At 71.1% G+C, this 46027-nt stretch carries 43 protein-coding genes; 26 read left to right on the forward strand and 17 right to left on the reverse strand.

The features are described from left to right. Window positions 1–16 precede the first annotated feature (16 nt). The 4 genes from CXH06_RS11975 to melA form a co-directional block, all read right to left on the reverse strand. Window positions 17–904, reverse strand: a complete 888-nt coding sequence (locus tag CXH06_RS11975; protein WP_114855430.1) for a carbohydrate ABC transporter permease — start codon at window positions 902–904, stop codon at window positions 17–19. Then, window positions 901–1806, reverse strand: a complete 906-nt coding sequence (locus tag CXH06_RS11980; RefSeq protein WP_114855431.1) for a carbohydrate ABC transporter permease — start codon at window positions 1804–1806, stop codon at window positions 901–903. The genes CXH06_RS11975 and CXH06_RS11980 overlap by 4 nt, the downstream gene beginning before the upstream one ends. Next, window positions 1790–3073, reverse strand: a complete 1284-nt coding sequence (locus CXH06_RS11985) for an ABC transporter substrate-binding protein (RefSeq protein WP_232820332.1) — start codon at window positions 3071–3073, stop codon at window positions 1790–1792. Before CXH06_RS11985 ends, CXH06_RS11980 begins: the two co-directional genes overlap by 17 nt. Window positions 3074–3148: 75 nt before the next feature. Then, a complete protein-coding gene (gene melA, locus CXH06_RS11990; RefSeq protein WP_114855432.1) occupies window positions 3149–4537 on the reverse strand; it encodes an alpha-galactosidase in 1389 nt (462 codons plus the stop codon). Window positions 4538–4640: 103 nt separating this feature from the next. Here melA and CXH06_RS11995 point away from each other — a divergent pair, with 103 nt between their 5' ends. Next, on the forward strand, window positions 4641–5537 hold the full coding sequence (locus tag CXH06_RS11995) for a helix-turn-helix domain-containing protein (RefSeq protein WP_114855433.1): 897 nt from the start codon (window positions 4641–4643) through the stop codon (window positions 5535–5537). Between the two features lie 21 nt (window positions 5538–5558). Here CXH06_RS11995 and CXH06_RS12000 read toward each other — a convergent pair whose 3' ends face one another. Then, window positions 5559–6416 (reverse strand): Ltp family lipoprotein, encoded by an 858-nt coding sequence (locus tag CXH06_RS12000; RefSeq protein ID WP_232820333.1) that lies wholly within the window; start codon window positions 6414–6416, stop codon window positions 5559–5561. A gap of 356 nt (window positions 6417–6772) precedes the next feature. On the opposite strand from CXH06_RS12000, the gene CXH06_RS12005 reads away from it, so the two are divergent. The 8 genes from CXH06_RS12005 to CXH06_RS12040 all read left to right on the forward strand — a co-directional run bounded on the left by CXH06_RS12005 (window position 6773) and on the right by CXH06_RS12040 (window position 16665). Further along, window positions 6773–7159 carry a hypothetical protein gene (locus CXH06_RS12005; protein WP_114855435.1) on the forward strand — a complete coding sequence of 129 codons (387 nt, stop codon included), beginning with the start codon at window positions 6773–6775 and terminating at the stop codon, window positions 7157–7159. A 133-nt stretch (window positions 7160–7292) separates the two neighbouring features. Then, window positions 7293–8312 carry a LacI family DNA-binding transcriptional regulator gene (locus CXH06_RS12010; protein WP_114855436.1) on the forward strand — a complete coding sequence of 340 codons (1020 nt, stop codon included), beginning with the start codon at window positions 7293–7295 and terminating at the stop codon, window positions 8310–8312. 3 nt (window positions 8313–8315) lie between these two features. Then, a complete protein-coding gene (locus CXH06_RS12015; RefSeq protein ID WP_114855437.1) occupies window positions 8316–9299 on the forward strand; it encodes a sugar ABC transporter permease in 984 nt (327 codons plus the stop codon). 5 nt (window positions 9300–9304) lie between these two features. Continuing rightward, window positions 9305–10255, forward strand: a complete 951-nt coding sequence (locus CXH06_RS12020; protein ID WP_114855470.1) for a carbohydrate ABC transporter permease — start codon at window positions 9305–9307, stop codon at window positions 10253–10255. A gap of 100 nt (window positions 10256–10355) precedes the next feature. After that, window positions 10356–12005, forward strand: a complete 1650-nt coding sequence (locus CXH06_RS12025; protein ID WP_114855438.1) for an extracellular solute-binding protein — start codon at window positions 10356–10358, stop codon at window positions 12003–12005. 64 nt (window positions 12006–12069) lie between these two features. Continuing rightward, window positions 12070–13563 (forward strand): GH32 C-terminal domain-containing protein, encoded by a 1494-nt coding sequence (locus tag CXH06_RS12030; protein WP_114855439.1) that lies wholly within the window; start codon window positions 12070–12072, stop codon window positions 13561–13563. A 331-nt stretch (window positions 13564–13894) separates the two neighbouring features. After that, the gene (locus tag CXH06_RS12035; protein WP_114855440.1) at window positions 13895–15238 is read left to right on the forward strand and encodes a M20/M25/M40 family metallo-hydrolase; all 1344 of its coding nucleotides are present in this window, start codon (window positions 13895–13897) and stop codon (window positions 15236–15238) included. Continuing rightward, entirely contained in the window at window positions 15235–16665 is a 1431-nt protein-coding gene (locus CXH06_RS12040) for a DUF3100 domain-containing protein (protein WP_198684066.1), read from the forward strand. The genes CXH06_RS12035 and CXH06_RS12040 overlap by 4 nt, the downstream gene beginning before the upstream one ends. 13 nt (window positions 16666–16678) lie before the next feature. Here CXH06_RS12040 and CXH06_RS12045 read toward each other — a convergent pair whose 3' ends face one another. Further along, window positions 16679–17599, reverse strand: a complete 921-nt coding sequence (locus tag CXH06_RS12045) for a hypothetical protein (protein WP_157975718.1) — start codon at window positions 17597–17599, stop codon at window positions 16679–16681. 205 nt (window positions 17600–17804) lie between these two features. Here CXH06_RS12045 and CXH06_RS12050 point away from each other — a divergent pair, with 205 nt between their 5' ends. The 5 genes from CXH06_RS12050 to CXH06_RS12070 all read left to right on the forward strand — a co-directional run bounded on the left by CXH06_RS12050 (window position 17805) and on the right by CXH06_RS12070 (window position 22288). Then, a complete protein-coding gene (locus tag CXH06_RS12050) occupies window positions 17805–18389 on the forward strand; it encodes a TetR/AcrR family transcriptional regulator (protein ID WP_114855442.1) in 585 nt (194 codons plus the stop codon). Beyond that, a complete protein-coding gene (locus tag CXH06_RS12055) occupies window positions 18383–18745 on the forward strand; it encodes a DoxX family protein (protein ID WP_114855443.1) in 363 nt (120 codons plus the stop codon). The genes CXH06_RS12050 and CXH06_RS12055 overlap by 7 nt, the downstream gene beginning before the upstream one ends. Window positions 18746–18913: 168 nt before the next feature. Continuing rightward, window positions 18914–19042 carry a hypothetical protein gene (locus CXH06_RS18715; protein WP_255411451.1) on the forward strand — a complete coding sequence of 43 codons (129 nt, stop codon included), beginning with the start codon at window positions 18914–18916 and terminating at the stop codon, window positions 19040–19042. A 74-nt stretch (window positions 19043–19116) separates the two neighbouring features. Further along, a complete protein-coding gene (recQ, locus tag CXH06_RS12065) occupies window positions 19117–20994 on the forward strand; it encodes a DNA helicase RecQ (protein WP_114855444.1) in 1878 nt (625 codons plus the stop codon). Between the two features lie 124 nt (window positions 20995–21118). After that, on the forward strand, window positions 21119–22288 hold the full coding sequence (locus tag CXH06_RS12070; protein WP_157975719.1) for a hypothetical protein: 1170 nt from the start codon (window positions 21119–21121) through the stop codon (window positions 22286–22288). A gap of 141 nt (window positions 22289–22429) precedes the next feature. Here the strand turns inward: CXH06_RS12070 and CXH06_RS12075 are convergent, their stop codons facing one another. Then, on the reverse strand, window positions 22430–23545 hold the full coding sequence (locus CXH06_RS12075; RefSeq protein ID WP_114855446.1) for a metallophosphoesterase family protein: 1116 nt from the start codon (window positions 23543–23545) through the stop codon (window positions 22430–22432). Between the two features lie 83 nt (window positions 23546–23628). On the opposite strand from CXH06_RS12075, the gene CXH06_RS12080 reads away from it, so the two are divergent. Beyond that, window positions 23629–24573, forward strand: coding sequence for an SMP-30/gluconolactonase/LRE family protein (locus tag CXH06_RS12080; protein WP_114855447.1), 945 nt, complete (start codon window positions 23629–23631; stop codon window positions 24571–24573). Window positions 24574–24598: 25 nt separating this feature from the next. On the opposite strand, the gene CXH06_RS12085 is transcribed toward CXH06_RS12080, so the two are convergent. Then, window positions 24599–25567 carry a squalene cyclase gene (locus CXH06_RS12085; RefSeq protein WP_114855448.1) on the reverse strand — a complete coding sequence of 323 codons (969 nt, stop codon included), beginning with the start codon at window positions 25565–25567 and terminating at the stop codon, window positions 24599–24601. 61 nt (window positions 25568–25628) lie between these two features. On the opposite strand from CXH06_RS12085, the gene CXH06_RS12090 reads away from it, so the two are divergent. Continuing rightward, window positions 25629–26804, forward strand: a complete 1176-nt coding sequence (locus tag CXH06_RS12090) for a benzoate/H(+) symporter BenE family transporter (protein ID WP_114855449.1) — start codon at window positions 25629–25631, stop codon at window positions 26802–26804. Here CXH06_RS12090 and CXH06_RS12095 read toward each other — a convergent pair. The 7 genes from CXH06_RS12095 to CXH06_RS12125 all read right to left on the reverse strand — a co-directional run bounded on the left by CXH06_RS12095 (window position 26792) and on the right by CXH06_RS12125 (window position 33887). After that, window positions 26792–27166: a DoxX family protein gene (locus CXH06_RS12095; RefSeq protein ID WP_114855450.1), complete on the reverse strand. Its 375-nt coding sequence runs from the start codon at window positions 27164–27166 to the stop codon at window positions 26792–26794. The genes CXH06_RS12090 and CXH06_RS12095 overlap by 13 nt on opposite strands. Window positions 27167–27212: 46 nt before the next feature. Next, window positions 27213–27908 carry a sirohydrochlorin chelatase gene (locus CXH06_RS12100; protein ID WP_114855451.1) on the reverse strand — a complete coding sequence of 232 codons (696 nt, stop codon included), beginning with the start codon at window positions 27906–27908 and terminating at the stop codon, window positions 27213–27215. Further along, window positions 27905–28741 carry a uroporphyrinogen-III synthase gene (locus CXH06_RS12105; protein ID WP_114855452.1) on the reverse strand — a complete coding sequence of 279 codons (837 nt, stop codon included), beginning with the start codon at window positions 28739–28741 and terminating at the stop codon, window positions 27905–27907. The genes CXH06_RS12100 and CXH06_RS12105 overlap by 4 nt, the downstream gene beginning before the upstream one ends. 70 nt (window positions 28742–28811) lie before the next feature. Next, entirely contained in the window at window positions 28812–29192 is a 381-nt protein-coding gene (gene nirD / locus CXH06_RS12110; RefSeq protein ID WP_114855453.1) for a nitrite reductase small subunit NirD, read from the reverse strand. Then, on the reverse strand, window positions 29189–31762 hold the full coding sequence (nirB, locus tag CXH06_RS12115; RefSeq protein WP_114855454.1) for a nitrite reductase large subunit NirB: 2574 nt from the start codon (window positions 31760–31762) through the stop codon (window positions 29189–29191). Before nirB ends, nirD begins: the two co-directional genes overlap by 4 nt. Next, entirely contained in the window at window positions 31759–32655 is an 897-nt protein-coding gene (locus CXH06_RS12120) for a formate/nitrite transporter family protein (RefSeq protein ID WP_114855455.1), read from the reverse strand. The genes nirB and CXH06_RS12120 overlap by 4 nt, the downstream gene beginning before the upstream one ends. A 188-nt stretch (window positions 32656–32843) precedes the next feature. After that, window positions 32844–33887: an NYN domain-containing protein gene (locus CXH06_RS12125; RefSeq protein WP_114855456.1), complete on the reverse strand. Its 1044-nt coding sequence runs from the start codon at window positions 33885–33887 to the stop codon at window positions 32844–32846. A gap of 221 nt (window positions 33888–34108) precedes the next feature. On the opposite strand from CXH06_RS12125, the gene CXH06_RS12130 reads away from it, so the two are divergent. The 6 genes from CXH06_RS12130 to CXH06_RS12155 are packed head-to-tail and all read left to right on the forward strand — an operon-like array spanning window position 34109 to window position 42019. Next, on the forward strand, window positions 34109–35197 hold the full coding sequence (locus CXH06_RS12130; protein ID WP_157975720.1) for a PotD/PotF family extracellular solute-binding protein: 1089 nt from the start codon (window positions 34109–34111) through the stop codon (window positions 35195–35197). Continuing rightward, on the forward strand, window positions 35197–36270 hold the full coding sequence (locus CXH06_RS12135) for an ABC transporter ATP-binding protein (RefSeq protein ID WP_114855458.1): 1074 nt from the start codon (window positions 35197–35199) through the stop codon (window positions 36268–36270). The genes CXH06_RS12130 and CXH06_RS12135 overlap by 1 nt, the downstream gene beginning before the upstream one ends. Next, complete coding sequence (locus CXH06_RS12140) at window positions 36267–37139, forward strand: ABC transporter permease (RefSeq protein WP_157975721.1); 873 nt, start codon at window positions 36267–36269, stop codon at window positions 37137–37139. The genes CXH06_RS12135 and CXH06_RS12140 overlap by 4 nt, the downstream gene beginning before the upstream one ends. Further along, the gene (locus CXH06_RS12145) at window positions 37132–37929 is read left to right on the forward strand and encodes an ABC transporter permease (RefSeq protein WP_114855460.1); all 798 of its coding nucleotides are present in this window, start codon (window positions 37132–37134) and stop codon (window positions 37927–37929) included. The genes CXH06_RS12140 and CXH06_RS12145 overlap by 8 nt, the downstream gene beginning before the upstream one ends. Then, entirely contained in the window at window positions 37926–40037 is a 2112-nt protein-coding gene (locus tag CXH06_RS12150) for a hydantoinase/oxoprolinase family protein (protein WP_114855461.1), read from the forward strand. Before CXH06_RS12145 ends, CXH06_RS12150 begins: the two co-directional genes overlap by 4 nt. Further along, entirely contained in the window at window positions 40034–42019 is a 1986-nt protein-coding gene (locus CXH06_RS12155) for a hydantoinase B/oxoprolinase family protein (protein WP_114855462.1), read from the forward strand. Before CXH06_RS12150 ends, CXH06_RS12155 begins: the two co-directional genes overlap by 4 nt. On the opposite strand, the gene CXH06_RS12160 is transcribed toward CXH06_RS12155, so the two are convergent. After that, the gene (locus CXH06_RS12160; RefSeq protein ID WP_114855463.1) at window positions 41988–42350 is read right to left on the reverse strand and encodes a cupin domain-containing protein; all 363 of its coding nucleotides are present in this window, start codon (window positions 42348–42350) and stop codon (window positions 41988–41990) included. The genes CXH06_RS12155 and CXH06_RS12160 overlap by 32 nt on opposite strands. 98 nt (window positions 42351–42448) lie before the next feature. Between CXH06_RS12160 and CXH06_RS12165 the strand changes: the two genes are divergently transcribed. After that, on the forward strand, window positions 42449–42976 hold the full coding sequence (locus CXH06_RS12165) for a hypothetical protein (protein ID WP_232820334.1): 528 nt from the start codon (window positions 42449–42451) through the stop codon (window positions 42974–42976). Here CXH06_RS12165 and CXH06_RS12170 read toward each other — a convergent pair. After that, window positions 42903–43823 carry a LysR substrate-binding domain-containing protein gene (locus CXH06_RS12170; protein ID WP_114855464.1) on the reverse strand — a complete coding sequence of 307 codons (921 nt, stop codon included), beginning with the start codon at window positions 43821–43823 and terminating at the stop codon, window positions 42903–42905. The genes CXH06_RS12165 and CXH06_RS12170 overlap by 74 nt on opposite strands. 70 nt (window positions 43824–43893) lie before the next feature. Between CXH06_RS12170 and CXH06_RS12175 the strand changes: the two genes are divergently transcribed. The 3 genes from CXH06_RS12175 to modA all read left to right on the forward strand — a co-directional run. Continuing rightward, entirely contained in the window at window positions 43894–44907 is a 1014-nt protein-coding gene (locus CXH06_RS12175) for a YeiH family protein (RefSeq protein ID WP_114855465.1), read from the forward strand. 38 nt (window positions 44908–44945) lie between these two features. Then, window positions 44946–45395, forward strand: a complete 450-nt coding sequence (locus CXH06_RS12180; RefSeq protein WP_114855466.1) for a molybdopterin-binding protein — start codon at window positions 44946–44948, stop codon at window positions 45393–45395. Continuing rightward, the coding region (gene modA / locus CXH06_RS12185; RefSeq protein ID WP_114855467.1) for a molybdate ABC transporter substrate-binding protein at window positions 45392–46027 on the forward strand (636 nt) is incomplete at its 3' end. The genes CXH06_RS12180 and modA, both read left to right, overlap by 4 nt.

The following is a 46027-nucleotide window of genomic DNA, read 5'->3' on the forward strand; positions in this document are numbered from 1 at the left end:
GCTCCCGTTCCCCCGCCTACTTGATGCCGGTGCTCGAGATCCCCTGGACGAACTGCTTCTGGAAGACCAGGAACACCGCCAGGATGGGCAGCACCGTGACCGTGGCCACGGCCATCACCGCGCCCCAGGGGGAGGCGAAGGCCGGGTTGTTCGTGAGCGTCGAGAGCCCGACGGGCACCGTGAGGTTCTCCGCGCCCTGCAGCACCACCATCGGCCACAGGAAATCGTTCCAGCGCGCCATGAACGCGAGGATCACCAGGACGCCGACGAGCGGGCCGCAGGTGGGCAGCACCACGGCGAAGAAGGCGCGGAACTCGCCGGCGCCGTCCACCCGGGCCGCCTCGATGACGGCGGTGGGGACGCCCAGCATGAACTGCCGGGCGATGAAGATCCCCACCACGTCGAAGGCGGTGGGCAGGATGACCGCCCAGGGCGAGTCCACCAGCCCGATCCTCGCCACGACGAGGAACGAGGGGACCAGGGTGACCTGGATCGGGACCATGATCGTGAGCATGAACGCCGCGTAGAGCAGTCCCCGGCCCCGGAAGCGGTACTTCGCCAGCGCATAGCCCGCCCCGAGCGAGACCACCACCGAGATCGCGGTGGTCACCACGGAGATCAGCACGGAGTTCCAGATCCAGCGAGCCACCGGCTGGGTGCTGAACACCTCGGCGAAGTTGGCGAGGGTGGGACTCTCCGGCCACAGGTAGAACTCGCTGCTCTGCGACTGGCCGCCGGAGGTCAGGGCCGAGACGACCATCCAGTACAGCGGGAAGACCATGATCACGGCCAGCAGGGCCAGTCCCGCGATCAGCAGCCAGCGCCGAGGGGACGTGCGGGGGCGATCGGCCCGGGACCGGGTCGCGGCGCGGCGGGGCGTGATCTGGATGCTCTCGGTGCTCATAGGTAGCTCTCCGCTCTCCGGGTGGCGCGCTGCCGCAGCAGGGTGAACAGCAGCAGGATCGCGACCAGCACGAGGCCCAGGGCGGCGGCGTATCCCATCTGGGCGTCCTGGAAGGCTGATCGGAAGACGTACTGGATGAGGACGGTGGTCGAGAATCCGGGCCCGCCGCCGGTGAGCACATAGATGATGTCGAAGGCCTGCAGGGAGAAGACCACGTTGAGGATCAGCAGGATCGAGGTGGTCGGGGCGAGCATCGGGACGGTGATCCTCCGGAACCGCGCCCAGGGGCCGGCGCCGTCGATCGATGCGGCCTCGGTGATCTCCGCGGGCACCGACTGCAGCGCGCCGAGGTAGATCACCATGCAGAAGCCGATGCGGGTCCAGACCACCACCAGGATGAGCGTGGCCATCGCCATGCTCGGCGAGGTCAGCCAGGGCACGCGTCCCAGGCCCAGCGCCTCGAGAGCGTTGTTGGCGACGCCGTAGTCGGTGTTGAAGATCCAGGACATGATCACGCCGACCACCACGCCGGCGGCGACCATCGGGACGAAGAACAGGGCGCGGAAGACGGCCCGGCCGGGCAGCGGACGGTTCAGGGCGACGGCCAGTCCCAGCCCCGCCGCCATCGCCGTGGGCACCGTGCCGACGGCGAAGATCAGCGTGTTGACCAGGGCGGTCCGGAAGAGCGTGTCGGTGGCCATGGTCTCGAAGTTCGCCAGCCCCACCCAGTCCCCCTCGCCCAGGGTCTGGGTGTCCTGGAAGCTCAGCGTGATCGCGATGATGATCGGGACCAGCGAGAACGCGAGGAAGAGCAGGGCCGCGGGGCCGATGAACACGTAGGGCACCAGGCGACGCCCGGAGGTGGCCCGGGTGCGGGTGCTGCGGTCAGCGCGAGGTGACACTGAGCATCGCCTCCATCATCTGCTCGCTGGTCTCCTGCGGGGTGAGCTCCCCCAGCAGGCACAGGTCGAGGTAGTCGGCGAACACGGCGTTCAGGGAGCTGAAGTACTCCCCGGACTGCGCGCGCACCATGGACAGCGGGATGGTCCCGCCCTGGTCGATGAACAGCTGCATCACGTCCTCGTGCGCCGCGTAGCCGATGTCCTGGGCGCTCAGGGAGGTCCTCGAGGGGATCCAGTTGCCGTCGTGGCAGAAGCTCTGGATGTTCTCCCGGCTGGTCATGTAGGCGACCAGCTCGGCGGCGAGCTCGGGGTTCTTCGAGGACCGGGTGACGGCGAGGGTGTTGCCGCCGAGGTCGGAGGCCTCGCCGCTGTTGCGGATCATGGGGGCCACGCCCCACTCCCCCGGCCTCGCCTCGTCGAAGGAGGCGATGGCCTCGGGGTTGGTCAGCGCCATGCCCACCTGGCCGGTGTTGAAGAGGTCGAAGTCGACGTGGCCGCCCCCGGACTTGGACATGTTGGAGGGGCTGACCAGTCCGTCGGTGTACCAGCGGCGGCCGAACTCGAGCGCGCCGATGGCCTCCTCGGTGTCCATCGAGGGCGTCAGCCCGTCCTCGCCGAGGAAGGCGCCGCCGTTCTGGTAGATCAGCGGCATCCACCGGTAGGCGGTCTCCGGTCCGCTCCATCCGTAGGAGAAGGCATAGCGGCCGGTGACCTGCTTGACCTCCTGGGCGATCTCGAGGAACTCGTCCCAGTGCCAGGCGTCCTCGATCGCCTGCGGCGGCGTCACGCCGATCTCCTCCATCACCTGCCGGTCATAGAAGGTGATGAAGTTGTCGGTGTGCTGGAAGATGCCGAACAGGCCGTTCTCGCGCTGGCCGATCGCCCAGAACGGCTCGCTCCAGTCCTCGCGATACTCCGGCGGCACCGCCTGGGTGAGATCGACCAGGCTCCCGTTGGCGGCGTACCGGCCCAGCTGCTGCGGGGTGATCCGGATGATGTCCGGGGCAAGGTCCGCCGCCAGACGGGTGATGAACCACTGGTGGAACTGCCCGGTGGTCACCTCGACCGAGACCGAGGTGCCCGGGTGGTCGGCCACGAAGGCGTCGGCGATCCTCTGGTAGGAGGCCAGGTCCGTGGGGATGTTCCAGGAGGACAGTCGCAGGTGCTGGGTGTCGGTGCTCTCGCCGTTGCAGGCGGCGAGGGCGCCGACCATCGAGATGCCGGCGACGGCCAGGATCTGGCGGCGTCCGACGGTGGGGCGGGTCATGCGCTCACTCTCCTTCGAGCTCGGGCACGGTCGGGGCGGGGGCGGCTCCATCGGCCGCCCCCGCGGGGTGGCCGCTCAGCGGCGGAGGTTCTCCGGCAGGCGGTCCGCGTGGGCGGCCAGCAGCTCGTCGGTCATGGCGCGGGCGTCCTCCAGGGTCACCTGCGCCGCGGTCAGCGGATCCATCGCCACCGCGTGGTGGACGTGCTCGAGATTCCCCTCGAGCGCGGCCTTGACCGCGAGGGTCTGGACGTTGACGTTGGTGCGGTTCAGCGCGGCCAGCTGGAGCGGCAGCTCACCGATCGCCGTGGGCTGAACGCCGCTGGCGTCCACCAGGCAGGGCACCTCGACGCAGGCGTCGGCCGGGAGGTTGGAGATGACGTCACCGTGATTGGGGATGTTGCCGTGGATGACGCTCGGCGTGCCGGTGACCAGGGAGTTGACGATGGTCGCGCCGTACTCGACCGACGGCTTGAGCTCCGCCTTGAGCTGCGTGAGCTGGGCGTCGATGTCGCCCTGGTCGTCGTGCGCGGAGCAGATCTCGAAGTAGTCCCAGCGCTCGGGGATGTACTCCTCGGTGAGCTCAGGAGTCTTGCGGAAGTAGGGCAGGTACTCCGAGGCGTGGTGGCTGGACTCGGTCTCGAAGTAGCCGAAGGCGTTCATCAGGGCGGTGCGCACCTGCTCGTTCCCGCCCTCGTAGACGCTCGCGGCCTGTGCGGCCTCGCTGTGGTCGCCGTCGTCCCCGGCGAGGTCCGCGGCGGCGCGGCCGCGCTGGTGGCGCTCGGCCATGACCTCGCGCAGGCGCGGGTAGAGGTCCTCGCGGCCGCGGGAGAACTCCAGCACCCAGGCCTGGTGGTTGATGCCGGCGCAGCGGTAGCGCACCTCCTCGTAGGGGACGTCCAGGCTGCGGGCCAGCATCCGGGTGGTGCCCTGGACGCTGTGGCACAGGCCCACCGCGTTCAGGCCCCGGGCGTTGAGATATGCCGTGGCCATCGCCATGGGGTTGGCGTAGTTGATGAACTGGGCCTGCGGGCACACCTCGAGCGCGTCGTCGATGATCGCGTCGTAGGCGCTCACCGAGCGCAGGAAGCGGAACACGCCGCCGGGGCCCACGGTGTCGCCGACGGCCTGATCGATCCCGTACTTCCGCGGGATCATGACGTCGTGCTCGTAGGACTCCACGCCGCCCACCTGGAAGGTGATGATGACGGCGTCGGCCCCCTCGAGCGCGGCGCGACGGTCGGTGGTCTCCTCGACGGTCGTGTCGAAGCCGTGGTGGGCCACCAGCTCACGCGTCGCCTCGGCCACCGGGCCCAGCTTGTCGGGGTTCACGTCCATGAGGCAGAGGGTCGCGTCGCGCAGCGCCGGGAAGCTGAGGAGGTCGCCGATGAGGCGGAAGGGGAAGACGAATCCGCCGGCGCCGACGATCGTGATCTTGGGGTTCTTGAGGAAGGTCTGCTCTGACATGGCTTCACGCTAGGGCCGGGGCTGTGCGGAGGTCTCGCCCGATCCTGCGCCGTTCTTCCAGGATCCTTCGATCCGGGACGGGTCACGCCGGTACGCTGGCGCGATGACTGCGTCGTCCCCACCGGCCCGTCCCAGCGCCGAGGTGGAGTACCAGGCGCCGGCGCTGTGGTGCCGGCGCGGGGAGCCGCCGCAGATGCAGTCGATGCATCGCCACAACGACCTCGAGATCAACCTGGTGCTGCGCGGTGAGCTGCGGTACGTCTTCGCGGGCCGGCCGTTCGTGGTCCGCGAGGGACAGATCGCCATGTTCTGGGCGGCGCAGCCGCACGGCCTGGTCGATTCGCGCACCGGCGATGTGTGCTGGGTGCACGTCCCCGTCGACACGCTCCTGGGGTGGGGCCTGCCCGAGCGGGAGCTCAGCGCCGTCATGCGCCCCGCTCCCCTGGTCACCGACGCAGAGCTGGTGCGCGCGCGGATGGAGGCGATGGTCCCGGCCTGGCTCGAGGAGTACCGGCAGCAGGGGGGCGCGGGGCCGGCGCTGCTCGAGATCCAGGCGACGGTGCGCCGGATCCTGCGCGCCGCGCTCGAGGATGCCGAGCGCCTCTCCCCTGCGGCCGCTCCCGGCCGGGTCCTCGAGGCGTTCGGCGCGGAGTCGGGCACACGACGGGTCTCCGCCGAGCGGATCGGCCACACCATGACGATGGCGCAGTTCGTGGTGGAGAACTACCGTTCCCCGCTGACGGTCGGCGCCATCGCGCAGGCCGCGCATCTGACCTCGTCCCATGCGATGACCGTTTTCCGGGACACGGTGGGGGCGACGATCGGCGAGTACCTCACGATGTGCCGGGTCGCGGAGGCGCAGCGACTGTTGATCACCACCTCGCTGCCGATGACGGAGGTCGCCGAGCGCAGCGGCTTCGGCTCGCTCTCGAGCTTCTACGCGCACGTCTCCGCGGCCTGCGGGATGGCGCCGCGGCAGTACCGTGAGCAGGTGCGGTAGGCGGCCGGCACCCCGGTCCCGTCAGTCGTCGAGGTGCTCGATCGCGTAGTCGGCCTGCTCCTGGGTGAACTGGTCCCCGTACTCCGAGGTGAGTTGGTCCCGGATCGCCTCCGGCGACATGTCGAGGTTGTCGCGATAGGACCGGGCGCTGATCAGGGCGTTCTCGTTCCAGTCCGCCTCGATGTGCTCGATGGCGTACTGCGCCTGTTCCTCGGTGAACTTTTCTCCGTACTCGGAGGTGAGCTGGTCGTAGATGCCCTGCTGCGACATGTGCATGGTGTCCGCATAGCTCTGGCCGCTCGCCAGCGCGTTCTCGTTCCAGTCCACGTCGAGGTTGTCGACGGCGTACTGCGCGGCCTCGTCGGAGAACTGGTCGAACTCGGAGGTGAGCTGGTCGTAGATGCCCTGATAGGACATGTGCATGATGTCGGAGTAGGTCTCGGCGCTGTTCAGCGCCGAGATGTACTCCTGCGGAACGTCATCCTCGGCGGCCTCCGCCGGGGCGGAGTCCTCGGCCGGCTCCTCCGCGGACGTGTCGTCAGCCGGGACCTCGTCCGCCGGGGCCTCGTCCGTCGCCGGCTCGACCTCGTCCGCGGCGGGGTCGTCCGCCGGATCCACGGCCGTCGTCGGCGCGGCGCTCGACGGGTCGTCACTCGCGCTGATCGCGAGGACCGAGCAGCCACCGATCGCGAGAACCAGCAGGGCGGCGCACCCGCAGCCGGCCGCGATCAGGCCTGTCCGGCGACGCTTCGGCGCAGGGGCGACAGGTGGCGCACCGGGGGTGCTGTGGAGCGGCGCGCCGTAGGCGGCGCCGTCCGGTGCGGGAGAGGGGAGATCCGAGCTGTACGGATCCTGAGGCGAGGGGGACGAGCTGGTCACAGCTGCACTCCATTCTGGGTATGTCACGACGGCCCCTGGGCACGGCTGTGCCGGGGCTACTGCGGAAGAGCGGGGCCCGCTGCGGATGCGTGAGCTCGGAGTCGCGGGAGTTGCGACGAGCATCGGCGGCCGATACGAGATCGACGGGGAAGGTCGTCCACCGGGGACCTACAGAAGGAATCTACGACGGGGGTCAGACACTCCACGCGGCGAAGGTCCCGACCTCGATGCGCCGTACGACACATCCGGGGGGCCGACTCGCGTCCGCGCTCTCGCAGCAGGAGTGTGGTGCACGACCTGAGGTGACATCGTCCGCGCCGTCGGCCACCCCTGGACATCCGTGCTCTACTGGCAAGATGAACACTGTCGCCTCCACCCGCCGCCCGATGACCCGCACCGAGGCCCTGGCCTGGAACCCCAACTGGTCGGTCGGCGATCAGCGGGTGATCGAGGAGAACGTGGAGCGCCTGCAGGTGAGCTCCTTCTACCGGACGAAGTCCAACAGCACCGTCACGGGACAGACCGCCGAGGGCCGCTCGGTGATGTACCTCCATCCGGGCTACGTGGTGTTCCCCAAGGGGCTGGCCCCGGAGGATCGCAAGGACCTGGACTGGGACGGGATCGACCTGTCCACGATGCAGTCGCGCCGCGCGGCCTCCGTCGCGGCCGAGGAGCGGATGACCTTCTGCCCGGGCTGCTTCTACGCGCTGCCGGCGACCGGCGTCTGCGACACCTGCGGCTGAGAGCCACGGGCCACGGCCCGTGAGGTGGACTCCCCGGCGCTTGACAAGTGCCCGCGCGGAGGTCCACCCTCTACGTCATACGAATAACGGCCGACGATGACCCGTCGGACGTCCCGACTCCGAGGAGGCTCCGATGGCGCAGCGCCCCACGATGCACGACGTCGCGGCCCGGGCCGGGGTCTCCCAGGCCGTCGTCTCCATCGTCCTGTCCGGCCGCTACGCCGGGCGCGCCTCCGAGGCGACGGCCGAGCGCATCCGTCACGCCGCGAACTCGCTCGGCTACCGCACCAATCTCCAGGCCAAGACGCTGAAGACCGGCATCGCGGAGATCATCGGCCTGGTGGGCGACGAGGTCGCCACCTCCCCCTTCTCGGGCCAGATGATCAAGGGCGCCCAGGATCGCGCCTGGGAGGAGGGCAACACGCTGATGACTGTGGACACCGGCGGCGACGTCGCCCTGGAGACCGCGGCCATCGAGACGATGCTCTCCCACCAGGTGCGGGGCATCCTCTACACCGCGATGTACCACCGCGAGCTCGAGGTCCCCACCGGCGCCCTCGAGACCCGCACGGTCACCCTCAACGCCCGCGACCTCTCCGGCCGCACCCCGAGCGTCGTCCCCGACGAGGAGCAGGGCGGCTACGAGGCCACCCGCCTCCTGCTCGAGGCCGGACACACACGCATCGGCATGATCAACATCCAGCCCGGCGAGCACATCCCCGCCGCCCGGGATCGACGCCGCGGCTACGAGCGCGCCCTGACCGAGGCCGGCATCGCGCTCGATCCCGCGCTGGTCCGCCCCGGTGAGGGCATCCACCGCACCGGCCGCGAGGGCGCCCTCGCCCTGCGGGACCTCGACGACCCCGTCACCGCGATCTTCTGCGGCAACGACCGCACCGCCCTCGGCGCCTATCAGGGCCTCGAGGAGCTCGGACTGCGCATCCCCGAGGACGTCTCGATCGTCGGCTTCGACGATCAGGACGTACTGCGGGACTACTTCCATCCGGCGCTGACCACCATGCAGCTGCCCTTCCTGGCGATGGGCGAGCGCGCCGCCGAGCTCGTCCTGGACTCCTCGGCCCCCGCTGAGGTCCACGCCCTCCCCTGCCCCGTGATCCATCGCGGATCCGTCGCCCCACCGAAAGGTCGCTGACGCATGAGCACCGACACCGCCGTCGGGCCCCCGGTCTCCCGGACACCCGCCCCGCCTGATTCCGCCCCGCGCCCTGCGCGGCACCGCACGCTGCTACGACGATGCCTGCAGAGCTGGCAGTTATACGTACTACTACTGCCGGCCCTGGCAAGCCTCATCGTCTTCAAGTACTGGCCGATGTACGGCGCACAGATCGCCTTCCGCGACTACAACCCCGCGGACGGGTTCTTCTGGAGCCCCTGGGTGGGCCTCGAGCACTTCCGGACGTTCCTGGCCAGCTACCAGTTCGAGCGCATCGTCACCAACACGCTGACGATCAACACCGTGGGCCTGCTCATTGCCTTCCCGGTGCCGATCATCCTGGCGCTCATCGTCAACCAGCTGCCCAGCGAGCGCTTCAAGCGGCTCACCCAGACGGTCCTCTACTCCCCGTCCTTCATCTCGGTCGTGGTGGTGGTGGGCATGATCCACCTGCTGTTCTCGCCCAGCTCGGGCCTGGTCAACCACGCCATCACCCTCGTCGGCGGCGAGCCGATCTTCTTCATGGGCACCCCGGAGTGGTTCCGACCCCTCTACATCGGCTCGGACGTCTGGCAGAACGCCGGCTTCTCGATGATCATCTACCTCGCCGCGCTCACCGCGATCGACCCCTCACTCCACGAGGCCGCACGCATGGACGGCGCCAACCGCTTCCAGCGGATCCGCCACATCGACGTCCCCGGGATCCTCCCGGTCATCACAATCCTGTTCATCCTCGCCGTCGGGAACATCTTCAACCTCGGCTTCGAGAAGGTCTACCTCATGCAGACCGACTTGAACCTGCCCACCTCCGAGGTCATCAACACCTACGTCTACAAGGTGGGCCTGCAGGGCGCGCAGTTCAGCTACTCCGCCGCGATCGGCCTGTTCAACTCCGTCCTGAACCTCCTCCTGCTGCTGACCTTCAACGGGGTCGCCAAGCGGGCCAACCAGTCGAGCCTGTGGTGATCACGATGACAACCTCCACGAAGACACACCCCCTGCAGCACACCCCGTTCCGGACGCGCAGGCAGACCCTCGGCCAGCGCCTGGCCGATCCCCTGTTCCTCGTCTCCACCTACGGGATCATCGCCCTTGCGATCCTGGTGATCATCTACCCGCTCTACTTCATCGTCATCGCGTCGATCTCTGACCCGAACCTGGTCCAGCAGGGCAAGGTGTTCCTCGTCCCGCGAGGCATCACCTTCGACGGCTACGCGACGATCTTCGGCACCTCGACTATCGTGCGCGGGTTCCTCAACTCCGTCCTCTACACGGCCGTGGGCACGGCGGTCAGCGTCACGATGATCCTGTGCGGCGCCTACGCCCTGTCCCGCAAGGACATGCCGGGCCGGAACCTCTTCATGATCCTGTTCGTCATCACGATGTTCTTCGACGGCGGCATGATCGCCCGCTACCTGGTGGTCAAGCAGCTGGGCATGCTGGACACGATCTGGGCCGTGGTCCTGCCCGGCGCGGTGGGCGTGTGGAACCTCGTCATCGCCCGCACCTTCTTCGAGCAGAACCTCTCCCCTGAGCTGCGGGAGGCCGCGCAGATCGACGGCGCGAGCGACTTCCGGTTCTTCTTCGGCATCGCGCTGCCCCTGTCGAAGTCGCTCATCGTGCTCATGGTCATGTTCCACATGGTCGCGAACTGGAACGCCTTCTTCGACGCGATGATCTACCTCTCCGACGAGTCGAAGTACCCCCTCCAGCTCATCCTGCGCAACGTCCTCATCCAGTCGCAGGCCTCGGCCGGCGGCATGGACATGGCCTCGATGGACTCGACGGCGGCGGCCCAGAAGATGGGCGAGCTGCTGAAGTACTCGATGATCGTCGTCTCCACCATCCCGCTGCTCATCGCCTTCCCCTTCCTCCAGCGCCACTTCGTCAAGGGCGCCACTCTCGGCGCGCTGAAGAGCTGAGCTCGCAGCACCGCCTCGACGTCCCACGCTCACCGTTATACGTACCACCCGCTCCATCCCTCTCGTTCCGACCGACCGATCACGACGAAGGAGTCCTGCCATGACCACCACACCCGCCACCACACCCGCCACCACCCCCTCTCCCGCCGGGCCGTCGCCCGCACCTCTCACCCGTCGACGCTTCGCCCTGGGCGCCACCGCGCTCTCCGCAACCGCGCTGGGCCTCGCCGCCTGCGGCCGTCCCTCGGCGCGGGAGACCGAGGACCTGTCCGCGGACGTCGGCCTGACGGACTCCGGCCTCCCCGTGGTCGCCGACGAGCTGACCCTCTCCTTCGGCGGCTCGAAGTCCGCCCTGGCCCCGGAGTACGAGACCATGGAGCTGGTCCGGACCTGGCAGGAGGACTCGGGCATCGAGATCACCTGGGCCAACGAGCCGGACGAGGTGTGGGCCGAGAAGAAGAACCTCCTCCTGGCCAGCGGCGAGCTGCCCGACGCCCTGTTCAACACGGGACTGACCGACGCCGAGGTCGCCAAGTACGGCGACAACGGCACCCTCCTCGCCCTCGAGGACCTCATCCTCGAGCACGCCCCCACCCTCCACGGCATCCTCGAGCAGCGCCCGGACATCCGCTCCGCGATGACCACCTCGGACGGACACATCTACACCCTGCCCAGCGTCGAGGAGATGGGCCTGGTGGAGTTCCCCACCATGCTCTTCATCAACACCGTCTGGCTCGACGAGCTGGGGATGGGGGTGCCCACCACGGTGGAGGAGTACCACGAGGCGCTGCTGGCCTTCCGGGAGTCGAAGGGCTCCGGCGCGCTGCCTCTGTCCTTCATCGGCGCCGGCGCCATCGCGGACCTCATCGCGGCCCTGGGCGGGCAGGCGGACAACCCCGACCACCGCATCGTCCAGGACGGCGAGGTCCTCTTCACCGCGGACAAGGACGGCTTCCGCGACGCGATCGCGACTCTGCACACCTGGTACGGCGAGGGGCTCATCGATCAGGAGGCCTTCGCCCAGGACTACGTCACGTTCATCGCCAAGGGGAAGGCCGATCCGCAGACTCTGGGCTCCTTCTCCTTCTGGGAGTGCCCGGAGGTCGTCGGCCCCGATCGCGCCGAGCAGTACCAGATCGTGCCGATCCTGCCCGGCCCCGACGGCGTGCAGCGCGCCTGCGCGGCGAACAATCAGGAGATCAACCGCGGCGCATTCGCGATCACCCGGACCAGCCAGTACGCCGCCGCCACGCTGCGCTGGGCGGACATGCTCTTCGACCCGGTCATGAGCGCCCAGGCGAACTGGGGCCCGATCGGCATCTCCCAGGAGATGAACGCCGACGGCATGCTCGAGCAGATCCCGGTCAGCGGCGGCGAGACGGAGCAGGAGCGGCGCGTGAAGGTCGCCCCCGGCGGACCGAAGATCATCACCGCCGAGGACTTCGAGACCGTCGTGCTGCCCGAGCCGCGGGCGGCGGAGCGCCAGGGCCAGATCGCCGAGTTCTATGCCCCGCACCGTGCGAACGAGAAGTACCCGCCGGTGATGCTCTCGGTGGAGGAGCTGAACCGGATCAGCACCCTCGAGTCCGATGTCCGTACGCTCGTGGACGAGAAGGTCGCCACCTGGATCGTCAAGGGCGGCATCGAGGACGAGTGGGACGGCTACGTCGCCCAGCTCGAGCAGATCGGGCTCAGCGAGGTCGCGGAGGTCTACCAGGGCGCCTACGACCGCTTCACCGAGAACTCCTGACCGACGCCCGACCGGCCGGCGCCCGTCCCGCGGGCGCCGGCCCGCCCTCCCCATGGAAGAGCTCATGACCACCACTGACCTGCCCCGCTCCCGCGCCGACCTCCACCGCCCCCGGTTCCACCTCACCCCGGAGTCGACCTGGATGAACGATCCGAACGGGCTCGTCCTCCACGAGGGCACCTGGCACGCCTTCTTCCAGAACAACCCCCACGGGAGCCTGTGGGACAACATGTCCTGGGGCCACGCCGTCTCCACGGACCTGGCCACGTGGACCGCTCTGCCGGTGGCGCTGCCCTGTTCGGAGCAGGAGATGATCTTCTCCGGCAGCGTCGTCCACGACGCGCAGAACGTCTCGGGCCTCGGCACGCCGGGTGGGAGCGGGCCGCTGCTGGCCTTCTACACCAGCGCCTACTCCCCTGATCATCCGGAGCATCCCGGTATCCAGGCGCAGTCGATCGCGTCCTCGACCGATGACGGTATGACCTGGGAGTTCTATGCCGGAAATCCCGTGCTGGACCGCTCCTCGGCGAACTTCCGCGACCCCAAGGTCCTCTGGCATGAGGAGTCCGGGCGCTGGGTGATGGTCGCGGTCGAGGCCACGGACTACGCCCTGCACCTGTTCACCTCACAGGACCTGCTGCGCTGGGAGCCGGCCTCCGTCTTCCGCCATCCGTCCCTGGACGGCGGCATCTGGGAGTGCCCGGACCTGGTGCGCGTGCACGAGCGGCGCGCCGACGGGACCGCGGGGCGGGAGTCCTGGGCGCTGATCCTCAGCACCAATCCGGGCGGGCCCGCGGGCGGCTCGGGGACGTGGACGATCCTCGGTGACTTCGACGGGATCCGCTTCACGGCCTCGGCGGAACCGCAGCCGCTGGACCTGGGACCAGACTGCTACGCCGCGGTGACCTTCTCCGGCGTGGACGGAGATCCGGTGGTGCTGGGCTGGATGAACAACTGGGCCTATGCCGACCGGACGCCCACCGCGCCGTGGCGCTCGGCGATGACTCTGCCCCGCACGCTGCTCCTCGAGGAGCGACCGACGGGTCTCGCCCTGGTCCAGCGGCTGGTGGTGCCCGAAGGGCTGCGCACGATCGAGCTGCCGCCGCTGCCGGGCCCGCTCACGGCGGCTGTCCCGACGGCCGGCACCGATGCGGCATCCGCCCCGTCCGCCCTCGGCGCCGCTGCGCAGTCGCTCCAGCTGCCGGCACTCGATGCCGACGAGCCCTTCCGTCTGCGCGGCACGCTCGCGGCCGACGTCCCGCACCGCCTCGTGCTGCGCATCGGCGCCGACGCCCCCGCGCGCGAGCTGGTCATCGAGGTCGGTGCCGACGGAGCCCTCATCGTGGACCGCAGCGCCGCCCACGCGGAGCCCTTCGCGGCCGAGCACTCGCTCACCGCGCCGTACGTGCCGGCGGACGAACAGGCGGAGATCGCCGTCGATCTGATCGTCGACCGCTCCTGTGTGGAGCTGGAGCTCGACGGCGGCCGCGCCGTCGTCTCCGCGCAGATCTTTCCCGGTCCCGGCGCCGTCACCCTCCGCAGCGAGGCCCTCGACTGAGATCTGCCGCTGACTGGGGTGGTTCCCCGCTCAGCACACGGATCCCACTCTCTGCGATGAGCTGCTCCCTCCCCTGCTGCCGCAGGCAACTTCACCGCGCAATGCCCACCTGATTCCACGGTGAACCTGCCTGCGGCAGCTGGCGCTCGCTCCTTCCCGCACCGCGCCGGAGGGCGCCGAGCCCCGGGCCCTGTGCGGAGTGAGAGGCGGGGCTGGATGACCATGCGTGGCGTATCATGACCTCTTGGTCTCGACGCCCTGAGCCGCCTGGGCACACGTCGGCCACGGCGAGCGCAGTGCCAGCACACATCCCGCCGAGGAGCTCACCCCCATGACCTTCGACCGTCTGTTCCCCGAGGTCCATGACCTCGTGACCGGGCTCTGGGAGCATCCCGAGCTCGGCTACGCCGAGCATCGCACCGCCCGTGTGGTCGAGGAGTTCCTGCTCCGCCACGGCGACGGCCTGCCTGTCGAGCACTTCTCCACCACCGGGCTGAAGGTGTCGCTGCCCTCCGCCGCCCCGGCGGACCCGCAGCGCCGCCGTCTCGCCGTCGTCGCCGAGCTCGACGCCGTCATCTCCCCCGCCCACCCGGACGCGGATCCGGCCACCGGCGCGGTCCACGCCTGCGGCCACCACACGCAGGTGGGCATCGCCCTGGCGGTCTTCGCGCACCTGGTCGCCACCGAGGCCTGGAGGCAGGCGGACATCGACCTGTCCTTCGTCTTCGTCCCCGCCGAGGAGTTCGTGGACCTCGCCCACCGGGCCGAGCTGCGCGAGCGCGGCGAGATCACCTGGTTCGGCGGCAAGCCTGAGGCGATGATGCTGGGCGTCTTCGACGACATCGACGCGGCCGTGTGCCTCCATGCCATCGGCGGCCGGCAGGACGGGCCCACCATCGAGATCGACTGCGACCTCGCCGGCTTCCTCTACAAGACCGTCGAGTTCGAGGGCACCGCCTCCCACGCGGGGCTGGACCCCTTCAGCGGGACCAACGCCTACTCCATGGCGACCCTGTTCACGACCGCCCTGGGCCTGGGCCGGCAGCAGCTGCGCGAGGACGTGCTGGTGCGCATGAATCCCGTCATCCCCGCCAGCGAGATGACCACGAACGTGGTGCCGCACCGGGTTACGGTCGGCACCGACGTGCGCTCCACGGACCTCGACTACCTCGGCGAGGTCGCCGCGCGGGTGGACCGCGCCGCCCACGGCTGCGCCGCCGCGCTCGGCGGCACCGCGCACATCACCACCGAGATGGGATACCTGCCCTTCGTGCAGGACCGCACCATGTCCGGCGCATTCCGGGACGCCTTCGCGGAGGACGACGCGATCACGACCCTCATCGAGGACCGCGGGGCGATCGCCGCCGCCGGCGACGCCGGGGACCTGTCCTTCCTGGTGCCGACGGTCCAGCTCTCCTACGGCGGCTTCGACGGCACCATCCACGGTCGCGATTTCTCGATGATCGACCCCGAGCACGTGCTGATCGCCGTGCCGAGGCTGTTGGAGCGCGCCCTGCTGGTCATGGGCCGTCACCTGCCCGACCCGCTCCCCCGCCGCTCGTACGCCCAGTACGTCGACGCCCTCGACGCGATCACGCCGGTCCCCGCCGGAGCGCGAGCCGCTCTGGGGCCGGTGGAGAGCGGCGCCGCCGCCCGGACCCAGGAGACCCGATGAGCCAGAACTCCACCCCCGCGCCGCGCCCCGACGCCGCGAGCCGCGCGGCGGGCCCCCTCGGCCGCGGCGGCGCCGCGATGGACATGGCGCTCCTGATCGTCCTGGTGGTGCTGACGATCGCGGCCGCCGAGGGCATCGGCCTGCGCATGCTGCCGATCACCCCGTCGATCACCATCACCGTGCTGCCCCTGGTGTTCGCCGTGCTCATCACGATGATCCTGGGCATCCCCGTGTGGCGGAAGGGCATCCTGCGCCGCGTCTACTCGCCGCGGAACGTCGGTTTCTCCGGCGCCTTCCTCATCATCATCATGCTGCCGCTCATGGCGCGCTACGGGGCCGACGTCGCCCCGCGACTGGGCGAGATCCTCTCGATCGGCTGGGTGTTCCTGCTCCAGGAGCTCGGCAACCTCGGCACGGTCCTGCTCGGTCTGCCGATCGCGCTGATGCTGGGCCTGCGCCGCCACGCGATCGGCTCGACGCTGGGCCTGGGACGCGAGGGCGAGCTGGCCTACATCTCCGAGAAGTACTCCCTGAACTCCGACCCCGGTCGCGGCGTGCTGTCGATGTACCTCATGGGAACCCTGTTCGGCGCGCTGTTCTTCTCGCTGGTCGCGCCGATCCTGCTGGGCACCGGCCTGGACGTGCGGGCACTCGCGATCGCCTCCGGGCTGGGCTCGGCCTCGATGATGACCGCGTCCTCCTCGACGCTGGCCGCGCAGGTGCCGGACATGCAGGACACGATCGTCTCCTATGCCGCCGCGAGCCAGCTGCTGACCAGCTTCATCGGCACCTACACGATGGTCTTCCTCGCCGTCCCGCTGCAGCGCTTCCTCTACAACCTGTTCATGCGCGGCAAGGACCACCTGCCGAAGACCGGCGCGATCCCCGCCGCGGACGTCACCGACGCCGCCGCACAGAAGGGCGCGACCCCCACGGCAGCGACCCTCTTCACCGGCCAGCGCTACATCACCTTCGTGGCCGTGCTGCTGCTCTCGCTCGCCCTGGTGCTGTTCACGCAGCAGATGAAGCTCTGGGTGAATCCGGAGTCGACCCCGATCACCGCGCTGACGCTCGGCGGGCTCGCGACGCTGTGGCTGTTCGCTCTGATCGGCATCGTCATCGGCGACCTCATGACCATCAGCCGCGTGCCCGTCCTCCGCGACTTCCCGGTGCTGGGCTGGGTCTCCCTGGTATCCCTCGCCGGATGCCTGGCCTGGAGCGGCTTCGTCGACGCGATCGGGGCGGTCGACTTCCTGTCGCTGACCACCCCGATCCTCGCCTTCGCCGGGGTCAGCGTCGCCGACCGCCTCGTGGACCTGTCCAAGACCTCCTGGAAGATCGCGATCACGGCGGTGTTCGTGTTCCTGGGCACCTACGTCGGCTCCGCGCTGCTCGCTCAGTTCGGGCTGAGCGTCTCGGGAGCCTGAGCCGGGGCGCGGCTCAGGCGGCGGCGCGGTCCTTGTCCGCTCGGGAGGGCGAGGGGATCTCGAGGTCTCCGTCACCGGTCCCGGTGGCCGCCACGCGTCGCCGCGCCGCGGCCATCGCCGCGTAGGAGGGGAATTCGGCGCGTCGGGCGGCGCTCGTCCACGTGTGTCCGCGGCGAACACGGTCGAAGGTCCCGGTGAGCCTGGTGCGTGTCGTCTCCCGCACCGAGGCGTGCGGGAGCCGGCGCTCGAGATCGTCGATGCTCGTCAGGGCCTCCTCCCACCGGTCGTGGGGCATCACCGGGATCGGGGCGCGCGATCCCTGCTCGCGCACGATCCGTTTGACGGCGGTCCGCCCCGTCTCGTAGGAGATCCATCCCGCCGCATCGACCGCGATGCGCCAGGAGAGTCCGGAGCGGACCAGGGCTGCGGCATCGTGGAAGCGACGACGGTCGGTCACGCTCATCGGCATCGTGGCCAGCGCTCTCTCGAGACCGAGCAGTCGGGCCGGGACCTCGCTCCCCGCCGGGGTGCGTGGCGCCGACGCCAGGGTCTTCTCGCGCCGGGCGTCGAAGTGGTCACGGACCGCGAGCCAGGCGGGTCCCTGGCGCGTGATCGCCCCGGATCCGTACCCGATCCCGGCATGCTCCCTCAGCCATGCGGTCACCAGGCCTCCACGCCCCAGGACCGCCCACAGCCAGACCCCGCGGGAGAACTCACGCCGGATGCTCATCGCGCCGATCTCCCGGAGGTCGGCGGTGACGTCCACCGTGATGATCTCCCAGCTCTGCGGATCGCTCTCGACGATCGCCGCCGCCGGGATCTCCCGTTCGGCCAGTCGCCTGCTCACATGTCGGCCGGTGAGGTCGATCCCCGCCATGGTCCACGCCGCCAGCGCAGCACGGGCCTCGACGAAGAGCGATCCCGGCCCTGCCACTCGATGAAATCTGTGTCCACGTGCTGCCGCCATCTCGTATCCCTCGTGCCCCTTTCGGCTCATGTCGGCAGGACTCTAACGACGGGCTCCGACAGACGGACCCTCGGCTCCGCGCTCCCCAGATGACCGGGGACTACCTTGCCGCGGCGGTGGTGATGCAGTAGCCTGAACACGTTCACTGAACGTGTTCACCGAAGGGGCCCCCATGCCGCGCCGTGATTCCCGGAACGCCACCCGCGCCCGCGTGCTCGCCGCCGCGGACCGCCTCTTCGTCGAGCGCGGATTCGCGGCCACCACCGTCCGCGAGATCGCGACCGCCTGCGAGGTGAGCGTCGGCACGGTGATGTCCGTCGGGGACAAGGAGAGCCTGCTGGTCCAGGTGTTCGACCAGCACGTGGCGCAGCTGCAGAGCCGGCGCCCGGCGTCGGAGCCCGCGGCGAGCTCTGACACCGAGCGGATCCTCGCCCTGGTCGCACCGATCGTCGAGCTGTACATCGAGCGTGCGGAGCTGGCCCGCACCTACGCCTCGATCCTCGTCGGCGCCCGGCACTCCTCGATCCTCATCGACGAGCTCGCCGCGCAGCTCATCGAGGAGTTCACCGGCATCCTCGCCGGCGACCAGCCGCGCCCCTCCCCGGAGGACAGAGCGCTGGCGACCGCGCTCTACCACGCCTTCGTCGGGGTGCTCTACACCGGGGCGGCCCGCCCGGGCGCCTCACTGCAGCAGCTGCCCGAGACGCTGCGATCCACCGTCACAGCCCTTCTCACGACCAGGGAGCACCCATGCTGATCCTCCTGCCCGAGCTCTGGTGGCCCACGATCCTGCTGGCCGCAGTCCTGGTCGGCGATGCGGCGCTCTCGCTGCGCCCACCGGGATTCATCCGCGACTGCCTGGACGGAGTGCGATTCCCCCGCGAGTGGTGGTGGACCCTCATCGTCATCAAGCTGGTCGCCGCCGCAGGTCTCGTGGTCGGCCTTTGGGTGCCCGGCATCGCGGCCGCGGCGACCACCGGGGTGGTCGCCTACTTCGTGTGCGCCGCTGCCGCGCATCTGCGCGCCCGCTTCCTCGGCGTGTCCTTCTGGGTGAACTGCCTGGGGATGCTCGCCCTGTCCGTGGCGGTGCTGCTGTCCACGCTTCTGGTCTGAGGCCGCCTGCCGTTCAGGCCCTGACTACGATCGGATCCCATACAGCCACGCAGTGCGAACCGTGACTTCTCGGCGTACAACGCCGCCCAGGCGAGCAGGGACGTGCGACCCCTGGCTTAGCGCGCGGCCGCGCTGTGGTGGAACGCCGTAGGGACGGCCGCGGCGCCCGTGCCCCGGGCGATCGAGCTGGGCTGCGGGGCCGGTATCGAGGAGCTCTCCGAGGTCGAGCGCGACGGCCACTCCTTCTCCGGTCCCAAGCACTGGCACACCTTCACGGTCATCGCGCGCCGGGCCTGAGTCCACGGTGCACTCGTCCACACTCCCCCGCCTCCGCTCGCACCCCGTCACCACCCCCGCCTAGAGTGACGACCATGGATTCCTCGACCGCCGCCGACCCGATCTCCGCACTCCGGGACGGCGATGCCGCGCAGACCGATGCGGCGCTCGAGATCCTCTCGAGGGTCTTCGGCTATGACTCCTTCCGCGGGGACCAGGCCGCGATCATCGACCAGCTCGCAGGCGGCGGGGACGCGGTGGTGCTCATGCCCACCGGCGGCGGCAAGTCGCTGTGCTACCAGATCCCCTCCCTGCTCCGCGAGGGCACGGGGATCGTGGTCTCGCCGCTGATCGCCCTGATGGCCGATCAGGTCGCCGCGCTCGAGGGCGTCGGCATCCGCGCCGCCTTCCTCAACTCCACTCTGGATTTCCACGAGGCCCAGGCCGTGGAGCAGCAGCTGCTGGCGGGCGAGCTGGACCTGCTGTACATGGCGCCGGAGCGCCTGGTCCTGCCCCGCACCCAGCAGCTCCTGCACCGGGCGCAGCTCGCCCTGTTCGCGATCGACGAGGCGCATTGCGTCTCCCAGTGGGGTCATGATTTCCGTCCCGACTACCTGGGGCTGTCCGTCCTCGCCGAGTCCTTCCCGACCGTGCCGCGGATCGCGCTGACGGCGACGGCCACCGAGGCCACCCATCGCGAACTCACCGAGCGTCTGCAGATGCAGCAGGCGAGGCACTTCGTGGCGAGCTTCGACCGCCCCAACATCCAGTACCGGATCGAGCCCAAGGCCAGCCCCCGCGAGCAGCTCCTGCGCCTGATCACCACCGAGCACGAGGGCGACTCCGGCATCGTCTACTGCCTCTCGCGCAAGAGCGTCGAGCAGACCGCCGAGGCGCTGGTCGCCCGCGGCATCCCCGCCCTGCCGTACCACGCAGGGCTCGACGCGGCCGTCCGCCAGGACCACCAGGAGCGCTTCCTGCGGGCCGAGGGGCTGATCATCGTGGCGACCATCGCCTTCGGGATGGGCATCGACAAGCCCGACGTCCGCTTCGTCGCGCACCTGGACCTGCCCAAGTCCATCGAGGGCTACTACCAGGAGACCGGCCGTGCGGGCCGCGACGGTCAGCCCTCCACCGCCTGGATGGCCTACGGGCTGGGCGACGTCGTCAACCAGCGGAAGTTCATCGACACCGGCGAGGGCAGCGAGCTGTTCAAACGCAACGCCCGCTCGCATCTGGACGCCATGCTCGCGCTGTGCGAGACCGTCACCTGCCGCCGCGTGCAGCTGCTGCGCTACTTCGGCCAGGACTCGGAGCCCTGCGGCAACTGCGACACCTGCCTGACCCCGCCCAGCACCTGGGATGCGACGGTGCCGGCGCAGAAGCTGCTCTCGGCCCTGATCCGCCTGGACCGCGAGCGCGGCCAGAAGTTCGGTTCCGGTCAGGTCATCGAGGTCCTGCTGGGCCGGGACAATCCGCGCTCGGCGCAGTCCCGGCACGAGGAGCTGAGCGTCTGGGGCATCGGCACGGAGCTGAGCGAGAAGCAGTGGCGCACCACCCTGCGCCAGCTGCTGGCCCGAGGGGTCGTCGAGGCCGAGGGCGAGTACGGCGTCCTGATCCCCGGGCCGAACTCCCCGGCGGTGCTGCGCGGCGAGGAGACAGTCGAGCTCGCGGTGGACCGCGCCCCGCAGCGCGCGGCCCGCGGGGGCGGACGGCGCGCGGCCGGCGGCTCCCGGGCGGCCGACTCCCTCGAGCCCGCGCAGCTCGAGCGGTTCGAGGCGCTGCGCACCTGGCGGACCTCGGTCGCCTCCGAGAAGCAGATCCCGCCGTACATGGTGTTCTCCGACGCGACTCTGGTGGGGATCGTCCAGGCCCGGCCCACGACGGTGTCCCAGCTGGGCGGCGTCAGCGGGGTCGGCGCCAAGAAGCTCGCCGAGTACGGCGAGGCCGTCCTGGAAGCGCTGCCGGAGTGAACAGCACCTCGACTATCCTGCCGCCTATCGACAGGACGTGACGAGGGGGACCACCATGACCGCACCGGGGACGCCGAACGGCCCGCAGGACGCGAACGGGCCGACGAACGAGCCGGGATCGCCGATGCCGTCCTCCCCTTACGGCGCGGCGCCTCCGCCGCCCGGCCAGCAGTCGCCCTTCGCCCCCTCCTCGCCCCCGCAGCCCCCGTTCGGTCAGCCGCAGGCCGGCGAGCGGCCGGACGGGCCCGCCGGGAAGAAGCGGACGGGACTGATCGTCGGCCTCATCGCCGGCGGCGGCTGCCTCCTGGTGCTGCTGCTGGTCGTCGTGCTCGTCATCGTCCTGGCCGTCCGCGGGGGCGCGGGCGGCGGCGGCGAGGAGACCGGCAGCGAGGTCGCGCAGCTGACCCCCGAGGAGCAGGCCACGCAGCTGGTCACCGACTACATGGCCGCCCTCGAGGCCGGGGACTCCGCGGTCGCGATGGAGCTCATGCCGGCAGGCGAGGACTCCGACGCGGAGTACCTGCCGGCCGAGGTGTACGACGCGGGTCTCACGGCGGCGCCGGTCACCGACGTCGTCATCGGCGACCCCCTCATCGACGAGTCCGGCATCTCCGGCACCGTGGACGTCGACTACGCCGTCGGCGGCGAGAGCACCTCCGCCGAATTCCGGGTCGCGGACTACGACAGTGACGACGTCCTGGCTCTGACCTCGTTCAGCTGGTACACCGAGCTGCCGGAGATGTACGCCGGCCTCGGCACCACCCTCAACGGGACCGAGGTCGCCGACGGCACCGTGTTCCATCTCCTCCCCGGCGCGTACGAGCTCGGCTACAGCAACGAGAACTTCCTGCCGGCCTCCACCGATCCGGTGCTGGCCGTGAATCCGCAGGAGTACCCCGAGTGGCCCGACGCGGCCCTGTCCGAGGACGGCCTGACCACGTTCCGCGGCGCCGTCCAGACGGCCGTGGACGAGTGCGTCGCCCAGAAGACCCTCGAGGCCGGCTGCGGCATGGACGCCGTCCCCGAGTCCAGCTCCGACGGCTGGACCATGGTCGAGGACACCGTGTCCCGCACCCTGCCCGAGGAGTCGCAGCGCAACATCGACACCATGGAGGGCACCCCCGAGTACGACGAGCCCACCTACGTGCGCGGCGAGTCCGTGGGCACCGTGGACACCACCATCGAGTGCACCAAGGACGGGCAGACGGGCACCTGCGAGCTCTTCTTCGGCGGCGCGATCTCGGTGCCCAGCGTCGACATGGCCGATCCGGAGCTGCCGGTCACCTGGTCCTGAGCCGGGGCGGGCGAGCCCCGGTGTGCCACGGCCCGCGCCGGGATCTGCTGCAGGCATCTTCACCGTGGAATTCGCACCGGATACCACGGTGAACTCGCCTGCAGCGTGAGCACCGGCCCGCGCGGGCCGCGGGATCCGCGCTCAGCGCACCCCGCCCGGCAACGGCGCGGGCTCGCCCGGCTGTGTCCCGGGCCGCAGATCGATGCCGTAGTCCGCGGCGAAGCGCAGCTCGGTGCCGATCCACACCGATTCCGCCTGCTCGTCGAGACGGAACACTCGCGCCCCGCGCAGTCGATGCTCCTCCGCGCCCTCCAGCCCGTAGGCGCCGAACCCGGTGCCCGGGCCGTAGCCGAGGGTGATGCCGTAGTAGTCCGCCGCATAGGTGTTGGTGTGGTCGTGGCCGACGAACAGCCCCTGCACGTCCCCGCGGTGCAGCAGGGCGGTGAAGAGGCCGGAGTTGAACGGGCCGGGGCTCTCGACCTCGTTCCGCTCGCCGACGATCCGGTGCCGCACTCGGGCGCGGGCGTGGTCCTCGTCCGTGCGGGAGTCCGCGCTGCCGAACCAGGCGCAGCGGTGCTCCCACAGCGGGATGTGCTGGAAGAGGAGGCCCGACACGCGGTGCCCGGCACGGTGCTGGAGCTCCTCGGAGGCCGTGAGGTACCACCGGATCTGGTCCGGGCGCACCCAGTCCCAGCGCGGGTGGCCGGCGAGGTCCTGCCCGGCGATCTGCTCGGGGGCGTAGCGGCCGGAGTCCAGCAGCCACACCGCGTACACGGCACGGTCCCCGCGCGAGGACGAGACGGTGAGCACCTGGTTCCCGCTGCCGGAGATCCCCTCAGCGCCCGCGGTGTTGAGGTTGTGGGGGTACTGGGCGACGAACTCCAGGTAGGCCGCCTCGTCCATCCCGGTGACGGCGGTGGAGTCCTCGTCATGGTTCCCGAAGGTCAGCGCCCAGGGGATGCCGCGCTCCTCCATCGGCACCACCACGTTGTTGATCGCCTGCTTCGCCTCGAGCGCCGTGGTGGGGCTGCCGTCGATGACGTCGCCGTTGAGGACCACGAGGTCGGGCCGGACGTCGTCGAGCACCGCCTCCTGGAGGGCGATCGTGCGCGCGTCGGTGCGGTGCGAGTCCTGGGTGTCGTTGAACTGGACGATGGTGAAGGTCCCGTCCTCGCGGCACCGCAGGCGCTCCTCCACGATCCCGGTGACCGGTGCGGTCGAGGAGGGGGAAGGGGGCTGCGGAGTCGTCGTCGCCATCCCGGGAGCATAGGACGCCCGGCACCGCCGCTGGGGGATGATGGCCGCACGCCCCGCCCCCTTCCCCGATGAACGGAGCTGCCATGACGGAGATCGACTCGCCCCTGCTCGCCCCCGGTGCCCGGCTCGAGAAGGTCGCCACCGGCGCCACCTGGGCCGAGGGCCCGGTCTGGATCCCGCGCCGCCGCGCCCTGCGCTTCAGCGACATCCCCGCCGACCGGATCCTCGAGTACTCCGAGGAGACCGGGCAGCTGAGCGTCTTCAGCACCGGGGTCGAGTTCACCAACGGCCGGACGCTGGACCTCGAGGGGAACGTCGTGGAGTGCTCGCACGGCCGCCGCGCGGTCCAGCGCGACACCGCCGTCGGCCCGGGCGACGTCCACTCCCCGACCACCCTCGTGGACCGCTTCGGCGAGCATCGCCTGAACTCCCCCAACGACGTCGTCGTCGCCGCGGACGGCGCGATCTGGTTCACGGACCCCTCCTACGGGATCAAGCGCCCCGTGGAGGGGCATCCCGGGCGGGAGGAGTACGGGGACCGCTACGTCTTCCGGTACGACGAGGTCGCCGGGACGCTGACCCCGGTGGTGATCGACGTCGAGGCGCCCAACGGGCTCGCCTTCTCCCCCGACCAGTCGCTGCTGTACGTCGCGGACTCCTCCCTCGCCCCGGCCGATCCCGCCGATCCGTTCCCCCACCGGCCCCACGGCCACGGGATCCACGTCTACGACGTGGTCGAGGGGCGGCACGCGAAGAACGGCCGGCTCCTGGTCGAGGTCTCCCCCGGCCTGCCCGACGGGATCCGTGTGGACGCGCGCGGCAACATCTGGAGCTCGAGCCTGTCCGGGGTGCAGGTCTTCTCCCCCACCGGCGAGCGCCTGCTGGACCTGCCGGTGCCGGAGAGGACCGCGAACCTGTGCTTCGGCGGCGAGGACGGCCGCACCCTGTACATCGTGGCGAGCTCGAGCCTCTACCGGATCCGCACCACGGCGCAGGACGCGAGCACGGTGGCCCGCTCCCGCTCCTGAACCGACGCAGGCGCCGGGGCGCCCGTCAGGCCGACCCGTCGTTCCACCAGCGCAGCACCCGCAGCGCCTGGTGGGTCAGCCACGGCGAGGGCTCCCCGACGGGGACGTCGACCTCGAACCACACCGCGCCCTCGAGGTGGTGCTGCTGGAGCCAGGTGCCATCGCTCTGCTGGGCGTCGAGCACGGTCTGCACGGCCTCCTGCATCCGCGGATCCCGCCTCCCCCGCGCGCGGAAATGATCGAGGGCGCGCAGGGCGGAGTAGATGTGCCGGGGCGGGTAGAGGAAGTGGTCCACCCACGGGCCCACGATCTCCCCGGTGCTCGCCCGGCGCATCAGGCGTCGCTGCAGCAGGTACTCCTCGCCGGCCTCCATCGCGGCCCGCGACGCGTCGGTGCCGCCGGTGGCGCGCTCGTGGTCGTGCAGAGCACGCAGGGCGTTGAGCGTCGAGTGGAAGCTGGCGCGGCGCGTGCCGTCCTCCCACTCGCAGTTCCAGCCGCCCTCGTCCATCGTGTGCTCGACGAACCAGTCCACCAGCTGCTCCACGTCCACACCGAGCCACAGGCCGTTGGACAGGGTCATCGCGTTGATGCAGCAGTCCACCTCCCCGCCCCAGTACGGCAGCGAGGGGTCGTACTCCCAGTGCGCGGTGCGGGCGAGGGTCGCGGCGGTGTCCCGGGCGTGCAGCGGCTCGGGATCCATGCCCCATTCGCGCAGGGCGGTCAGCGACCAGGTGGTCGCCGTCCAGGGCTGTCCGGGGAGCTTCTGGTTCTCCGGGTCGTCGAGGAAGCCGGCCGGGAAGAAGGCTCCGCCCGCCCACAGGCAGGTCTCGGGATCCTGCCGTGCCAGCAGCTGCGCACCGAAGCCCTCGTGCGGGATGCGGTCGCGGGTGGCCCGCCACCGCTCCTCGGGCGCGTCGAGGAGATCGCGCTCGATCTGCCACCGCAGCGCCGGATCGGTGTGCAGGAGCCAGGAGATGACATCGTCGACGGCCATGGGAGGATCCTCCCCGCGAACACCTGTGCTGGCAAGGCGGGAGGGATCGTACGGTGCCCTCATGCTCCGCCCCCTCACCGCCGGGATCGTCTCCGGCCTCGTCGCCTTCACGAGCTCCTTCGTCGTGGTCCTGACCGGACTGGTCGCGGTGGGGGCGAGCCCCGCGCAGGCCTCGAGCGGGCTGCTCGCGGTGAGCATGGGGATGGGGCTGGCCTCGATCCTGCTGGCGGTGTGGACGCGCCTGCCGCTGACGATCGCCTGGTCCACGCCGGGCGCCGCGCTGCTGGCCGCCACCGGGACGGTCGAGGGCGGCTGGCCCGCAGCGGTGGGGGCGTTCGCTCTGGTGGGCGTGCTCGTCCTGCTCACCGGGCTGGTGCCGCCGCTGGGGCGGGTGATGGCCCGCATCCCCACCTCGATCGCGCAGGCGATGCTCGCCGGCGTGCTGCTGCAGCTGTGCCTGGGACCGGTGCTGGGCCTCGCGGCGAATCCGTTCGCGGTCGCCCCGGTGATCGTGGTGTGGGCGCTCGCGCAGCGCCTCGCCCCGCGCTGGGCCTCGCCGCTGGCCTTCGTCGCCGCGGCGGTGGTGATCGGCGTCGACCTCGCCCGGTCCGGGACGGACCTGGCGGGGATCGGGCTGCGCCCCGTGGTCGAGCTCACCGCGCCGGTGCTCACCGTGGGATCCGTGGTGGGGATCGCCCTGCCCCTGTACCTCGTGACCATGGCCTCCCAGAACGTCCCCGGGGTGGCCGTGATGCGAGGCCTGGGCTACGAGGTGCCGTGGCGGAGGGCGATGGTGGTGACGGGCCTGGGGACCGTGGCGGGTGCTCCCGCGGGAGGGCACGGCATCAACCTCGCGGCGATCACCGCGGCGCTGGCCGCCGGTCCGGAGGCCGGGGAGGACCGTGGTCGGCGGTGGATCGCCTCGGTCGCCTCGGGCGTGGTGATGGTCCTCTTCGGGCTCGGCGCGGGAGCGGCGGCCCAGCTCATCGCCCTCGCGCCGGAGGGGGTGATCCCGGCGGTCGCGGGCCTCGCCCTGATCGGGACCTTCGTGGTCTCGCTGCGCGGCGCGCTCGCCGAGCAGCGCGAGATGCTGCCGGCCGGGGTGACGCTGCTGATCGCGGCCTCGGGCGTCTCGGTGGCCGGCGTCAGCGCCGCCTTCTGGGCGCTGCTGGCGGGGCTCGCGCTGCGCGCACTGCTGCGTCCGCGCGGCCGACGGCGCGAGCCTCAGAGCGGATAGGGCCCGAAGCGCGACCAGGCGACGGCGACCGAGAGGATCGCCAGCACGACGGCGGGCAGGGTCCGCAGCACGCCGTCGCCGCGGCGGACGTGCACGAGCGTCGCGAAGACCATGGTGATCGCCAGGCCGGCGGCCGCGAAGGCGACGAGGGAGGTGCCGATCCCGGTAACGGCGGGCAGGATCAGGCCGATCGCGCCGAGGATCTCGAGCACGCCGATCCCGCGGATGACGGTGTGCGGGAAGTCCTCGACGTAGGGGTTCCACAGGATCTGCTTCTCGCGGGGGAAGACCAGCTTGGCCAGCCCGGAGCCGGCGAACACGGCGGCCAGCAGGATGGCCAGGATCCACAGCAGGGTGTTCATGGCGGTCGCTCCTTCGTGCGGGGCCCTCCAGTATCCGCCCGCACGCTTAGGCTGTCACGAGGGTGGCCTCCTCGATCCGCTGCGCGACGACCTCGAGCACCGCCGGGTCCGTGCCCAGCGGGGCGGAGACGAGGTCCGCGCCGGAGCGCTCCACGAGCCCCGCGAAGTGGCCGGGGGCGAGCACATAGCTCGCGGCGACCACGCGCCGGGCACCGGCGGCGCGGGCGGCGGCGACCGCCTCGGAAAGTCGGGGGTGCGACCCCGCGCCGTAGCCGACGGTGACGGGCACGGGCAGGGCGGGGCGCAGCAGCGCGGCCATCTCCTCGACCTGCTCGGCGGCCTCGGGGTCGCTCGAGCCGGCGGCGGCGAGGACCACGTGGTCCCCGTCCCGGAAGCCGGCGAAGTCCGGCAGCTCGATCAGGCGCCGCACCAGCGCGTCGACCAGCAGCGGGTGCGGTCCCAGCGGTCTCGCGGCGTGCACCCGGGCGTGCGGCGCGACGGCGGCGGCGATATCGACCTTGGTGTGGAACCCGGTGGAGAGCAGCAGCGGCACCACGACGGCGGGTCCCTCCGCGGCCAGGTGCGCGGCGACCTCGGCGACCTCGGGCTGCTCGACGTCGACGAAGGCCTGTTCGACGCGGGTTCCCGGCATCCGCTCGGCGAGGAGGGCGACGAGTGCGGCGACGGTGGCGCGCCCCTCGGGGAAGCGGGTGCCGTGGGAGCAGGCGATCACAGCGGTCACGGGGACTCCTCGTAGTGCTGGACGACGGTGCGCACGAGGGAGCCCAGGCGGCCCCGCTCGGCGATGAGGACGGGCAGCTCGCGTCCGGTGAGCGGCCCGGCGGTGACGGGGCCGACGGCCGCGAGCAGCAGGCGGCCGGTGCCGGCCTGCGCGGCGATCCCCTCGAGGGCGCCCGCGCTCTCGGCGTCCTCGAGCCATCCCTCGGCGCCCGGCGCGGAGGTGAAGACCACCGCGTCGATCTCCCCGTCCGCGGCGCGGAGCACCGAGCGGCGCAGCGCCTCGGGGTCCGGGGAGGGCCCCCAGCGGTAGACGGTCAGGCTCAGCGCCTCGGCGCCGTGCGCGGCCAGCAGGTCGTCGAGGCCGTCGGCCCCGGAGCCGTGGTGCTGGACGGCGACGCGCACCCCGGCGAGGTCGCGCCCGGCGAGGTGCTCGCCGATCTCGGCGGCGGTCTCGGAGGCGGCGACCCAGGCGGTGGTGAGTCCGGCCTGCTGGACGGCGCCGCGGGCCTTCGGGCCGCGGGCGAGGATCTCGGTCTCTCCCAGTGCGGAGCGCAGCTCCTCGGCGAGGCCGGCGGCCTCGGCCGCCTCCATCCAGCCGCGGAAGCCGACGCCGGTGAGGGCGATGAGCATCCGGGGCGGGCGGGCGATCAGCTCACGGGTGAGCTCGAGCAGTGCGGGGTCGTCCACATGGGGGATCGTGGACATCGCGGGCGCGCGCTCCACCCGGGCGCCGTGGCGCTCGAGGGCCGCGGCCAGCTCCTGGGCCTTGCGGTCCACGGCGAGGACGAGGGTGCGCCCGTCGAGGGTGCGGGACAGCTGCGGGGAGGTGCTCATACCACCGCATTGTCCGTGAACGCGGTCTCCGAGGCCGCGGCGTCCGCGCGCACGGGTCTCGGGCGGACGGTCACGCGGTCCTCCGCCACAGCACCTGCACCTCGCCGTCGACCTCGCGGGCCTGCCAGGTGCGCAGGCGGCCCGGCCCCTTGCCCTTGGGGTCCAGGCACAGGCCGGTGCGCAGGTCGAACACCTGCTTGTACATCGGCGAGGCGACGGTGGGGGCGTCGCCCCGGGAGCCGACGATCCCGCGGGAGATGACGTAGGCGTCGGAGTACGGGTCGCGGTTGCAGGTCGCCCGGACGCTCCCGTCGGGCAGCAGGAACAGGGCCAGCTGGGCGTGGTCCACGAGCGCGGCGCGTCCGCGCTCGACCTCGAGATCGTCGAGGGAGCAGATGCTCCGCCAGCTCAGCTCGTTCGTCGTGGTGGCAGTGATGGTCGGCGTGCTCATCCTCGGACCTCCAGTCGGTCTCCGGCGATCAGGACGGATCCCGATCGCCTCTCGTCGGTGCTCGCCGGCCGGACCTGACCGCGTTCGGCGGTGAAGGCCAGCGAGGGATCGGGAGTGGTGGGGGCGTTGACGAAGGACCGGAAGCGGGTGAGCTTCTCGGGATCGGCGAGGGTCGCCGCCCAGTCGTCCTCGTAGTCCCGCACGTGCAGGTCCATGGCCTCATCGAGGTCCGCGCAGATTCCCAGGGAGTCCTCGAGCACCACCTCGCGCAGACCGTCGATGCCGCCCTCGAGCTCCTGCAGCCACGGCGCGGTGCGCTGCAGCTTGTCGGCCGTGCGGATGTAGTACATGAAGAAGCGGTCGATGGTGCGCACCAGCTCCTCGTCGTCCAGCCCCTCGGCGAGCAGCTCGGCGTGGCGCGGGGTGGCGCCGCCGTTGCCGCCGACGTACAGGTTCCAGCCGGTGGCGGTGGCGATGATGCCCGCGTCCTTGCCACGGGCCTCGGCGCACTCGCGGGCGCAGCCGGAGACGCCGAGCTTGAGCTTGTGCGGGGAGCGCAGGCCGCGGTACCGCAGCTCCAGCCGGACGGCCATCGCGGTGGAGTCCAGCACGCCGTAGCGGCACCAGGCCGAGCCGACGCAGGACTTCACGGTGCGCAGCGACTTGCCGTAGGCCTGCCCGGACTCGAAGCCGGCGTCGACCAGCCGCTGCCAGATGATCGGCAGCTCCTCGAGGCGGGCGCCGAACATGTCCACCCGCTGGCCGCCGGTGAGCTTGGTGTAGAGGCCGAAGTCCCGGGCGATCTCGCCGATGACGATGAGCCCTTCCGGGGTGACCTCGCCGCCGGGCATGCGCGGGACCACCGAGTAGGTGCCGTCCTTCTGCATGTTCGCCATGACGTGGTCGTTGGTGTCCTGCAGCGTGGCGTTCTCGCCCTCGAGCACGTGGGTGCGGGTGAGGGTGGACAGGATGCTCGCGATGACCGGCTTGCAGGTGTCGCAGCCGCGCCCGGTGCCGAAGCGCTCGATGATGGCGCTGAAGGTGGCCAGGCCCGAGACCTGGACGGCGTCGAAGAGCTGGCGGCGGGACATCGCGATGTGCTCGCACAGCGCGGTGGAGAGGGTCCTGCCCATGGCGGTCAGCTCCTTGCCGACCAGGCTCTTGACCGTCATCACGCAGGAACCGCAGGTGGCGCCTGCGCGAGTGCAGGCGGCGACGGCCTCGGCGTCCTCGCAGCCGTCCTCGTGGACGGCACCGCGGATCTGCCCCGCGGTGACGCCGGCGCAGGAGCAGACCACCGCCTCGTCGGGCAGGTCCCCGGTCGGCGCGGCGATGCCGTCGGCCGGCAGCAGATAGGCGGCGGGGTCGCCGCCGAGCGCGCTGCCCACCATCGGCCGCAGCGCGCCGTAGGCGGAGGCGTCGCCGACGAGCATCCCGCCCAGCAGGGTAGTCGCGTCGTCGGAGAGGACGAGCTTCTTGTAGACACCGCCGACGGGGTCCGCGTACACGACGTCGAGGGCGCCCGGTGTGGTGGCGAAGGCATCGCCGAAGCTGGCGACGTCCACGCCGGAGAGCTTGAGCTTGGTGGAGAGGTCGTAGCCCGCGAAGGCGGCGTCGCCGCCCAGGAGGCGGTCCGCGGCGACCTCGGCCATCGAGTAGCCGGGGGCGACCAGGCCCACGCAGCGGCCCCCGAAGGCGGCGACCTCGCCGATGGCGCGGATCGCGGGATCGGAGGTGCGGCAGCTCGCGTCGATCTCGATGCCGCCGCGCTCGCCGCAGTCCAGGCCCGCCGCACGGCCGAGCTCGTCGCGGGGTCGCACGCCGATGGTGAAGACGACCAGGTCGGTGGGGGCGCTGCTGCCGTCGGCGAACTCGATGCCGGCCACCTCTCCCCCGGGTCCCGGGGTGAGCGCGGTGGTCAGGGTGCCGGTGCGCACGGTGATCCCGCGCGCCTCGATGAGGCGGCGCAGCGCCTCGCCGGCGGCCAGGTCGAGCTGGGCGGACATGAGACGGTCGCTGGACTGCACGACGGTCGCCTCGACACCGAGCCCCTGCAGGGCGCCGGCGGCCTCGAGGCCCAGCAGCCCGCCGCCGATGACCATGCCGCGCAGAGGGCGGCCCGCGTCGCTCGCGGCGGCGACGCGCTCGCGCAGCTGCTCGACGTCGTCGAGGGTGCGGTAGACGAAGGCGCCGGGCAGCTCCGCACCCGGGACCGGGGGCCGTGCCGCGGACGAACCGGTGGCGAGCACCAGGTGGTCGTAGGCGATGCGGGCGCCGGAGGCGGTGGTGACCTGCTGGTCCTCGCGGTGGATCTCGTGGACCCGGTCGCCGGGCAGGAGGTCGACGCGGGGATCGGCGAGGACCGTCTGCTCGAGGGTCATCTCCTCGGCGGAGGCGCCGTCGAAGAAGCGGCTGAGGCCGACGCGGTCGTAGGGCAGGCGGTCCTCGTCCCCGATGACCGTGATGTGCACGGGCTCCTCGGCCCGGGAGAGGAGGCTGTCGACGAAGCGGTGGGCGACCATGCCGGCGCCGACAACGACGCAGCGGGTGGGGGTGGTGTGCGTGCTCATCGGGCGGCTCCGACGGGCTCGGGAGCGGTGGTGGGCCGCGTGTCCGCAGGGCTGTCCGCGGGGGCCGACGGCGGGACGGTGCCCGACGGCACCCGGGCGGGGGCCGTGCGGTAGTGGGTGACGTACAGGACCACGCCCACCAGCAGCAGGCCGCCCACGAGGTTGCCCAGCACCGTCGGGATCTCGTTCCAGATCAGGTAGTCCACGATCGTGAAGTCCGCGCCGAGCAGGAGGCCCGAGGGGAACAGGAACATGTTGACGATGGAGTGCTCGAAGCCCATGTAGAAGAACAGCATGATCGGCATCCACATGGCGATGACCTTGCTGATGAGGTCATCGGCCATCATCGCTCCGACCACCCCGGTGGAGACCATGAAGTTGCACAGCACCCCGCGGAGGAACAGGGTGAGCATCCCGCCGGCGCCGTGGTCGGCGTAGCCGACGGTGCGGCCGTGGCCGATCTCGCTGATCGCCTGCCCCACCTCGTTCGGCGCCGTGCTGAAGCCGAAGGTGAAGCAGATGGCCATGATCAGCGCGATGCTGAAGGCGCCGAGGAAGTTGCCGAGGAAGACGAGGCCCCAGTTGCGCGCGATCGCGCCGGGGGTGGCGCCGGGGCGGCGATCCAGCAGCGCCAGCGGGGCGAGGGTGAAGACGCCGGTGAGCAGGTCGTAGCCCAACAGGTACAGCATGATGAAGCCCACCGGGAACAGCAGGGCACCGATCAGCGGCTCACCGGTCTGGGTGGAGACGGTGATCGCGAAGGCCGCGCCGAGGGTGAGGATCGCACCGCCCATGATCGAGCGCAGCAGGGTGTCACGGGTGGAGAGCAGAAGCTTGCTCGAACCGGCGTCGATCATGCGACCGACGAGGTCCCGGGGCTTGACGTAGGACATCTGTGCTCCTGGGGTGAGGGGGCTCCGACGTGTCCACGGAGGTTCCGTGGATGACGCCGAACCTAGGAGCACACAGCTCGATCCCCTCGCCCCGGAGGGCGGCGTGACCTGTTCGTGACCTGACGTCCCAGCCGTGGACGCGGGCGGGTGCCGGGGCGGGCAGACGGACCGACGCCTGCGCGGGGAGCTCAGTCACGGGCGCGGACGAGACGCTCGTGCCCCTTCTCCTCCACCTCGGCGATCTCCTCGTTGGCCTGCAGGAACTCGGAGAAAGAGCGGAAGCCGAGCGCCTTCTCGCTGAAGGAGGGATCCATGCGCCGCATGTGGGACTTCACCGCGGAGCTGTGCAGCCACTCGCTGTCGCCGCGACCGGTGAACTGCAGGGCGCGCTCGAGCAGATCGCTCGCGGCATCCCGAGGATCCTCAGCTCCCTCCTCCACCTCCTCGACCTCGCCCGGGGACGAGGCCGCGGCCGCAGCAGACCGCGCGGAGCTGTCGGCGCTGCTCGCCCCGGCGGTCACCTCCGGTCCGGCGGTGCCGGCGGTGTGGGCGCCCACGACCACTGGCGTGCTGGCCTGGCCGGCAGGACGCTGGGCAGCGCGACGGCGGCGGCTGCGGCCCCTGCGCGGCGCATCGTCCTGGCCGGGTGCGGCGTCGTCCTGGCCCAGGACGACACCGGGAAGGTTCTCGTAGGACTCGAACTCGTCGCAGGCGGCGGCGAGGGACTTCGCGGTGGATCCCGCCACGCCGAGCGCGAGGACATAGCGCCCCAGGCGCCGGCACCGCTGGGCCAGCGGCACGTAGTCGGAGTCCCCGGCGACGATGACCACGTGTGTGATGTCGGGCATCAGGTAGAGGTCCTCGACGGTGTCCACGGCCAGGCGGATGTCGGCGCCGTTCTTGGCATAGGCCGCCGCGGGGAACAGCTGGACGAGGTCGACGGCGCGCGCGACCAACTGGGAGCGGTACTCGGCGTTGACCGGGGAGGACCAGTCCGCATAGGCGCGGGTGAGCATGAGGGCGCCGAAGGAGGCGGCGAAGTCCACGATCGCCCCCACGTCCACCGTGGCCCTGGCCAGGCGCTCGGCGATCTCCGGCTCCGTGGGGTCCTCCGCGATGCGCTGGCGGTCCCGGCTGTACGCCTGACGGCCGTGGACCCGGTCGTACCACGACATGACGATGTTGTCGAAGTCGAAGTAGACGGCGACGCGGGGATCCTGTGATTCAGCCATGACCCCAGTCTGCCTGCTCCGGGGTGGTGCGCGGTCATCATGCACCGTGCCCATCCCCACCCCGGAGACGGTGAGCCGCAGCAGATGCCGTGACGAAGCCCGGGCTACGGGATCCTGCCCGCGACGCGACGTGCGTTCTCATCCCGCAACACGACGTGCACCGAAGCCGACCACGCCTGACAATGGTGCGGCACCCCTCCTCCAGCAGGAAGCGACCGAGCATGCTCACCCGGCGACAGTTGATTGCGGCCAGCGGTCTGTCCATCGCTCCCACCCTGCCCGCACTGACCGGGTGCACGGTGGACACCGGGAGCTCCTCGGTCACCGGCACCGACCTCACGATCTGCGCCTTCGCCGGAGCATGGAGCGACACTCTGCGGGACGCCGTGATCACTCCCTTCGAGGAGGAGACCGGCGCCACGGTCAACGTCGTCGTCGGCGCTCCCTCGGAATGGCTCGCACAGCTCCGGGTCGCCGACGGTCAGCGTCCTCCCTTCGATCTCATGGCCTTCACACCTGACATCGTGGTCCAGGCCGCCGCGCTCGACCTGATCGCCCCTCTGGACACGGACCGGGTCGCTCACTTCGATGAGCTGAGCCCCACGCTGGTCTCCGCCGCCGGGGTCGACGGCACGACCTACGGTGTGCCGCTCACGACAGGCACGTGCGGGCTGATGTACCGCACCGACCACGCGGATCACGCCCCCGAGGACTGGAGCGACATCTTCGACGAGCAGTGGGGGAATTTCGTCGGCGTGCCGCCGTTCACCTTCTCCCCGGGACTCGAACTGTTGGCCGGTCTCCTCCAGGAGAGTGGCGGATCGATGGACGACGAGAGCGCGGTCGACCACGTGTTCACCCAGCTCGAGCAGCTCGCCGATCGCGCCTCGGTCTACCCGAGCGATTCCGGCAGCATGCTCTCGGCGATACAGCAGGGCGATGCGTGGGTCGCACCGTTCTGGGATGGCCGCGCGTTCGCCGCGGCCGACGCCGGCAACCCTGTCGGCTTCTGCTACCCCTCGTCCGGCGGAGTCGGTGCGCTCACCTCGTACTACGTGGCGAGGGGCACCGAGCGGGAGCGGCTTGCCTATGAGTTCCTCGGGACCCTGGCCCGCGCGGAGCACCAGAAGGTCTTCGGGGAGGGCACGCTCTATGCCGCCGCGAACCTGACGATCGACTACTCCGCGGAGTTCAAGGAGCGTGTCGCCCACGGCGAGCAGGTCTTCCAGAGCTTCGCGTGGGTCGACTACACCCAGGCCATCCCACACCTGGAGGAATGGCAGGCACGATGGAACGGGATATTCGGCTGATGCCCAGTGACGTGACGATCAGGAACCTCGGAGTCGGCTACGGCGAGCACGAGGTGCTCTCGCTCGACGAGCTGACGGTCGACCCGGGAGAGTTCCTCTCGATACTCGGCCCGTCAGGCTGCGGCAAGACGACGCTGCTCAACGCGATCGGAGGATTCGTCCAGCCGTCCCGGGGCACGATCACCGTGGGCGGACGAGACATCACCGCGCTCCCCTCGCATCGCCGCGGCCTCGGTGTCGTGTTCCAGAACTACGCTCTGTTCCCACATCTCTCGGTCGCCGGGAACGTGGGCTACGGGCTGCGCGTCCGCGGCGACGACCGCGCTCGCCGGGAGTCGCGCGTCGCCGAGATGCTCGAGCTCGTGGGACTCTCCGCGTACGCCGACCGTCGCCCGAATCAGCTCTCCGGCGGTCAGCAGCAGCGGGTGGCCCTCGCCCGAGGGCTCGCGATCAGCCCCGATGTCCTGCTGCTGGACGAACCGCTGTCCAACCTCGATGCCCAGCTCCGCCGGCAGATGCGGGTCGAGCTGCGTGAGATCCAGGAGGCGCTGGGCACGACCATGATCTTCGTGACCCACGACCAGGACGAGGCCCTGTCGATGTCCGACCGGGTGGCGCTCTTCCACGACGGTCGCCAGGAGCAGATCGGCACGCCCGAGGAGATCTATCGCCGGCCCCGGACCCGCTTCGTCGCAGACTTCATGGGCGCTGCGAACCTTCTGCGTGGCACCGTGGTCGACGACAGCCTCATCGACGTCGAGGGGGAGCATCTCCCGGTGCGCACGGCTCGTCGACCGGGCACCACGGTCGACGTCGCGCTCCGCAGGGAGCAGATCATCTTGGATGCCGATCCGGCCGCGGGTCCTCCCGTCGGCGTCCGCGGCACGGTGCACATGCGTTCCTTCAGCGGGTCCCATTGGGAGTTCGTCCTGACGACGACGAAGGGCGTCCGCTTGACGGCCGAGGTGCCCGACCGCCCGGGGTCCGACTGGTCCGCCCCGGAGGTCGGGCGCGAGGTCGGCATCAGCTGGCGCCAGGACGTGCCCCACGTCCTCGAGGCGGTGTCGCCGTGAGAACCGCCGCACCGCCACGCTGGCCCGGGCCCGGGATCCTGGTGATCCCGCCACTGGTCTTCGTTGTGATCATGTTCGCGGTCCCGCTGGTCCAGCTCGCCCAGCTGAGCCTTCGTCCGTCCGACGCGTTCAATCGTCTCCTCGACGGCTTCACGACCGAGAACTTCCGGCGGGTGCTGTCCGAGCCGTATTTCGCCGACAGCATCAGCTACACCGTCGTCAACTCCGCCGTCGTCACCCTCGCGTGCGCGGTGATCGCCTTCCCACTGTCCTGGGTGATCACCCGGACCAGCCGGCGCTGGCTGAAGGTTCTCGTCTTCATGGTCGTCATCTCTCCGATGCTGACCTCCGTCGTCGTCCGCTCCTACGGATGGCGGATCGTTCTGTCCTCCGAGGGGCCCGTCAACTCCGCCCTCCTGGGGCTCGGGCTCGTCGAGCAGCCCCTGGCCCTCCTCACGAGCCGTGCAGGATCGGTGATCTCCATCGTCCACGTGCTCCTGCCGTTCTTCGTGCTGATGCTCAACTCCACGCTGAAGGCGCTGGACGAGTCGGTGCTGCGGGCAGCGCAGGCCCTCGGTGCCGGCCCCATCCGTCGCCTCATGCAGGTGATCCTCCCCCTGTCGGTCCCGGGCTTCGTGGGTGGGGCCATCGTGGTCTTCTCCCTGTCCATGGGCATCTACGTGACGCCACTGCTGATCGGAGGCGTGAACCAGCCGCTGGGCGGCCTGCGCGTGTACACGCAGGTGATGACCTCCTTCGACTACCCGACGGCTGCCGCGCTGAGCTTCGTGCTACTGGCGATCAGCCTGATCGTCGCCGGTCTGCTGAGCGCCGTACAGCTCGTCGGGGGGAAGCGCATCCATGGCTGATCGACCTCGTACTCCGGGCGCCTGGGCGCTTTTCGCCGCCGTCGCGCTGATCCTCCTGTTCCTCGTGGGCCCGCTCGTGGTAGTGGTCGTCAGCTCCTTCTCCGCGACGAGCTCGCTGGCCTTCCCTCCCGAGGGCTACTCCCTGCGCTGGTACGAGCAGGTGCTCACGAGCCGCGAGTGGCGCGTCTCGTTCTCGCTCTCCTTCCTGCTCGCCGCCCTGGCGGTCCCGACGGTGGCGGTGCTCTCGCTGCTCGGCGGCTACGGTCTGGTCCGCGGTGCCTTCCGCGGGCACGGGGCGATCCAGGCGTTCCTGCTGTCCCCCCTGATGGTCCCCGAGATCATGCTCGGCATCGGCCTGCTGACCTACCTGCAGTCCTGGGGGCTGATCAACACGATCACGGGGCTCTGGTTGGCGCATTCGCTGGTCGCGCTCCCGTTCGGGCTGCGAGCCGTCATCAACGTCGCGACCTCCCTTGATCCGCGCGTCGAGGCGTCGGCAGCGAGCCTCGGTGCCGGCCCGGTCCGGGTGTTCCTGACGGTCACGGTGCCGCAGCTGCTGCCCGGCCTCGTCTCGGCCGGCGTGTTCGCCGCGGTCATCTCCCTCGGCGAGGTGGCGGTCTCGACATTCATCGCCGGGGCCAACACGACCACCGTGCCGCTGCGCGTGCTCTCCGCCGCACAGTTCGAGCTCGACCCCACGGCTGCCGTGGTCTCGACGCTGCTGATGATGATCAGCGCGGTCGTGATCCTCGTGCTCGAGCGGCTTCTCCGCGTCTCGGATCATCTGTGAGAAAGGACCAGGCCATCACCACCTCACGCATCGGCATCGACGTCGGCGGGACGTTCACGGATCTCGTCGTCGTACCCCAAGGGGCAGGGGGCGATGTCCAGCGCCACAAGACGCCATCGACGCCCCACGACCCCTCCGAAGCCGTCGAGACCGGGCTCCGGGACCTCCTCGAGGACGGGCTGGAGCTCTCCTCGGTCGACGCCGTGGTGCACGGAACGACGATCGGGCTGAACGCGATCATCCAGCGATCTGGAGCACGAGTCAGCTTCGTGACCAGTCGTGGGTACCGGGACATGCTGGGCATCGCCCGAGCCCGGCTGCCGGAGTCCTTCGATCTGCACGCCGCGGCGGAGGAGCCCCTGGTCCCCCGTGAGCGCGTGCTCGAGATCGATGCGCGGCTCACCGCGGACGGTCGGCTGATCCGCCGCCCCTCCGAGCAGGAGCTCGACGATCTCGCACAGGAGATCCGCAGTACGGCACCCGAGGCCGTCGCGCTGTCTCTGGTGCAGGGCTTCACCGCACCGTCGGTAGAGAGCGAGCTCGCCCGCGCCCTGGAGGAGCGACTGGAGTCGGTGCCGGTGGTCTCCGCCGCCGGGACGTGGCCCGAGATCCGCGAGTACGAGCGCTCGCTGGTGGCCGTCCTCGAAGCGCACATCCGCCCACTGATGGAGCGGTACTACGAGCAATTGCGGACGCGGCTGTCGGCCCTCGGGCTGACGGCGCCGGTGTACATCTCAGCATCGAATGGTGGCACCCTCTCGCTGGACTACGCCGCCGTCCATCCCCTCGAGACGGTGCTGTCGGGCCCGGCCTCCGGGGTCACCGCGGCGGCGCTGACGGTGCCGGACCGCCGTGTCCTGACCTTCGACATGGGCGGGACCAGCAGCGACATGTCCGTCGTCGTGAACGGCACTCCGATACTGACCACCAGCACGATGCTCGGCCGACTGCCGCTGATGCTCCCGGTCGTCGACGTCAGCGCGATCGGTTCCGGGGGCGGCTCACTCGTCACGACGGGAGGCGACGATGACGTCGCGACCTTGCGCGTCGGCCCACGGAGCGCAGGTGCGGACCCCGGGCCCGTCAGCTACGGTCGCGGAGGCTGCGTCCCGACCATCACCGATGCGTATCTCAGCACGGGCATCCTGGATCCGCAGCAGTTCCTCGGCGGCGCCATGCCTCTGGATCGAGCTGCCGCCGATACCGCCTTCGCCGAGGTGGCGCGCGGAATCGGGGCGAACTCCGCCGCGGCGGCGGCGGAGCACGTGCTCGAGATCGCGACGGTGCAGATGTCCACGGCGCTCCGCACTCTCCTCGCGGAACGCGGGCACGAGCCCTCCGAGTTCACCTTGGTGCCCTTCGGTGGGGCGGGGCCCACGCACGCGCTCCTGCTCGCAGAGGAGCTCGGGATCACCGAGGTGCTGGTCCCGGGAACGGCCGCGACCTTCTGCGCCCTCGGAGCCGCCATCGCCCCTCTGCGGCGGGACCTCGCCCGGAGCGTGCGTCGAGAGCTCGACGGCCCGGTGCGCGACTTCGCGACGACCGTCGTCGCGGATCTCGCCGCGCAAGGCGTTCTCTGGCTGCGCGCGAGCGGCGGGTCCCCCGACCGGGCGCGTCTCCACCTCTCCGCGGACATGCGGTACCAGGGGCAGGCCTACGAGCTCACGGTCGGGTTGAGTGAACGCGGCATCGAGGGTGCCGACGAGCTGGTCGCGGATCTCGCGACGCTCCGGGAGTCATTCCACGCGGAGCACGAGAGGGTGCACGGATTCCGCGACGACACCGCCGCGATCGAGCTCGGGACCCTCCGTCTCGCCGTGGTCTCCGCACCGGCCGACCCCCCGGTGCCGGACGCCGCGCCCGCGCTCGTCGACCCCCAGGCTCCGCGCCCCTCGGCGCACCGCCGACTCCGTCGCGCGAGCGGATGGAAGGACATCGCCGTCTACCCGGCGGCGGCGCTGAGCGGTCATGCGCCGGTGCGGGGACCCGTCGTGATCGACGTCTCGGACAGCACCGTGCTCGTCCCCGACGCCTGGACGGCCTCTGCGGACTCGCACGGCGCAATCCATCTGACCCGTCAGCACCCCACCGAGGAGAACCGAGCATGACGACGGACATCGCCCGCGACATCGTCGCGCTGAAGCTCCGGGCCGCCTCGGAGGAGATGTGCAAGACGCTGCAGCGCACGAGCCGGAGCCTCTACGTCAAGGAGACGGCCGACTTCTGCTGCGCCCTCGCCGACCTCGAGGGCAGATTTGCGGCATATCCGCGCAACATCGGCGTATCGGGCTTCGTCGGGCTGAACGTCCGGGCGACTGTCGAGGCGGCCGCGGAGAGCGGACCGCTGCGCCCCGGCGATGTCATCATCGCCAACGACCCGTACTCGACCATGGGCCTTGCGACCCACCTGCCCGACATCCAGATGATCCGCCCCTACTTCGACGGCGAGGAGATCATCGGGTACGGCTGGTGCTTCATCCACTGCTCCGACATCGGCGGCCGGGTCCCCTCGTCCATCAGCCCGTCCAACGACTCGGTCTTCGCCGAGGGACTGCAGATCCCGCCCGTGAGGATTGTCCGCGGCGGCCAGATCGATCCCGACGTCCTCCGGCTGGTGCTGCGCAACTCCCGCACCCCGGAGGCGAATCACGGAGATTTCCAGGCCATGCTCGCCGCCCTCGAGACGGGGTGCCGGCGTGTCCAGGAAATCCTCGACCGCTACGGCCGGGAGGCGGTCCTCTCGACAAAGGCGGCGATGATCGAGGAGACCGGGGTGCGCACGCGATCGGCGCTGAGAGTCCTCGAGGACGGCAGCTATCGCTTCGTCGACTACCTCGATCACGACGGCGTCTCCGGCGTGCCGGTGCGGATCAGCGTGGAGATCACGATGCGGGACGGCACGATGCACATCGATTTCACCGGGACGGACCCCCAGGTCAACTCCGCCTTCAACGTCGCGAGCCAGGGCACCGTCCACGCCTGGCTGGTGACGCGGGTGCTCGCACTGGTCGGGACGCTCGATTCCGAGATCCATCTCAACGCCGGCTTGACCCGTGACGTGACCGTCAACGCTCCGCACGGGTCTCTCGTCAACGCCCAGCGACCGTCCGCGGTCGGTGTGCGCCACGCCAGCTCGTCGCGGGTCAACGATGCTCTCTCCGGAGCCCTCGTCCAGGCGGCACCCCAGGTGGTGCCAGCGGCCAGCAGCGGACTGGTGGTGCCCGTCGTGCTCGCGGAGCAGCGTGCCGGGGGCGACGTGGTCCAGGTGCTCGAGCCGATGGTCGGGGGCATGGGTGCCCGGGACGGCGCCGATGGTGTGGACGGCCGCGATTCGGGGATCTCGAACCTCTCCAACAATCCTGTGGAGACCGTCGAGGCCGAGCTCTCCACAACGATCCATCGCTATGGCCTGAGGGAGGACTCAGGCGGGGCCGGCCGCTGGCGCGGAGGCACCGGTCTGGAGCTCGTGTTCGAGGTGCATGCCCGCGCCTCGCTGCTGACTCGAGGGCTCGAGCGCCGCCTCTTCCGGCCCTGGGGCGTCGCCGGAGGCCACCCGGGAGCCCGGAGCGAGCTGGTGATCAACGAGGGCACCGCGACCGAGCAGCGACCGGCGGCCCCGGACGTCATCCCCGTCGCTCCCGGCGACGTGATCACGCTCCGAACGGCGGGCGCCGGAGGGTACGGGGACCCTCTCGACCGCAAACCCGGTGCCGTCGAGGCCGACGTCCGTGCCGGACTGGTGAGCGTAGCCGCCGCTGAGCGGGACTACGGCGTTGTCGTCACGGACGGCGTCCTCGATCCGGCGGCGACGGCGAGCCGGCGAGCGAACCGACGGGCCGCCGGGCATGGCGTGGGCCGTGGTGCGGAGGTCTCCCGCTGGGAATCGGTCTTCGGCATCGAGGACTACGACCGCTTCGTCGCGGCGCTCATGGCGCGCCCCCTGGAGGAGCGCTCCTCGCTGCGGGAGACGGTGCTGCGTGAGGCCCTCGATCTGCTGCCGAGTTCCTTCCCCGCGGGTGACGTCGAGGACGCGGCGATCGCCGGCGCTCGTGACCGGTTCATGACCGCGCTCGCGGCGATGGAGGCCTGACACCGATCCGCAGCGCCTGCCGTCGGCGGTGGACGGTGAGATACTCCAGCCCCTCCTCGCCGGCGCGGAAGCCGCGGACGGTGCCCCGCGGCAGCAGCGCCACGTCGCCGGCACGGAGCGGTTCCTCCCCCGCCTCGGTGCGCAGCACGCCCTCGCCGCGGACCACGTGGACGAGGGTGTCGACCTCCGCGCCGGGGTGCGGGGGGATCTCCTCGCCCGGGGGCAGGCGGATCAGGTTGGAGTCCAGCTCGCGTCCGGGCTCGGCGATGGACCACACGGCGCCGCGGCGCGGCTGCTCGGGCTGGTCGGAGGTGTTGGTGAGGATCGGCATGTCGTCGGCTCCCGAGGGTCGGTGTCGCTCCTGAACGTACCCGGCGCGCGACGCCGGGCCGATGTGCGCGCCGCCGCGGTCTTCGTACCGTCGGCGGCATGACACAGAACCCTCACCCGCACCCGACCGCTCCGCGCTCCTCGGCGGGCGCTCCCGACTCGACGACGGGGGCCGCCGGCCGCCCGCTGCCCGTCCTCGCGCTGCTCGGCCTCGCCCTGCTGGGCGCGCCGCGGGTGGTGCTCCACGACCTCGGGCTGCTGCACGAGGGGACTGCCGTGAACCTGCTGCTGGTGGTGGTGCCGCCCGTGGTCTGGATCGGCGTCGTGCTGTGGCGCCGCGTCCCGCGCCCGTTCCTCACCGTGCTCGGCGTGGGCGCCCTCTACGGCGTGGTGCTCGCGCTGACCCATCAGCTGCTGTGGACCACCGCCTTCGCCGGGACGCCGCCGCGGCTCGGCGGGAACCTCGCGGACCTCGACCCGGCGCTCCAGGCGGTCGTCATGCGCTCCGTCGCCGTCCTCTCGAGCCTGGTCACCGGGACCGTGCTCGGTGCGCTCACCGGCGCGATCGCCGCGGGGATCGCGGCGGTGCTGAGGCGACGGCGACCAGCTCCTGCGCCGCTCCGCTGAGCCGGCGGGGGCCGGTCCACACCACGGTCAGCGGCCGGCGCAGGCGCTCCCCCTCGACCTCCACCCGGTGCAGCTGGCCCTCCTGCAGCGAGGAGCTGACCGCGAGCATGCTGAGCACCGCAGGGCCTGCGCCGCTGGCCACGGCGACCCGCACCGCGGCATTGCTCCCCAGCTCCTGGACGGGCGGGGTCCGGACCGCGGCGGGGACCAGCTCCTCGAAGGCCTCGCGGGTGCCGGAGCCGCCCTCGCGGACCACCAGCGGGGTCACCGCGAGCTCCTCGAGGCTCAGCGGCTGCGTGCGCGCGGCCCAGGGATGCTGCGGACTGACCACGACCACCAGCTCGTCCTGACGGAGCCACCGGGCGTTGACCGTCCCGGGGACATGGGGCGTCTCGATGAAGCCCAGCTGGAGGCGTCCGTCGCGCAGGCCCTCGAGCACCTGGGCGGAGTTCTGCACGGCCAGGTCCACCCGCACCCGTGAGCTGCTGGCGCGCAGCTCGGTGAGCCAGGCGGGCATCAGGTGCTCGGCGATGGTCAGGCTCGCGCCGACCCGGAGCTCCCGGGCCTCCTCGTCGCGGCTGTGGCGCAGCCAGGCGGAGAAGTCCTCGGCCGCTTCGAGCAGGGTGCGGGCGTGGGCGGCGTACAACAGCCCCGCAGAGGTGGGCCGCGACCCGCGCGGGGTGCGCTCCAGCAGCGCGGTGCCGGCCCGGGCCTCGAGCTGGGCGATCATACGGCTGGCATTGGGCTGGTGCATGCCCAGCCGCCGGGCGCCCGCGCCGAGCCCGCCCTCGTCGACCACGGCGACGAACAGGGCGAGCGCCTGCAGGTTCGGCAGCGTCTCCGGCATATCAGCATCATATGCCCTGGTGTCGGACCGCCGTCTACCGAGCGCGACCGACGGGTGGAACCGTACGAGGATGACCGTCGCCGCCCCCAGCGCTCCGCCCGACCACCGCACCGCGCTCTGGCCGGGACTCGCCCTGAGCCTCGCCGTCGCGGTGGGCGCCCTCGCCCTGGCGCAGATCCTCCCGGGCATGAGCGCTCTGATCATCGCGATCGTGGCCGGGATCCTCGCGGCCAACACCCTGACCCTTCCCGCCGCCCTCTCCCCCGGCACGGCTTTCGCCGCGAAGCACCTGCTGCGCGCCGGCATCGTGCTGCTGGGCCTGCAGGTGGCGCTCGGCGACCTCCTCGCGCTCGGCGCCCCCATGCTGGTGGTGGTGGTGGCGATCGTGGTCGGCGGCCTCCTGGGCACCCTCGCGATCGGCCGCGCCCTGGGCGTCGATCGGCATCTGACGCTCCTGGTGGCCTGCGGGTTCTCGATCTGCGGGGCCGCCGCCGTCGCCGCCGCGGCCGGGGTCACCGATCCCGAGGAGGAGCACGAGGAGGCCACGGTCACGGCGATCGCCCTCGTGGTGCTGTGCGGGACGGCGATGATCGCGATCCTCCCTGCGGCGGCCGCGCTGCTGGGCCTGGCACCGGAGGTGGCCGGGCTCTGGGCGGGCGGCGCGATCCACGAGGTCGCGCAGGTGGTCGCCGCCGGCTCCGCGATCGGCGGGGCCGCCCTGGCCGGCGCCGTGATCGTCAAGCTCGCGCGCGTGGTGATGCTCGCGCCGGTGATGGCGGTGCTCAGCATCCGGCAGCGGCGCCGCGGGGCGGCCGACGGGAAGCGCCCACCCCTGGTGCCGCTGTTCGTGCTCGGCTTCCTGGCCATGGTGCTGCTCCGGTCCGTGGTGCCGCTGCCGCCCGCCGTGGTCGATGCGGGCGGCATCGCCCAGACGCTGCTGCTGGCGGCGGCGATGTTCGCGCTCGGCACCTCGGTGAGCCTGCGCCGGCTGCTCGCCGTGGGCGTGCGTCCCGTGGTGCTCGCCGTCGGATCCACCGTGCTGGTCGCGACCATCGCGCTGCTCGGCGTTCTCTGGGCCTCCTGACCTCACATCCACGCATCTGCGGCATTAGACTCCCCGTTATGACGCAGATGCGAGTACGCGAGGCGGCCACCTTCCTCGGCGTCAGCGAGGACACCGTCCGGCGCTGGATCGAGAAGGGGACGCTCGAGGCCGGTGCGGATGCCGGCGGGCGGCGGGTGCTCGAGGGCACGGAGGTGGCCCGGATGGCCCGTGAGCTCGCGGTGACCCCGGAGCTCCACGGCGCTCTCGGCTCCTCGGCGCGCAATCGCTTCGTGGGCCTGGTGACGAAGGTCGTGGCGGACACGGTCATGGCGCAGGTGGATCTGCAGTGCGGACCGTTCCGCGTGGTCTCCCTGATGAGCTCCGAGGCCGTCCGGGAGCTGGGCCTCGAGCCCGGCAAGGTCGCCACCGCCGTCGTGAAGTCCACGCACGTCGTCGTCGAGGCGGAGCCCGCGGAGACCGCGCCGGAGCCGATCGCCGATGCTCCGTTCGACGGGACGTCGACGTGACCGGCCCCCCGCGGCGCGCGCTCGCCACGGCGGCGGCCGCCCTGCTGCTGGCCGGCTGCGGTCCGGCCGCCGGCGATCCCGCCACGGGCTCGGCCGACGGCGCGGCGGACACCACGCTCGTCGTCTTCGCCGCAGCCTCTCTGGAGGAACCCGTCCGGGAGCTCGGCGCGCGCTTCGAGGACACCCACCCCGGGCTCGCGGTCGAGCTCAGCATCGCGGGCTCCTCGACGCTGGTCACGCAGATCCAGGAGGGCGCCGCGGCGGACGTGATCGCGACCGCGGACACCGCGACCATGGACCAGCTGGTCACCGCGGGTCTCACGGCGCAGGACCCGGTGCCCCTCGCCACCAACACGCTGCGGATCGCCGTGCCCGCCGGCAATCCGGCCGAGGTCACCGATCTCGCCTCGCTCACGCGGGAGGGGACGCGCCTGGTGGTCTGCGCGCCCGCGGTGCCCTGCGGTGCGGCGACCGGGGCCCTCGCCGAGGCCGCCGGCCTCGAGCTCTCGCCGGTCAGCGAGGAGCAGTCCGTCACCGACGTGCTGGGCAAGGTCCGCACCGGCGAGGCCGACGCCGGGCTGGTCTATGCCACCGACATCGCCCGGGCCGGCGGGGACGTCGAGGGCCTCGAC

Source organism: Brachybacterium sp. YJGR34 (genome assembly GCF_003347015.1).
Classification (GTDB): domain Bacteria; phylum Actinomycetota; class Actinomycetes; order Actinomycetales; family Dermabacteraceae; genus Brachybacterium.

Coding starts and splice junctions, on each gene's coding strand:
- CXH06_RS11975 (WP_114855430.1), bottom strand. CDS start 904: ATGAGCACCGAGAGCATCCAGATCACGCCCCGCCGCGCCGCGACCCGG.
- CXH06_RS11985 (WP_232820332.1), bottom strand. CDS start 3,073: ATGACCCGCCCCACCGTCGGACGCCGCCAGATCCTGGCCGTCGCCGGC.
- melA (WP_114855432.1), bottom strand. CDS start 4,537: ATGTCAGAGCAGACCTTCCTCAAGAACCCCAAGATCACGATCGTCGGC.
- CXH06_RS11995 (WP_114855433.1), top strand. CDS start 4,641: ATGACTGCGTCGTCCCCACCGGCCCGTCCCAGCGCCGAGGTGGAGTAC.
- CXH06_RS12005 (WP_114855435.1), top strand. CDS start 6,773: ATGAACACTGTCGCCTCCACCCGCCGCCCGATGACCCGCACCGAGGCC.
- CXH06_RS12010 (WP_114855436.1), top strand. CDS start 7,293: ATGGCGCAGCGCCCCACGATGCACGACGTCGCGGCCCGGGCCGGGGTC.
- CXH06_RS12015 (WP_114855437.1), top strand. CDS start 8,316: ATGAGCACCGACACCGCCGTCGGGCCCCCGGTCTCCCGGACACCCGCC.
- CXH06_RS12020 (WP_114855470.1), top strand. CDS start 9,305: ATGACAACCTCCACGAAGACACACCCCCTGCAGCACACCCCGTTCCGG.
- CXH06_RS12025 (WP_114855438.1), top strand. CDS start 10,356: ATGACCACCACACCCGCCACCACACCCGCCACCACCCCCTCTCCCGCC.
- CXH06_RS12030 (WP_114855439.1), top strand. CDS start 12,070: ATGACCACCACTGACCTGCCCCGCTCCCGCGCCGACCTCCACCGCCCC.
- CXH06_RS12035 (WP_114855440.1), top strand. CDS start 13,895: ATGACCTTCGACCGTCTGTTCCCCGAGGTCCATGACCTCGTGACCGGG.
- CXH06_RS12040 (WP_198684066.1), top strand. CDS start 15,235: ATGAGCCAGAACTCCACCCCCGCGCCGCGCCCCGACGCCGCGAGCCGC.
- CXH06_RS12050 (WP_114855442.1), top strand. CDS start 17,805: ATGCCGCGCCGTGATTCCCGGAACGCCACCCGCGCCCGCGTGCTCGCC.
- CXH06_RS12055 (WP_114855443.1), top strand. CDS start 18,383: ATGCTGATCCTCCTGCCCGAGCTCTGGTGGCCCACGATCCTGCTGGCC.
- recQ (WP_114855444.1), top strand. CDS start 19,117: ATGGATTCCTCGACCGCCGCCGACCCGATCTCCGCACTCCGGGACGGC.
- CXH06_RS12070 (WP_157975719.1), top strand. CDS start 21,119: ATGCCGTCCTCCCCTTACGGCGCGGCGCCTCCGCCGCCCGGCCAGCAG.
- CXH06_RS12075 (WP_114855446.1), bottom strand. CDS start 23,545: ATGGCGACGACGACTCCGCAGCCCCCTTCCCCCTCCTCGACCGCACCG.
- CXH06_RS12080 (WP_114855447.1), top strand. CDS start 23,629: ATGACGGAGATCGACTCGCCCCTGCTCGCCCCCGGTGCCCGGCTCGAG.
- CXH06_RS12085 (WP_114855448.1), bottom strand. CDS start 25,567: ATGGCCGTCGACGATGTCATCTCCTGGCTCCTGCACACCGATCCGGCG.
- CXH06_RS12090 (WP_114855449.1), top strand. CDS start 25,629: ATGCTCCGCCCCCTCACCGCCGGGATCGTCTCCGGCCTCGTCGCCTTC.
- CXH06_RS12095 (WP_114855450.1), bottom strand. CDS start 27,166: ATGAACACCCTGCTGTGGATCCTGGCCATCCTGCTGGCCGCCGTGTTC.
- CXH06_RS12105 (WP_114855452.1), bottom strand. CDS start 28,741: ATGAGCACCTCCCCGCAGCTGTCCCGCACCCTCGACGGGCGCACCCTC.
- nirD (WP_114855453.1), bottom strand. CDS start 29,192: ATGAGCACGCCGACCATCACTGCCACCACGACGAACGAGCTGAGCTGG.
- nirB (WP_114855454.1), bottom strand. CDS start 31,762: ATGAGCACGCACACCACCCCCACCCGCTGCGTCGTTGTCGGCGCCGGC.
- CXH06_RS12120 (WP_114855455.1), bottom strand. CDS start 32,655: ATGTCCTACGTCAAGCCCCGGGACCTCGTCGGTCGCATGATCGACGCC.
- CXH06_RS12125 (WP_114855456.1), bottom strand. CDS start 33,887: ATGGCTGAATCACAGGATCCCCGCGTCGCCGTCTACTTCGACTTCGAC.
- CXH06_RS12130 (WP_157975720.1), top strand. CDS start 34,109: ATGCTCACCCGGCGACAGTTGATTGCGGCCAGCGGTCTGTCCATCGCT.
- CXH06_RS12135 (WP_114855458.1), top strand. CDS start 35,197: ATGCCCAGTGACGTGACGATCAGGAACCTCGGAGTCGGCTACGGCGAG.
- CXH06_RS12145 (WP_114855460.1), top strand. CDS start 37,132: ATGGCTGATCGACCTCGTACTCCGGGCGCCTGGGCGCTTTTCGCCGCC.
- CXH06_RS12155 (WP_114855462.1), top strand. CDS start 40,034: ATGACGACGGACATCGCCCGCGACATCGTCGCGCTGAAGCTCCGGGCC.
- CXH06_RS12160 (WP_114855463.1), bottom strand. CDS start 42,350: ATGCCGATCCTCACCAACACCTCCGACCAGCCCGAGCAGCCGCGCCGC.
- CXH06_RS12165 (WP_232820334.1), top strand. CDS start 42,449: ATGACACAGAACCCTCACCCGCACCCGACCGCTCCGCGCTCCTCGGCG.
- CXH06_RS12170 (WP_114855464.1), bottom strand. CDS start 43,823: ATGCCGGAGACGCTGCCGAACCTGCAGGCGCTCGCCCTGTTCGTCGCC.
- CXH06_RS12175 (WP_114855465.1), top strand. CDS start 43,894: ATGACCGTCGCCGCCCCCAGCGCTCCGCCCGACCACCGCACCGCGCTC.
- CXH06_RS12180 (WP_114855466.1), top strand. CDS start 44,946: ATGACGCAGATGCGAGTACGCGAGGCGGCCACCTTCCTCGGCGTCAGC.